Below are 57,671 nucleotides of genomic sequence, written 5' to 3' on the forward strand. Positions count from 1 at the left end.
GTGGTTTTATAAAAAATGGCCGAAAACTCGCCTTCGGTTTTGCCATCATCCCTGCCTATACCGGTGTAAGCATAATTGGGCATACTGGCTTTAAGGCTCTGTAACTGATGGATAAGGCATTCCTGTGTACCAAATATATCAAAGTCATGAAACCGGATGAGTTTTACAATTACTGGCAGGCGTTGTTTCCAGCCATTACCGCGTAGCGAATCGTCATTACTGGCGTTATCATTACGCATATTGTAGGTAGCCACCGTAAATTGCTGGGCAAAGCTGGCCGTGCAGGTAACAATAGCCAGGATTAAAAGAAGCAGGAGTTTTTTCATGATAGTTTTAACAGATGTTTATAGACTGGCAAAAATACAGTCTGCTTATTAAACAGGCGTTAATTACCGAAATAAATAATCACAAAGTCATCCCGGATTTGTTTCGGGACCTCACAGACAAATCAGGTTGTAAAACAGAAAAAAGGACTGTCCGTCTGAGCTTGTCGAAGACGCGTGCGCAGAGATCTGCCCGTCATGGTTCGACGGCTCACCATGACATCCCGTTTTGCAGTTCAGTATAATAATCAATTTCTTATCCAAAAACAACCGTTTTATTCCCATAAACAAAAACACGATCCTCAATAACCAGTTTAAGGGCATTGGCCAAAACGGCTGTTTCAATTTCCTGACCGGCTTTTACCATAGTAGCGGCCGTAAACGAATGATTTACCGGGATGATCTGCTGGGCAATGATAGGCCCTTCGTCCAGCTCATTAGATACAAAATGAGCTGTAGCGCCTATCAACTTCACACCACGTTCAAAGGCCTGCTTATAAGGGTTGGCCCCAATAAATGCAGGCAAAAACGAATGATGGATATTAATGATCCGCATCGGGAACCGGGCCACAAACGCCGGCGACAGGATACGCATGAATTTGGCTAATACAATGTAATCCGGCGCATATTGCTGTATCACATCAGCCATTTGCTGCTCCAGCTCTTCCCGGCCATATTGCTCATGCGACAGGTGGTAAAAGGGCATATCAAAGCGCTCGCAAATATTCTGCAGGGTGGCATGGTTACCAATTACACATTGCACCGTTGCACCCAGGGTTTTAAAATAATTACGGATGAGTATATCAGCCAGGCAATGGTACTCTTTGGTTACCATCACCACTATTTTTTTATGTGGGGTAGGGTTTACCGATATAATAGCTCCTGCTGGTAATATATCTTTCAATGTATCCTCCAATCCATCGGTGTTTCCATCCTCTACCTCCAGGCGTACAAAAAAAATATTTTCGGCTTTATCCACATGTTCGCGCATGGAAACGATATTGAGCTGATGTTGAGCCAATATGGTAGCTATGGAACCCACCAAACCAACCTGGTCTTTACATTGAATAACAATAATCATAGTATTAGGGTACAAAAAGAATTTGCGCGTAATTTACAAACAGGTATCATTTATACAAACAATTATATGGTTTAAAATCAGCCCGGTGTATCGTTTAACCGGCGCATATCGTAATTAGTATATAAACCTTACAGTATGAAACAATTTTTATTAATGCTTATAGCGCTTACACTATGCGGCGCGAGCTCCTGCAAAAAAGACAAACTTCCTACGTCAACTTCCGTCATGGGGCAATGGCGCTGGGTTAAATCAACAGGTGGTATAGGTGGTTTTACTATAACACCGCAAAGCGCCGGTTTTACTCAACGCTACCAATTTAATGACGATAGCACTTTTCGTTTTTACAGAAAAGATACGGTGGCTATGCAAGGCAAATTCTCTATCATCAGGAATTATAAATATGGCGGCACAACTATCGACGTATTTAAAACAGGCAATAGGTTTGACCAATCCTTACTGATCAGAAATGACACCCTTTACCTCTATGATATATCCATAAGCGATGGATACAATAATACTTACGTGAGGATAAAATAGCTTGAATCCGAAGCCTTAAGTTGAACAGAAGAGATTCTTTTGACTGAAGACTTCGGACTTAGAACTTAAGACTCAACATCCGGTATAAAATTCACCTGGTTTTCCTGCTCAAATGTTACGTAAACACGGCGCCAGGGTTCATCATTGATCAGGCGCCATTTGTGGGCCGTGCCGGTGGTATCGGTAGCTATCAGTATTTCGCCGGGTTTCAGTATAAAAGTTTCGCCGGTTCGGGTTTCAAACTCCAGCGTGCCTAACAAGGTGATCACGTATTGGTTGGTTGGCGCATTATGCCAATCGAAGAATGAATGTGGCGGCGATTCCTGGAACCGGACTGCCGAGGCCTCGTTAAACTGAGCTTCAGCCACACTGCCCGTTTGTATGTGCGAATTACCGTCGGTCCCGGTATATAGTTTATATGCTTTGATCATTTTATTGAGCGGTGTTTGCAATGGCTGCTAAGCTAATACATTTTGCTATTTTAGTGATGAAGCTGGTATAATGGCATTGTAAATTATTGAGGCATCGTGAGCCTAAGACATGCTAAGAGTTTAAAGCGCTTTTTATGATTTCCAGGATCCCTTCGTTTTTCACTATCCACATGCCTAATCGTTCTTCAGTAATGCCCTCTTTTAATTTGTAACTGTTTACCGGGTTGGTATCTTCAAAAATAGTTTCCATGTATCTGAAATTAATATTTTTAATAGATGATAACTCATGAGCAACCTCAACAATATGTGTAGAAACTACAAAAAAACAGGTTTTCACTTCGGCAAAGGCAACAATGATGGCCAAAGAAGCGTCATAGGCATCTTTAACATTTGTCCCCCTGAATAGTTCGTCAAAAATCACGAACATATCTTTTGACTCATTTAACTTTTTGGCCACGTGCTTAACCCGCAATACTTCTTTATAAAAATGGCTATGTCCTTGTTCCACATCGTCGGCTAAGTTTATGGTGGTAATTAAACCTTTAAATGCGGAAGTCACCATACGTTTTGCAGGCACAGGAAAGCCTATCTGAGATAAATAAATAGCAATTCCAATGGCTTTAAGCATGGATGATTTTCCGGCCATATTGGTACCGGTAATAAAACAAACATTTTTGCCGGCACTAAATTCGATGTCGTTACTTATTGGATTAGCAATAAATGGATGGAATAAACCTTCAATAGTTAATCCCCTTGCGCTGTTTTCATTAACTACCGGAAATGTAAAACCAAGGGCCTTACCGCTCAGGCTTACAGATTGATAAACATCTAACTGATACGCAACATTTAGCAAAGTCTTCATTTGCTCATACGCTATCTGTCTGAAAAAGCGATCCGCTTTCGCCATGTCCGCAACGTTGCGATTGGGTTTCCTGATCAATTGTTTTAGCCATGCAAATTCCGCCGGCTGGAAAGTGCTTAAAATAGTGCAGCGGAATTCTTGTAGTTGCTTAGGCAGATCGGTCTGTAGGGCCTCAGCAAATTTGATTAAGCTATCCAGTATCAACAGTGCGCTTTCTATGCCGGTTTTAATTACATAATAATCACTATTATTAAACTTAAACGCGTATATAATTTTTTCCAGGAACCCGGTTATACCTGAAAATAGGTTGGCCTGATCATGCTTTCTTAAATAAAATTCAACAAAATCATAATCGTTTCTATTAAAGCTGATTTTAATATGGTGTTCCTCCATATACAAAAACACTGCTACTCTTTCCTTGATGTGAACAGGATCAACGAGCGGTTTGTTGAACATATCCAGCAACATTTCATTACCACCAATGGTATTTGTTTGGCCGAAAAGACCACATACCGATTGGCGGGAATTGTTATTTTGAAATATGGCCAGATCATTTAGTGTTTGTCTGTCTATATCGAAATTCATATAAATGTTGATAAGCGTTGTTGCTTAACATCAACGCCCAAAATAAAATTGTAGTTTTTTGTGCCTGTATTATTTAATTAAAATTTGCAAGGGTATTAATTGCAAGCATATATTTCTTGAACCGACCGCTTTAAAACACTATTTTTATTGCGTACATTTTTATACGGTAAACATAACCGGCTAATTAAAAAAATGAAGAAACTATTCCTTTTAGTGTGCCTTTTTATGGCCGCCCAGGGCTTTGGCTTTGCAAAATCCATCGCCATTAACCACTTTGTTGTAAAAGAAAACCCCTTTGCTGTTGATGAGGTTGCGGTGGTTGCTACCGATACCGCAGGTGTGATACAGGAAGATGTTAATGGGGTATTCACCTTTGTAATGAACGGTTTCCAGGAACAATTGAAATTTGAAAAAGGGACCGCTTTTTATCGCCACAAGCTTGATCGTTCCAGCTTTTTATATGCCAAACACATGAATGACAGTGGCACACACGCCATACTCTATTATATTTATAAGCACGATAGTAAATTAAGCCCCTTCCATATCAGCTGGATCTTCCTGGTGGCCATTCCGCTGGCACTGGTGTTGCTGGCTTATATGTTTAAGCGGTTTATAATTATAGCGGTGATCATACTCTGTATATTCCTGTATTTTAACTACCACAACGGCCTAAGTATGCCTACCTTTTTTGAGAGTATTATTGACGGACTGAAGGGAATGTTTTAGGTGAGCTGAAGGCAGAAAGCAGAAAGCTTAAAGCTGTTTCTTCAAATCACGAATTCAATAATTCACTCATTAAAAATATAAAGGCCTGTCAGTCTGAGCTTGTCGAAGACTCGTGCGCAGAGGCCTGCCTTTATAATCCAGGCTTACTAATTCATTAATTCACTAACTCAGTAATTCACTCATTAAAACGGTAGTCCCACACCAAAGTTTAGCTGCATAAAGTTGTAGCTGTCGCCTTGGATTTTGCCCTTGCTGTCGGTGCTGGTTTTATTGGCTTTTAAATAGGCTTCCTTAAATTCGCCCGATTTAAATAATTCGCCAAAGTGTTTGATCAGCACCCATTGATCGGAGCCGTTAAACTGAGGATCTTTAAATTTAAATGCCGCATCGAGCCTGAATATAAAGAAACCGAGATCGAACCGCAGGCCTGTACCAATACCAATAGCTGTTGATTGCAGCAGGTTATCAAACCTGAATTCGCCGCCGGGGTTTTCAGCCTTTTTACCCAGGCGCCATACGTTACCGGCATCCATAAATATGGCCCCTTTTAATTTGGCTCCCCAAAGGTTATTAGCAAGTGTATACCGGTATTCGGCGTTGCCTATTATTTTTATTTCGCCAAACTGATCGAGGTATTTTAAACCTGCACGATTGGTAGTATCGGTTCCATAATAAGTTCCGCGGTTAAACTGTCCGGGCCCCAGGGTACGGGGTAACCAGGCACGGATATCGTTAGCGCCGCCGGTATAAAAGTTTTTTTCAAATATCAACTGGTTGCTGTTACCATACGGTATACCAATACCCGGGTTTATGCGGAATATAAATTGACGCTCCCCGCCCAGTGTTTTGTAAATACGCAGATCGAGTTCGGTTTTGGCATATTGCGAAAAAGTATAACCAAAAATTTTACGTTCATTATCCGCGTCTCTCGGCGCATTAAACACGCTGCTTGCCAGGCTCAGAAAATTACCCCCGATATCTAAACTGCCACGGAAATAGGTAAAATTTTTATAAGAGTTTAATTCAATGGCGTTATACTGAAAGGTGTACTGGCTGCCTGTTGTAAACGTGGTACGCCCAATTAATTTTATATAGGATTGCCTGTTTTGTTTAATCAAGGTATCCATGGCAACCGGGTCAAGTATACCCCGCGAAAATTCAATACTGATAGGTGTAATGGTATGTTGCTTACGACCGGTTTCAAAAAAATCGTAGCTCACGGAGTTAATAAAGCTTTCGCGCCGCACAATGCCTTTTTGGTAAAACAGCGAATAATTGCTGGAGAAGGTAGTATGAGGCACACCGAATTTACCTAACAACGGAAAACCAAATGGGGTTAAAATACGGGGGTAAATAAGATTAACCCCAGCTCTTAGTTCCTGGTTTTGGATGCTGCGCCCGTTATCAAATAAAATACTCCAGTTTAATTTTACCTGTAAAATAGCGGCCTGTTTAAACAGGTTACGGTTGGTAAAGGTATTACCTATGTTATAACCAAAACGGCCGCCACTAAAGAGGACCTCACCCTCTACCCGGTCTGACATTTTTTTGAGCGGTACGATATCAATTTTAGTATTAAGCCGGTGACTACTGTCGGGTAGTTTTTCATAAGTAGGGTTGGGCACGTTACGAAACACCCCTAATTCCGAAAGCCGGGCTGTGGTAAGGGTTTGATTATCGGCATTGTAAAGATCATTCTTGTGCTGAAAGGTATAATCTTTTACCACCCGTGGCTTAAAACGGCCAGAGAAATCAACAAACCTAAACTGCGAATCAACCTGTATGGTATCCGCTTTACCTGTTGTGCGCCCGCTGCTCCGCGAAATGGTAACCAGCGTATTATTGATCCAGTAAAGAGGATGTTCCTTTTTTCCCGGCGGATTATCAACGATCATTTTAACATCAACCACACTATTATTAAAGGTGGAGTCGTAATCGAAGCTCACGTATTGCCGGTAAAAATCAAAGTAGCCATTCCGTTTCATCAGCGCGTAAAGCTCATCCCTGTCATGAGCCAAGCTATCGGTATCAAAACGCGCCCCCGGCGAAATATGGGAGATCTTATTTCGGTTGGCATCAAATAAAGTTTTAACTTTTTTATCGGCAATACTATCTGATACCTTCCTTACACGAAACATAGGCCCCTCCTGGGCGGTAAAAACCAATTCGGCTTTTTGTTTTTTAACCAAAATGCTGTCCTTTACCGTAGCTTTCAGATAGCCGCGGTTCCGGATATATTTTTCTATCTGGCCACGTGAAAACTCCACCAGGTTACTATCCAGGATAGAGGGTGTTTCGCCAAAATTGCGTTTGCCGTTTTTATTGAAAGTATAATAAAATTGCAGATTGAGCCAGTTATTGGGCTGCTGTTCTTTATCTACATAATTTACAGCAGTTTCGGCAAATTCCTTATCAATACCTTTAATGGTAATTTTGCGTACAATTATCTGGTCTTTTTTTAAACCACGGGTGCTGCTGCAGCCCGATCCGATAATGAGCAGCAAAATACTTAATATTGTAAGGCGGAAAACAGCAGGGTTTATATATGCTTTCAAAATCACAAATCAGTTTATTATCATCCTTACAACATAAAAAGTTCCGCAGGGAACATGGTTTATTTATGGTTGAGGGCTACAAATCGGTTACAGAATTTATAAACTCTGCTTACCAGGTTGATACCATATACCATACCCCTGCAATTGCTCCAAAATTGCTGAATTTATCCCGAAAAATAAACTTTCAGGAAATTTCATTAAATGAACTCCAAAAAATCAGCTCCCTGAAAACACCGCAGGAGGTAATTGGTTTGGTCAAGATACCAATATGGCCGGTATTAAATTACAAAGCGCTCGAAAAAAAATTCTCGCTGGTGCTGGATAACGTGCAGGATCCGGGCAATATGGGCACCATCATCCGTACAGCCGATTGGTTTGGTATACAGGATATTATCTGCTCGGAAGACACGGTCGATGTATATAATCCCAAAGTAGTACAGGCTACCATGGGTTCGCTGGCGCGCGTGAATGTGCATTATGCTGATCTTTTAAGTGTGCTGCCGCAGATAAAGCTTCCCATATTCGGCGCTATGCTCAACGGGCACAATATGTATAACACCAATTTTGGCGCCGAAGGCCTGCTGGTGATGGGTAACGAGGGAAACGGCATCAGCGCCCCGGTTGAGCAACTGATAACCAGCGCCGTAACCATCCCCAAGGCCGGAAATGCCGAATCATTGAACGTGGCAATTGCAACGGCCATACTCTGTTCTGAAATAAAAAGAAATTCAATGAAATAAATGTTGGCTTTCCAAAAAATAAATTACTATTTTTGCAGTCCTTAAAAAATGGTCGGGTGGCCGAGTGGCTAGGCAGAGGTCTGCAAAACCTTTTACAGCGGTTCGAATCCGCTCCCGACCTCAAGGGTTTAAAAAATTTAAAATATCAACACCATGGGCGTTACTCGTTTAAAAAGAAAAGATAGAAAAAACAAAACCACTTCACGTTTAGAAGTTCAGTTTTTGAAACTGGCTACCAACCTGGAGTACGGAAGCCGTTCTGCTGAGTCAAAACACAGCCAGATTGCTAAAAACAACGAAGTTTTAGCAAAAGCTGCAGCTGCTGCAAAATAATTTTTTCTGTTTGAGTGCTTAACTGTGCTCAAAAAGATCTTATAAAATCCTGCTGGTTTCAGAAACCGGTGGGATTTTTTTATGGGTGGAAATTTGACCGTTGATGAAAATGATTATGTTGATTTCGCTGATGATTTTTGTCAGAACAGCTATTTGTCAGAACCATGATTTTTAGGATTTGGGGATTATTTTGATTTTTTAAGAAAATCGGGGTAATCGAATAATCCTAAAAACGGCGAAGCCCCTCTTGAGCACCATTGAAAAATAATCAATTAGTGAAAATCATGGTTCAGAAAAAAATCAGCGAAATCAACGCGATCAAACAAATCAACGGTTTAGCAGCTTCTTATTGATCCTGCCTATCAATCCGGGCCCTTCATAAATAAAACCAGTATACAGCTGCACCAGCGATGCGCCGGCCTGTAGTTTCTCCATAGCGTCATCTGCAGAGTGGATGCCACCTACGCCAATGATGGGGAATGATCCATTTGATTTTTGATGCAGGTAACGGATCACCTCGGTTGAGCGTTTGGTTAATGGTTTGCCACTCAGACCTCCCATTTCATTTTTTAAATCTTCGGCAGCAGTTAAATTTTCGCGACTAATAGTTGTATTGGTAGCGATAATACCCGCTATGCCAGTTTGCTGTACAATATCAACAATATCATCCAGCTGCGAATCGGTGAGGTCGGGAGCTATTTTAAGGAGAATTGGCCTGCTGATACCGTTTTTTGAATTGCGCTGCTGCAGCGTATGGAGCAGGTGCATCAGCGGCTCTTTTTCCTGCAGTTCGCGCAAGCCTGGTGTATTGGGCGAACTTACGTTCACCACAAAATAATCAACCACATCAAACAGGCGGTCAAAGCATTTGATATAATCATTAACCGCTTCTTCGTTAGGAGTAACCTTATTTTTGCCGATGTTACCGCCGATGATCAGGTCTTTCTGTGCATCTTTCGCGTTTCTGCGGAAGGCGGCTATCCGTTCGGCCGCAACATCAACACCAAAGTTGTTAAAACCCATACGGTTGATAAGCGCGCCATCTGCTGGTAAGCGAAACATCCGTGTTTTTGGGTTGCCAGGCTGTGGCAGCGGGGTAACGGTACCTATCTCCACAAAACCAAAACCGATGTTGGCCATTTCGCCCATGAGTTCGGCATTTTTATCAAAACCGGCTGCCAATCCTACCGGGTTTTTAAACCGGAGGCCAAATACCTCTCTTTCCAGTCGCGGGTTGTTCACATCCCAAATGGCCCTGCTCAAAGCAGCTCCACCCGGAAAACGGTTGAACCGTTTTAAGTTGCGGGTTACAAAATAATGTACTTTTTCGGGATCGAACTGGAACAGGATGGGTTTTAATAAAAAATACATGCCGCGAAGTTAGCACATTCCTTTATGTGTGTAAACCAGAATTTTAGGATTTTTGATTTAGGGTGATCAGAAAGTTGCTACCGCGAGTTTAGCGCAGCGTAACTCGTGGTATAGCATGGTAAAGCTTCCAGCTTTACACCAACTTTACTATCTTAACTCCCCAATGAGCAGCAACTACAAATTTCACGATCAGGAACGGCCTTATTTTGTAACTTTTAGTGTAATAAGATGGATCGACGTATTTACCCGAGGAGAATATAAAGATATTATTATCGATAGTTCAAATATTGCATCGCACATAAAGGGCTTCAATTATATGTCTGGGTGATCATGAGCAACCATATCCATCTCATCATCGGTACAAATGACAAACCGATGCAGGATATTTTAAGAGATATCAAAAGACACACTTCAAAAGCCATTATAAAAGCCATCGACGAAAACATTCAGGAAAGCAGGCGCGAATGGATGTTATGGTTTTTTGAACGGGAAGGTAAAGCGAACTCTAATAATGAACGCTATCAATTCTGGCAGCAAGGAAATCATCCTATTGAATTATGGAGCAATGAGGTAATAGATCAAAAACTTGATTACCTGCATAACAATCCTGTAATTGCGGGTTGGGTTGATGAGCCTGAACATTATCTATACAGCAGTGCAAGAGATTATGCCGATGGTAAAGGATTAATTGATATTGTATTAATGAGCTGATTATTTTGGTTTCGTAAGCTGGAAGCTTACCCATGCTACACCACGAGTTACGCTTTGCTAAACTCGCGGCAGCATTTTTTTATTTCAAAAAAACAAGGTAAATCTGTATTTTCGAAAATTCAGTTCCTAAAACAAATCCAAATGACGATCAGAGAAAGATTAAGAGACACTTTTAAACAGGGCCGTCGTAATTTTTTGAAAACCGCTGCCGTGGGTTCAATAGCCTCGGTGGGTATCCCGCAAATTGTATCGGCAGCATTGGCCTCTGAAAAAAACGCATCCAAATTAAAATTCAATAACGGCGACGTGATCTTATTCCAGGGTGATTCCATTACCGACTGGGGCCGCGATCGTAACGTAAAAGAACCTAATAACACAAAAGCACTGGGCTCAGGCTATGCCTTAATAACCGCATCAAAACTACTGCTTGATCATGCTGATAAAAATTTGCAGATATACAATAAAGGCATCAGCGGTAATAAGGTTTTTCAACTGGCCGAGCGCTGGACCAGCGATTGCCTGGACCTGAAACCCAACATCCTGAGCATCCACATCGGTGTAAACGATTTTTGGCATACGCTTACGGGCGGTTATACCGGCACTATTGATACTTACATCACCGACTATAAAAAACTGCTTACCCTTACCAAACAAACCCTGCCAGATATTAAACTGGTGATTTGCGAGCCCTTTGCCACCAAAGGTGTACGGGCGGTCGACGATAAATGGTACCCTACATTTAACTTGTTCCGCAAAGCCGCGCGTGACATCGCTACCGAATTCGGAACCGTTTTTGTACCCTACCAGGCCGCGTTTGATAAAGCACTGGAAGTAGCCCCTGCCCCTTACTGGAGCATGGACGGTGTCCACCCCAGTGTACCCGGCGAAGCACTCATGGCACAAACATGGCTTAAAGCGGTTGTGGGATAAAAGATTTTGGGATTAAGGAACAAGGACAAAGGATTCCATATCGAATAATGAATGCTGAGTTTCGAATATTGACGTAAGAAACAAACATTATTTCGTCATTCATCATCCGAAATTCATTATTCGATATTACTCTTTCAGCCTTAAGCTTTCGGCCTTCGGCTTTAAGCTCAAAAATCGTATCTTTGCGCGCAAATGATTGCTATAAATAACCTTACGTTTGAGATTGGTGCGCGGGCCCTTTACGATGAAGCCAACTGGCATATAAAACCCGGTGAAAAAATTGGTTTAATAGGTGCCAATGGAACCGGGAAAACTACCCTTCTGAAAATTATTGTAGGCGACTATAAACCTACATCGGGCACCATATCAATGGCTAAGGACCTTACCATGGGTTACCTTAACCAGGATTTGCTGTCATACTCATCTGATAAAACTATTGTGCATGTGGCTATGGAGGCTTTTGAGCGCCAGAACCAACTGCATGACGAGATCGAGAACCTGCTTAAAAAGCTGGAAACCGACTATACCGAAGATCTTTTACACAAGCTGAGCGATAAGCAACATGAGTTTGAGCTGCTTGATGGTTATAACATTGAATATAAGGCCCGTGAAATTTTAGCCGGTTTGGGCTTTAGCGACAGCGATTGCGCACGTAAACTCAACACCTTTTCGGGTGGATGGCGCATGCGGGTAATGCTGGCCAAAATATTATTGCAGGCCCCGGACATCCTGCTACTGGATGAGCCTACTAACCACCTGGACTTACCATCTATCCAATGGCTGGAAGATTATCTGAAAGCTTTTAACGGCGCTATCATCATCGTATCGCACGATAGGTGGTTCCTGGATAAGGTGATCAACCGTACGGTAGAATCACGTAAAGGAAAACTGACTGTTTACGCGGGTAACTATACTTTTTACCTGGAGGAGAAAGCCCAGCGCGAAGAAATTCAGCGTGGGGAGTTCAAAAACCAGCAATCAAAAATAAAACAAGAAGAGCGTTTGATCGAGCGTTTCCGTGCCAAAGCATCCAAAGCAAAAATGGCGCAGTCGCGTATCAAAATGCTGGATAAAATGGAACGTGTGGATGATGTGGATGATGATAACCCAACGGTTAACTTCGCCTTCCGTTTCTCCAGGCAATCTGGCCGTCACGTGGTGACTTTAGAGGATATCGTTAAAAAATACCCTGCCATTGATATTTTGAATGGCGGCGAGGCGGTAATTGAAAAAGGCGATAAAATTGCCCTGATCGGTGCCAACGGTAAAGGTAAATCGACACTGTTGCGCATTATTGCTTCTGCCGATCATGATTATCAAGGTAAAGTAACTACCGGGCATAATGTAACTACTACATTTTTTGCCCAGCACCAGCTGGAATCCCTGCACCTGGAAAACCAGATATTGCAGGAGTTACAGGCTTTTGCCCCAAAACATACCGATACAGAGCTGCGTACTATATTGGGTTCGTTCCTGTTTACCGGCGATGATGTGTTCAAAAAGATCAAGGTATTATCGGGTGGTGAAAAATCACGCGTGGCTTTGGCCAAGGCGCTTACTGCCGATGCCAACTTCCTGGTACTGGATGAGCCTACCAACCACCTGGATATGCAATCGGTAAATATCCTGATCCAGGCGCTGGAACAATATGAAGGTACGTTCATTGTGGTATCGCACGACAGGTATTTCCTGGATAACGTGGCCAACAAGATCTGGTTTATTGAAGATCAGAAGATCAAGATTTACCCGGGTACTTATGCCGAATATGATGAGTGGGCGGCTAAACGCAAGCTGGAGCCTAAAACAGCCATACCGGCTGCGCCTCAGCCTAAAAAGGAAGAGAAAAAGCCTGAACCGGTTAAACAACCACAAGGCGAAAACAAACATCAGCAGCTTAAAAAACTAAACCAGGACCTGGCCAAAATGGAAGAACAAATTGCCGACCTGGAAAAAACAGTAAAGCAACTGGAAGCCCAGTTGGCCGACGATAAAATTTATACCGATAGCAACAAATTAAAAGATACCAACGCGAACTATTCCCAAAAACAAGCCGAACTAAAACAGGTTCAGCAAAAATGGGAAGCACTGGCCGAGCAGATCCTCGAGCTGGAAGCGTAACCCCCTAACCCCCTGAAGGGGGAACATCAGATTATATTTTTAAAAGCCTTCCAAAGTTTAAAAACTTCGGAAGGCTTACTTAACTACTCACCACTCACTACTCACTAATTAGTATCCCTTTGTGGGTACCAGGTTGGGGTTATTCCGTAACTCCCTGCTTGGTATCGGGAATAAAAGCTCTCTGTCGGTTAAAACCGGGCCGTATGAAAACTTATGGCCAACATAATTATCAAAGCCTTTGGTATCCAAATTAAATGCTTTGCGAAGGCGTGCCATATCAAACCAGGTAATGTTTTCAAAGCATAGCTCGTACCAGCGTTCGCGCCAAATGGCTTCCCGGAACTGTTCTTTTGATAAGCCGGTGAGGTTGGGTAAAGTTGCCCTTGTCCTGATCTGGTTAACCGCGTCATATGCTTTTGCACCCGGGCCGTTAACTTCATTGGAAGCCTCCGCGTAAATCAGCAGCACATCAGCATAACGGATAAGCGACCAATTCAAATCGCTATTGGCGGTACTTGTTTGTGCAACCACATCAAATATCTTGTAGATAAAATATCCACCGAGGTCAACCACCTTACTTCTATCGTCCTGGTTGGTGAATTTGGTAAAAAAGAACTGGCCTTCTTTGGCGCGCAGATCTGCAGGGTCATACGATTGTACAAAGGCCCCTGTAGCGTAGATTCCACCGGTTTCGCTGGAATATGCCGAGATGTTTTTGTTATAAGGAATGATCAACTCCTGCCAGTTTCCGGGTATGATCTGTGTTTTATACTGGATCATAAAAATGTTCTCTTCCACATTCTTCTTCGCCGGGTTATGCAGATCACCGTAAGTGGTAAATAATTTAAATTGTTTGGAATCCAATACCTCTTCCGCTTTTTTGGATGCCAGATCATAATACTCCGCGCCCTTTTGCAGGGGAAAACCGGCCATGGTGAGGTATACTTTAGCCAGTAACGATTTTACCGCTCCTAAACTTACCTTCCCGCTGGCATCAGTCCAGGGTAATTCGGCAGCCTCAGCTGTTTTCAAATCGTCGACTATCACTTTATAAACATCTTCCGGGGCTGCCTGTTTAGGTCGCAACTGTGGTGATTGCAGATCAACAGGTTCGGTGATCAGCGGGATATTGCCAAACAACTGTACCAGCGTAAAATAATACCAGGCCCTTAAAAAATGAGCTTCACCTAACAGCCTTTTGGATTCGGCTGCATCCATTGCTATGCCCGGTATCTTGGCTATGGACAAATTAGCATTGCCAATTCCTTTATAATAATTTTGCCAGTAACTCAGGCCGTAGGCATTATCGGCGGTATTGCGCAGATCTTTTACAAAGTAGCTATCCACAGCCTGCCCCAGGTCGGTAGCGGCCTGGCCGGTTGCAAATTCTGTCATTGTCCAGGCGCCGCCGCCAAAGCCGCTGCTCATGGGATCGCGCAAGCTGGCATAAATAGCATTTACCGAACTCCGGGCATGCTCAGGCTTGGTAAAATAATTATCAACGGTAAAATTACTCTTGTCGGTTTCATTTAAAAATTTCTTACAACCGGTAACTCCTAACGTACCAACTGCTAAGGCCAGTAATCCGTATTTTTTTATGATAGTTTTCATGATTTTTTCTTTAAAGGTTTATGTTCAATTATAATCCGATGTTAAGGCCGAGCATAAATACCCTTGGCTTTGGATAATCATACAGTGTTAAGCCCTGGTCAAAAGGCGCGCTGGAGTTGGAAACCTCCGGATCATACCCTTTATACTTGGTAGCCACGAAAAAATTCTGAACCGAACCGTAGATCCTTAACCGGCTCAATTTTAATTTCGAAATAGTTTTTGACGGGAAGGTATACGCCAGCAACAAATTGCGGCCACGGATAAACGAGCCATCGGTTACCTTGTGACTATCGTTATTGGTGGTATAATAAGCGTTAATAGGCCTGATCTGCGCTATAGGCGTATTCTGATTGGTTTCTGTCCAGGCGTTCAATACCGTTTTATAACTGTTGGCGATGCCCTGTCTGTCTTCGGCCGAGTGAATGCTCCGATCGAGTACATCATTACCATACATGTATTGCAGATCCACAGTGAGCGACCATGCTTTATACTGGAAAGTATTCAGGAAAGTACCAAAGCCATCGGGTATACCTTTTCCGATGATCGTCCTGTCCAGGTCATTAATGGTACCATCATTATTCAGGTCTTTATACTTGATATCGCCCGGCAGCATACCATATTTTTTAGCTTCGGCAGCCTCGGCTGTTCCCCAGGTTCCCAAACTAACCCGGCCAAAGAAAGAGCCAACAGGTTCGCCAACCCTGATGACACCGTTACCCGAGTAGATATCGGCATTGCCATTGGCCAACGCAAGCACTTTATTTTTATTAACAGAAATATTAAAGGTGGTGCTCCAGGTAAAATCCCCGGTTTTAATATTAGTGGAGTTAAGGGTAAATTCAATCCCTTTATTTTCCATACTGCCTACATTGGAGTAAACGCTGCCATAACCACTGGAGAATGGTAAGGGGGCGTCCAGCAACATACCATCTACTTTGCGGCGGTACAGATCAAGCTCCAGGTTCAGCCTGTTGTTGAACAGGCCCAGTTCCATACCAAAGTCCAGTTGCTTTGTTTTTTCCCATTGCAGGGTTGAATTGGCTACCCGGTTGGTGCCTACACCAATATTGCGTTCGCCATTAAAAATAACGTTATAATTACCCAAACCGGCCAAAGCCCTGTAGGCCGGAATTTCGGAGTTGCCGGTAGCGCCATAACTGGCCCGCAGTTTTAAATTGGAAATAGCAGGGATATTCTTCATAAAATCCTCCTCCATTACCCGCCAGGCCAAGGCTGCCGAAGGAAAGAAAGCATACTGATTATCGGTCCCGAATTTGGAAGAGCCATCATAACGGCCGGTAAAAGTGACTAAATACTTATCGCGAAAACCATAGTTGACACGGGCAAAATAAGAGTTTAATCCATATGCCTGCGCGTTTGAATAGGGCGCCTGGGGGCTTGATCCCGCACCCAAATTATTGAACTGAAAATAGGGATCGGTAAAGCCCTGTGTACTGGCCTGGTCCTCAAACCGGTCAACATGCTGCCAGGATACACCTCCCATAGCGGTTACCGCGTGTATTTTAGCAAACCGTTTATTATAAGTAAGGTAGTTTTCAAACTGCCACGAATTATACCGGTTATTATTTACTGAGGCATCTCCATTATCCGAAATATATTGCATTCCTTTCACCGCCGAATAATCCTCCCGCTGGTTAATAATATTTACACCTACGGTCGATTTAAAATCCAATTCCGGCGCCAGGTGAATATTGGCCGACATATCGCCAAGCAAAGTTTGGGTATGTAAAAGCGAGATCCTGTCGGCGGCTATCCTTAAAGGGCTATCACCACCTTCCATTCCCGGATAGTCCCTGTTACTTGCCCATGTTCCATCCGGATATTTTACCGGGATGATAGGCAGTTCTTCTATCACCTGGCGCATCATGGTAATACCGCCACCGTCAAGCTGATCTACCTGCTTATCGTCCTGATTGGTATAACTCAGGGTACCGCCAATTTTTATCCAGCTTTTTACCTGGCTGTCAAACACAAAACGGCCGGCAAACCTTTTTTGCCATGAACCTTTTGCCAGGCCCTCCTGGTTACGATAGTTTAAAAAAGCGCCTATACTTCTTTTTTCGTCGCCATCGGTAATACCCAACTGATGGTTTTGCGTAAAGGCTTTTTGAAATGCTTCTTCCTGCCAGTCGGTATCATATAACGGGTTTCCGTTGGCATCAAATAATTTAGGGTTGGTACGCTTGGTTTTGGGGTTGGTATATTTTGTACCCGTGGCCCAGCCTATGGGGTCATATTTTTGCGCGTTGGCGTACGCCAGGTCCTCCACAGCCAAAAACTCTTTGGAGTTGAGCACTGCCAATTTTTTAGGCAATATGCCTATACTGAAATCAGGATCATAAGTAATTTTACCACCGCCCGAAGTTCCGCGTTTGGTGGTTACCAGGATCACGCCATTGGCTCCCCGAGCTCCGTAAATAGCGGTAGAAGAGGCATCCTTTAATACCTCGATGGAGGCGATATCATTAGGGTTCAAATAATCTATCGGCGTACTACCGTTTCGCAGGTCTACCGGATTGAGGATCACCCCATCTATTACGTATAGCGGATTATTGGAAACGCTCAGTGAACTGGAACCACGGATGCGGATATTTGACCGGGCGCCAGGCCTGCCGGAGTTGGAAGATACGTTTACCCCTGATACCCGGCCAGACAATCCCTGGTTTAAAGAAGAGGACGGACGTTCCTGCAGTGTTTCGGCTTTTACTGTTCCCACCGATCCGGTTAAGTCTGACTTTTTAACCGATCCGTAGCCGATAACCACAACCTCATCTAACTTTTTTGATTGTGGTACGAGTTTGATCGTCATGTTTCCGGGACCGGCTTGCACCTCCTGAGTAATATAGCCCACGTATGATACTACCAGGGTGGCGTCATCGGGAATGCCCTTCAAACTAAAGTTTCCTTCCGTATCGGTTATAGTGGCTTTTTCAACATTCTTTACTTTTACAGTTGCTCCGGGTACTCCAAGGCCATTCTCATCCAAAACCTTGCCCTTTACATCAATGGGCAATAGGGATGAATAATGGAAGGTTCGCAGGCTCTTCGCGTTGAGTGGCATGGTCATGGCCATCAATACAGCCAATGCAACATACATGATCTTCAGGCCCAAAGCCGGGCCTCTGAAAGACAGGGGAAAAATTTGTTTCATTGCAGGAAATTTAATTGGTTTACAGATTAATTGATTAGAGTAGCGGGCGGGCAGTTATGACTGTTCACCTGGTTGTGAATTGGATAAGGTTTGTGGGCCTTTTGCATTTAGCCGTACGCCCTTAAATGCAGTCGGGGCACAACATCAATGATCTTTTTGGGCAAAGCGCGGCCATTACAAGACAGGGGTAAAACTTGTTTCATAGCAGGAAATTTAATTAGTTACAGATTAACCAGATTGGGCGATTAATAGACAGTTAAAGCTACCAGCCAGCTGTAAAAAAATGAGTGAGGCTAAGCTTTTTTGCTCAGGCTTAATCGTGTTAACGATATAGCCCATTCCACATTAATAGCCTTTGGGGGCAAAGCATAGCCACGGGGAGAATTGTTGTAAATTTTTTTCATTGCAGGAAAATTAGTTGGTTACAGGTTAATTGGTTTAAGCAGTCAACGTATAGATATTACCGCTTATTTTTCAATGTTATAAAACTATAATACTGATTACAGCTATTAGTAACCGATATGAGCAATCTATTATGTTATCTTAACATGCAAATAATCAATGATATAAATAAATATATCAAATTTATTAAATGTGATTTATACATATATTCACCTTCTCGACTATTTTCGGGAAGGAGGAGTAATAGAAACACCCCCACGCGTCATTGCGAGGCACGAAGCAATCCCCGATAGGCAGGTCCGCCCTGTAAGTAGGGGATTGCCACGCTATCGCTCTCGTATGAAGCGTGGGTAGATTCCTCCCCTCTTTGCGCCCTCGGTGCAAAGAGGGGAGTCTTAAGGACGGAAACTTGCCTGTTTTATTTTTTCGTTGATCGGCCTATCCCAAAAAGATACCTTATCCATTCAGATCTCCTTATTAAAAATTCATAACAAAACATAACAATACTAAGGGATACAACTACTATAACCACATATTTAAGGCCGATAGAAAGCTGTGATTGCACAACAAAATAGCCAATAAACACAATTACAGGCTGATGAATAATATAAAATGGTAACACCGCCTCATTGCCATATCTGAGGAATTTGTTGGTATGGTTTAAATTACTTTTGGCGAAACCCAGCAACGTACAGATCCAGCTGAAACAAACCAAACTTCGTAATGCTATTTTTAGGCAATACGGGAATGTGCCAAATTCAAACCTTATGTTATTTAAAAAAAAATAAATATTTAATGCTGTTGATAAAACTGTTATTATCAGCAAAGGGTAGCGGTACTTTAGCCAGGTGCTTGGAATATTAGCCATCGAAAATGCAAAATATCCTAAAATGAACAACATTAAATGCTCTACCATATTCCATCCCCCCCAAACCCTGGCTCCGATGATATCCTCGGGCGAGAACAAGCAGCCGGGCAGCACAAGCAGGATTACGAATACTAATAACCAGGATAGAGATGATCCGGATTTTGTACGGCTTGCTGATTTTCGCTTTAAAAGCAATAACAAGGGCAAGGTAATAACAGAGAAAATAAAGAGTAGCAGCAAATACCATAAATGCAACCCCATCCACGCAAAATTTCCGCCAAAGGCATACAACCCCGAAAAATAATGCGGCAGAAACTCAAAAAACGTACCTGCAAACTGGTGGTGCGAAAGCCTTTCGAAATAAACCTGGTGCGGAGAAAGCATGAAAATACCAAAAATTAAAGGAATTAAAATTCTTTGCATCCGGTCTTTAAGAAACTTACCACCGTTTTTTGACTGAAGCGCAAACCACGTACTTGCGCCCGAAATAAAGAAAAACAGGGGCATCATCCATTGTACCATAAAAAAACTGAACAGGCTTGCTGTTGGTGAAACAACTGCGTTTTTTACATGCCAGTCGTCAAAATCAAAAAAGCGGCCGCAATGAAAAAGAAATACCAGACAAATGGTGATTACCCTTAACCAGTCGAGGTAATACTGCCTGCTGGCGTTTTCAGGGTTAATGTTTTTTAGTGTTTGGCCTTGGTTCATGATGTTTTATTTTTTAATTTATAAACTAAATTATCTGTGTATTAAAAGTTTACAATTTTAAACTGTTATAAATTAAAGCACGACTCAGTGGTCAAAGGATTAACACCATTGGTCAAAAAAGTGCCGGAGGTTGGGGTTCAAACAAATTTTTCGTATATTTATATAGCAACAGCCCGGCTGCCTCTTAAACAGGTAGCCGGGCTTTTTAGTTAAGGGCAAAACAGGATCAAAAACCAACCATTTTATATAGTTATTTGACGATCAATTTTTTTAAAACTTTTTAAAGTTTTAAAAACACGTTAAAACCGTGCTAAAATTTGTTAAAAAGTGTTAAAATCGATGGTTACGAGTTCATTTTTGAATGATTTTACCCGGTTTTCGGGCAGAAAAATGTTAAAATTCAGGGTTTAAAAAGGTTTCATTAGAGGATAATTTTTTAAAATACACAACATCGGGTTATTTCTGTTCCGGAAATTCTTAAATTTCGCCACGCCAATCCTGTCGAGGACCGAGGCAATAAAATAAGCTTAAACACAATGAGAAAACATTATTACCTACTGGTTCTCTTATTCACTACCCTACGGGGATTTGCACAATCGCCTTATGATAATAATGTATATGATCCGGCCATCAAAAGCGTGGAGTTTTACAACACTCAAAAACAGGGTTCGTTCCCGATAATCGCCTTAGGATCAACAGAAAAGGTAACGCTGGCCTTTGATGATCTGCGTGGCGGAAGTCGCAATTACTACTATACCATTGAGCATTGCGATACCCGCTGGAACTCCTCGAACCTGTCTACCACCGAGTACCTGCAAAGCTTTACCGACGACCGTTTGTATACCTATACCTACTCAACTGGTACTATTCAAAAATATACACACTATGAGCTCAAGCTGCCGAATAACAATATAGCACCCAAAATATCAGGCAATTACATACTGAAAGTTTACGAGGATGGCGACCAGTCTAAACTGGTGCTTACCCGTCGTTTATACGTGGTAAACAAAAAGGTATCCATAGCGGCCACTATCGGCACCTCGCCTGAAGTGCAGACCCGCAAAACCAATCAAAAGGTAAACTTTACGGTTGACTATGCCGGCTTACCCGTCCAAAATCCTTCGTTCGAGATCCGCGCCCTACTGATGCAAAACGCGCGTACGCAAACCGGCATTTTAAATACGCAGCCAACCTATGTGCGTGGTACACAATTGGTTTATAACGATGTATCTATCAATGATTTTCCTGGCCGCAATGAGTTCAGGCTGTTTGATACCCGTACGCTAAAGCTTAATTCCCAGCGCATTGCCCGTATCATCAAAGACACAGCCAACAATGTGGTGCTGTTGACTGATCCTATCCGTGATAGCCCGGATTACCTGTTGCTGTATGATAATGACGGTAAATTTTTTGTGCTGAACCAGGATGGCACCGACCCGCGCACAGATGCCGATTACGCGCATATTTATTTTGGTTTGGCTGCTTATAAGCCTCAGTCAGAGGGCAGTCCGTACATCGTTGGTGCCTTTAACGACTATAAACTGGATGAACGCAGCAAACTCACATTTGGCGAAGATGGCAAATACCATATCAACCTGCTCCTGAAACAGGGCGTATATGACTACGAATATGTTTGGTATGATAACACCACTAAAAGGGCCAGTGATATTCCATTGGAAGGCAGCCATTTCGAAACCGAAAATGATTACCAGTTGCTTATCTACTATCGCGCCCCGACGGCCCGCTGGGATGAGTTGGTTGGCTTTGGGGAATTGAATACGGTGAAGAAATAGGTTCGTGGAACGAGGAGCGTGTGTCGGGAGCGAGATGAGGGACATAGTGTGTTTTAAAGAGGTAATTATTCCAAGCACTTCGCTCCACGCACTCGCACCAAGTCAAAATGCTTATCTTTGCCTAAAATTAAGCACATGACCGGAAAATCGCCCAAAGAATCATATACCATCATGAATGAACTGGTATTACCCAATGATACCAATACGTTAAACAACCTGATGGGAGGGCGCCTGCTGCACTGGATGGATATAGCGGCCGCTATATCCGCGCAAAAACATTGCAACCGTATTGTGGTAACCGCTTCGGTTGATAATGTATCGTTCCAATCGCCAATAAAACTAGGTGATGTGATCAGTATTGAAGCTAAAGTAACCCGCGCGTTCACTACTTCCGTTGAAGTAAGGATGGATGTATGGGCGCAAAATATCCCTTCCGGTACCCGTGTAAAAAGCAACGAAGCCTACTACACTTTTGTAGCGCTTGACAGTGACGGACAAAAAACAACAGTACCTGCACTAATACCCGAAACAGAAGAAGAAATAACCCTTTTTGAAGGTGCCTTGCGTCGCCGGCAGTTGCGCTTGATACTGGGCGGAAAAATGAAGCCTAATGATGCTACAGAACTCAAAGCCCTGTTTTTTGGTGATCAGCTACCGCTCAACCTGCGCGATTAAAAACAGTAGTAACAAAAAAATAGTTCTGTGGTCTAAACGTTATGATACGGTGTATCAGTTGATTTAAATTTTAGCGCCATGAGATATTTTTTATGTTTTTTACTGCCTCCGCTGGCCATTCTGACCACCGGCCGTATTGGAGCATTTATATTGAATATATTTTTAACCTTGTTTTTTTGGATACCGGGTGTAATACATTCCATACTGGTAACTAACGATTATTATGAGGCTAAAAGGCACCGCCAACTAATGCGTGCCACCCGCCGGGCAAGGGCGTGGTAAACTACTGATATGCAGATGTGCGGATGTTAAGTAATTAAAATCATAGTCTCGCGTACAAACCATCAACGAAATCAGGGTAATCATTAAAATCAACGGTCAAAATTTACCATATTTGCCATCATGCAAAAAGGTAAGCTCTTAATTATTGATGACGAGGAAAGGTTGCGCAACCTGCTTGCCCGTATCCTGCAACTGGAAGGGCATGAAGTTTTTACCGCTGCCAATGGTAAAGAAGGCTTGCGTAAATTACAGCAGGAATATATACATGTAGTACTTAGCGATGTAAAGCTGCCCGATACCGATGGTATTACCCTGTCAGAAACCATCAAGAAGAATTACCCTTCAACAGAAATTATTGTACTCACGGCTTACGGTACCATTAATGATGGTGTAAAAGCTATTAAAGCCGGCGCTTTTGATTATATCACCAAAGGCGATGATAACGAAAAAATTATCCCGCTGGTAAGCAAGGCGATGGATAAGGCCCTGTTACAGCAAACGGTTATAGAACTACAAAGCAAACTGAATGATAAGTTTGGGTTCGACAGGCTCATTGGCAGATCAACCGCCATCAGCGATGTGATCAAGCTGGCACAAAAGGTAGCTTTAACCGATACCACCGTTCTGTTACTGGGAGAAACCGGCACCGGCAAGGAAATTTTTGCCGAAGCTATTCACCAGGCCAGTAACCGCAATACAAAATCGTTTGTGGCCGTAAACTGCAGCGCTTTTACTAAGGAATTACTGGAAAGTGAGCTGTTTGGTCATAAGGCCGGCTCATTCACCGGAGCGCTGAAAGACAAAAAAGGCCTTTTTGAAGAAGCTAACGGAGGCACTATTTTCTTAGATGAGATAGGCGAACTCGACCACGATCTGCAGGCCAAATTGCTTCGTGTGCTGGAATCACAACAATTTTTAAAAATTGGTGATATTAAACCAACCCAGGTAAACGTACGTATTCTGGCGGCAACAAACCGCAACCTGCAAAACGAAATTGCCGATGGTCACTTCCGGTCGGATCTGTTTTACAGGCTTTCAGTTTTCCAGATCACATTGCCTGCCCTGCGCGAGCGTAAAAAAGATATTAAACTACTGGCAGAGTACTTTATGCAGCATTTTGCCCTGAAGGTTAAAAAGCAGATCAATGAACTCAGCGATGAATTTGTTCATAAATTGGAAGATTATCCATGGCCGGGCAATATCCGTGAGCTCAAAAATGTTATTGAGCGGGCGGTGATCCTGACCGATACCCATGTTTTGGATGAAAGTCTGCTGCCTTACGAAATTCAGCAGCAACAGGTAAAAACAGGCATCCCGATATCGGCGTTTGATCTGTCGTCGGTAGAAAAACTGCACATTCAGCGGGTGCTGAACCATACCCATGGCAACCGCGCCGAAGCTGCCCAGTTGCTAAACATCGGTGTAGCCACCTTATATAGGAAACTAAAAGAATACGGGCTGGAATAAGACCAGCAGGTTTCGTTAAAGCGTCTTTAAAAAAGCCGTTCTTTAGCTTTTGATAACGACATCTTTAACAAAACGGTGATCACCATGTACGATAAAATGGTAATGAATAAGCAAATAGGAATAAATTTATTTCCAAGTACTTCATGCCCGTTGCCGATATCGCTGCTAAAGCCAAAAGTAAAACCCTGCTGATAGAGGAATAATCCGGTATGACCTGGGGCAATGATCTTAACGATACAAAGGGAGCCAAAGGCCAGCGTAAATAAATATAGTAAACCAAAAAGAATATACTTAAACGCGTATGCGCTATGCCTAACAATCCCGCTGATCAGCCCCCATATTATCCGGAAAGGATTAAACGTACCGGCAGCCGTTTCCAACTTTTTGGTTACCACCCATTCTGATAGATAGGTTTGTGGCTCTCCCAGATTTTCCAGGGCTTGCTCTACTGTTGTTTCGGGGTAGTTATTCAAGCTTTCATAAATATGACTGCTGATCTCCCGTTGAATATCTGCCTGATCATGTTTAGGCAGCCTGCTGATCATGCTATGCACCTTTTTCATATAGGTTTTATAATGCTGATCATTTAGTAGTGTGTCTTTGTTCATGATTTAATATTTTTAAATAAGGTTTTTAAGATTGCCGGATAGCGTAGTCCAAAATGCTGTCATTTTTTCCAATGAAAGCTGGCCGCTACTGGTGATACTATAATATTTCCGGGGCATGCCGGTTTCCATTTCTACCCATTTTGATTCAATTAAATGATCATCTTTTAAGCGGTTCAAAAGCGGGTAGATGGTTCCTTCGCTGATATCATATCCTGATGCCGACTTAATGTGCTCCAATAATTCGTACCCGTATTGGTCTTTCTTTTTTAAAAGCAGCAGTATAATGAAATCAAGCGTACCCTTTTTCATTTGCGTTTCCCATTTTGCTATTACATTAGCTTCCATAATACAAAGCTATACAAATAGCATCGCATTACAATGCATTTTAAAAAATATTTTTTCTCTATTCATCTTACCTATGATCTTACATACTAATACTTGTTTTTTACAGGGTTTAAAGGATCCAAAAGCTTGAATTTTGATATCAGCAACAAACAATATCATGAACAATCAAATTTCAAATCCTGTTAAAACGGCACTGATAGTTGGCGCTAACGGCGTTATCGGCACTAATCTTATCAATCATCTTTTGTTACTTGGCGGCTGGAATATTATCGGCTTATCCCGACGGGGTGGTACTTCTACGGCAAACGTTACCTACATCCCGGTAAACCTGCTTGATAAGGAGGATACCGTTAAACAACTCAACTCACTATCGGCGGTTACCCATATATTTTATGCCGCCTATCAGGATAAACCTACCTGGGCCGAACTGGTGGAGCCCAATTTAACCATGCTGATTAACGTGGTTGATGCCATCGAACCTATCGCTTTGAACTTGCAACACATCAGCCTGATGCAGGGATATAAAGTTTATGGTGCACACCTTGGCCCTTTTAAAACGCCCGCTAAAGAAAGTGACGCCGGCCATATGCCGCCCGAGTTTAACGTTGATCAGCAAAATTTTCTGGAGCAACGACAGCAAGGCAAAAGCTGGGCATGGTCGGCCATCCGGCCTTCAGTAGTGGGCGGCACTGCGTTGGGTAATCCAATGAACCTTGCTCTGCTCATTGCTGTTTATGCTACTATCTCTAAAGAGCTGGGGATCCCTTTACGCTTTCCGGGTAAACCGGGCGCCTATGATAAATTGATGGAAATGACTGATGCCAGGCTGTTAGCGAAAGCTACGGTGTGGGCGGCAACAAACCCAACCTGTGCTAATCAGGCTTTTAATATCAACAACGGCGATCTGTTTAGGTGGAACGAAATGTGGCCTAAAATTGCACGCTATTTTGATATGGAAATTGCACCTCCGCTCCAAATGCCTTTGCAAACGGTAATGGCGGACAAAGCGCCGATGTGGGAAAAGATACAGGAAAAGTATGGTCTCGAAAAACACTATTATGAAGATGTTTCTTACTGGGGTTTTGGCGATTTTGTATTCTCCTGGGATTATGATTTTTTTGCCGATGGTTCCAAAGCACGCCGCTTTGGTTTTCATGAATATGTAGATACTGAACAGATGTTCAAGAATCTGTTTGATGAATTCCGCCGTAAAAAAGTGATCCCGTAAGGCCTGAAGAATCAGCAGGTATACGAATAAAATATGCCTGCTGATACTTTGATCAATTGCCTGCTGGTTGGTAAATATCCCGTTCCATAGTAATGTTCAGGCGGGCGATCAATTCGGCCGGATTAAAGCCAATGCGCTGGTACTCCGTTTGCACTGCGGCTTTCGCCTGATTTAGGGCATCTTCGCTTTCCCACGTGGCAACGGTAACACAAATGGTATTCCCGTTTTCATCTTCGCGCTCGTAAGCTATATCACCTAAAAAGCCCGGTAAGTTTTTAATAAAACCCCTGTTAAAATTCATCCGCTCGGTAAATTCTTGTTTACCGTTTTGAGGGATTATAAATTTGTCGATGAATATTTGTTGCATGATACGTACTGAATTATTGTTTATCCAAAATTCAGCAATGCAGAAACCTAATAATTGTAAAAAATCATTGATTTACCAGTAAATGGTCGATTTGAAAAACTCATGCGGGGTTTGCCCGGCGAACGTTCTGAAATCTTTTATAAAATGGGCCTGGTCAAAATAACCGGCAGCCAAAGCAGTCTCGGTAAGATCGACCGTAGGATCATAATTCTCTATCAGGTTTCGTAAACGCACTATAGACGAAAATTGCTTGGGCGATGTGCCTGTTATTTTTCGGAACCTTTTTTCGAAGGAATCATGACTAACGGGCAATGTACTTATGAGTTCTTTTATTCGTAAATTTCCCTTACTCAAGCGGATATGTTTAATAGCATATTGGATAAGCAAATCAGATTTGGTCTGATATAACCTGGAAAGTAAAAACTGTTCTATAATGGCAATGCGTTGAAAATGATCGCTTGCCTCCGCCAATTGTTCTTCTATTTCGGTCAATTTTTGTTGACCGATCAGGGTGTCCAGCGCTAAGCTTACACCAAACAATTCATGGAGCGGTTCTTTAAAAAATGTGGTCGCTCCTCCAGGTTTAAAAACAACAAGAAACGAAGCAGCCTGCCCCGAGTAATTGATCAGGCGGACTGATTTTCGTAATCCGGTGAGTAATGCAGTTGGCAAATTATTTTTTATTCCCGCAATTTCATCGCTTATGGTGCCTTTATATCTAAATCCCATAACCATACCAGTATCAGGCAGCACGCGATTTTCCATCCCATGTTCGCTTTCAATAAAAAGGTAATGCTCAACAAAAGGACCTAAAATCTCAGCAGGAAGATACCGCTCCATTTTCATGATCACTAATTTAGGTTTTAAAGCTTATAGTTTTGCTTAACCTATTGTCATCTTTTGCCAATCGGTTATGAAAGGACCTATGGATAATGAATAATATGGATACAGGCACACTGAACATAATGAACTGCTTTTTCGTTTAATTTGCTAAACTAACGGCTTTGTGTTAACTGCTGGATAATGCGATGCATTATCTGTAATGCAAGGAAAAAGATGCTTTCAACCTTTATTTTTGCCTCTCGCTATCATCTAAAAAATTACAGGATAATTGCTGGTGTATCCGGAGCACTAAAAAAAGGCTTGTACGTATTTTGCCTGTTAATTTTTGTCTTTGGCACAGCCTCAGCACAAGCTCCGCAAATCACAGCTAAAACAGGCGTAAGATTGCAGCTTGACGAAACTGGCCACAAAACTGTTGTATTTATAGATGTTGCCGATGTCACCGGACTTGCTGCAAACGGGACTACAGTGGTTAATACTCCTCTGCTCGATTGCTCATCACTTGGCCCGCAAAACATAACCGTAACAGCCAGTAATGGTACACCGGGCACAACGGTAACTAAATCCATACCGGTGATAGTTACCAGCACTCCTGTATTTCCAGATCACCATGATATAACCATTCCTGCAGACAATAGTTGTAATACCGTTTTGCCGGATTATACAGCAGTGTTTGCCCCTCATGATATTTGCAGTAATGCAATACTTAACACCAAACAAGATCCGCTTGCTGGTACCCCATTAAACGTAAATCAACCCACTCAAATAACCCTTACCACCAGCGATCAGTTTGGCGGTATCACAGCTATTTTTTTTACAGTTACCTCTTATGCAACTCCCGTAATTTTTCCAAGACCAGGCCCCATAACACTTCAATTGAGTGAAAGTGGAAGTTATGAGGTACAGGTATCGGATCTGGGCTCGCCGTTTGTATGTGATGGCAGCACGTTAACTAATACCATAAGTCCTCAAAATTTGAATTGCGCAAATCTTGGAAATCAAACTATTACACTTACCAGCAGCAATTTGCGCCCCAACCCCCAGGCTGTTACTTTTAGCGTACCTTCCGATGCGGTAACTGATGCAGCCGGCAATATTTATGTGGCTGATGGCTATAGCTGCAGTATCAGGAAAATTGCGAGCGATGGTACGGTAACCACTTTGGCGGGTGGCAGCTCCTGTGATTATGCCGATGGCAGTGGCGCTGCCGCTAAGTTTAAAGTGCTTAATGGTATTACCATTGACCCATCTGGGAATTTATATGTAATTGACGAGAATAACCGCGTGAGAAAGATAACACCTAATGGCACCGTTACCACCATAGCCGGTAATGGTCAAAATAAAACGGTTGATGGACAAGGCACGGCTGCGAGCTTTCAGGACCCAAAGGGTATTACTATAGATGCTATCGGCAATTTATATATAACGCAAGGCGATTATCTCATCCGTAAGGTAACGCAGGGGGGAATGGTCACTACCATTACCGCCCCATCATCTGTTTCAAAATTAAACAACCCTGTGGGTATCACTACAGATCCGCTCGGGAATTTATATATAACCGATTATAGCAGTGCTATTAAAAAAATAGCACCTGATGGCACCATAACCATCATAGCAGGCCATGACGGTTCAGGATTTACTGATGGTATCGGAGCTGCGGCCAGTTTTAACCAGCCGAGAGGTATTACCAGGGATAACCAGGGGAATTTATACGTAACTGACTCAAAGAATAATGCCATCCGTAAGATAGATCCATCGGGTAAAGTGACCACGCTTACACTGTACACCACCAACCCTGGTGATAAGGCAACCCTAAATAACCCTATCGGCATCAAACTGGATCCTTTTGGTAACCTGATCGTAGTTGACAGGGATAATGAGCGTATTGTACGCATAACCCCGGGAGGACAGCTTACTACTATAGCCGGGAATGGCATAGTTGGCAATAATAATGGCAATACTAACACGCCGGCAATGTTAGGAGGTACAGCCTCCATCGATGTTCCGGTCACGGTTGTAAGCTCTATCAACTCTACTTCTGCACAAGGGGGTATAGTTTCTACTATTAGCTCTTTACCGGCCGATGCTACCGTATGCTCAGGTAAGGCTATTGACTTTACAGCAAGTATACCTCCAGGAACAACAGTTAACAGTTACCAATGGCAGGTAAACGGCGTTAATGCCGGATTAAACCAGCCAACCTTTAGCAGCAATACCCTGCAAAACGGCGATATGATTACGTGTATTACAACTAATAACGCGAGTTGTACCGTGCCGCAAACCAGTACGCCCGTACAAGCTCATATTAACCCGGCACCGGGTATTGTTTTTGCCCAAAACCCAACCATAAAATTCGGCGAAAATGTTACGTTGGTTCCACAACTATCCGGGGATATTGTATCTTTAAGCTGGTCGCCCGCATTGGGGTTGAGCAGTACCAATACATCATACCCAATAGCAAATCCTGCAGTTACTACTACTTATTACCTCACGGCTACCTCATCGCTCAATTGCCAATCTGTAGTTCCGGTTACGGTTACAGTAATAACCCCCATTCATATCCCCAATACATTTACGCCCAACGGAGATGGGTATAACGATGTTTGGAAAATTGACGATCTGGTTAACTATCCGAATTGTACCGTTAATATATTTAACCGCTATGGACAGGCCTTATTTCATGCCAATGGCTATGGTACACCTTGGGACGGCACTTATCACGGCAGTAAGGTACCACCGGGTACTTATTATTATATCATCGACCTAAAGAATGGCAGCAAGCCTTTAGCGGGTTGGGTGGCTATTATCCGTTAACAAACAGGTATGCTATAGGTGCGCAAGTATATTGATCAGCTTGTCAAATGGGTCACGTACATAAAAGCGCCTTACGCCCCAGGGTTCGTCAACCGGCCCGTATTCTATCCTGAAACCGGCTTTAATTACCCGTTCGATGGCGGTATTGATATCATCTACTTCTATAGAAACATCGGGAACCGGTGTACCAGAACCGCCTTCGGATGCAAAGCTGATCTGGATACTCATGTTATGTTGCTATCCACCCATAATCCATTATCACGTCAAGCCCTAATACATCCTGGTAAAAACGTTTAGCTTCAGTAACATCTGTTGTGCTGATATTGGTTACAATTCTTTTAACTTTCATAGATACTCATATATAAAAATTGATCAGAGCTGGTTTAATCAGCCAATCGGCTTTTCCTAGTACTCAGCACAATTCCACCCAAAACTAAAACAGCGCCGGCCATCTGTAAAATATTGATATGCTCGTTTAAAAAAACGAGCGAAATGATCAATCCAACTACCGGATCGAGATTGGTGAAGTTTCCAACCTGTGACGCCGATAATAAGCGGAGTGATTTATTATAAAGCAAATAACAAACACCCGAAGATACAGCCCCGAGGTATAAGATAGCCAGCCAGGAGCCCAGGTGTATAACCGGCCAGCCCGAGTGCCGGTTCTCAAATATTGCAGCGGGTAGCAAACACAGTGAACCAATACATGTGCTTAAACTCGTAATTAGCAGCGGGTTAAAGTGAGCTGTCTTTTTAGACATAATAGTGTATGCCCCCCATGACATTACTGCAACTATCATTAGCAAGTTCCCGGTTATGCTATTCCGGGTATCGCTGTTATTATCGCCTGATAAAAACCCGATCAGCATTACGCCTATTAAAGAGGCAATTATCCCGGTGATCTGCCCTGCGGATAGTTTTTCTTTAAGGAACACCGCAGCAAATAAGGCTATGCAAATTGGGATAAAACCCTGTATCAAAGAGCCCACCGAGGCAGAAGTCATTTGGGCAGAAATATTAAAAAGAATATAAAAACAGGTAACGCCTGTGAGGCCCATAAAAATGATGGGAAACCAGGGTGCATCAACCAAATATTCGCGGAAAGGTTTATCCTTATTGATAAAAAATATCAGCAGCAAAGTAATAGCCCCTACAGAACAACGACAAAAAGCAAGTGCTATTGGCGGTATGTCATTGATGATCATCTTAGTTACAGGATAACTGCTCCCCCAAACAATCATGACAAACAATATACTGATCAGGCCTATAAACTTCTTATTTACCATTTTTTGAAGGTACTACTATTTGATAATTTGTAATAAATAAAAAAGCGCCCCGTATCTCACCCCGGGACGCTTCATGGTATCCATATACTATATCAACTATATCTCAAAAAGAGCTCGCTAATATTATGGGTTAATTAACCCTTCTAAAATCTATATTGGTGAGTTTAATACCACCAGTACCCAAATTGTCTCCCCCCGATTTAATAACCAGCCAAACGGTACCAGCAGTAGGGAATGAAACTACATTTCCGCTTCCGGCACATTTAACAGCTGATAATAAGCCGTTAAAAGGTGTATTTCCGCAACCTGTCCAGGTATTCAGCGCCATACGGATGCCTCCATCACTATAGTCTTTACCTTGCGTTGGTTGTAGGGTGCTTAAGTAAACCTCAAACCAGGTATTGGTTGCGCCTTGTCCCTGTACATTAAAGTCGATCTTATACTGTTTGTTGGCTCTTACTTCAAAAGGCTGATAAACACCCTGGTGCCCGCCACTACCACCCGATGCCAGTATGCTTCCATCATCATTAATCTTAAACGTCACATTATCATTTGAGGCTATCTTTAAAACTGTCCATTTGGTTTTATCCACCATATTGGTTTTAGGAGTAACGGCATCCAATAACTGATCAACATTAAAATAAATGATCACCTTATTCATATCGGTATTGATTTCCTGTTTTGATGAATTGGCTATTTTAATACCTAAAGCTGCCGTTTTTCCACCATACTTAGCCATAGAAGCGATCTTTACTTTAGGTATGATAATGCCTTTCATGATATGATTATCAAGTGTTACAGAATCTTTTGAGGGCAAGCTATAATCGGCAGGATCAAGTACAACGGTATTGGCAGGTAATGCACCAGAGGTGATTAATCCTGCAATCGCGGTATTATCAATACCAACATCTACGGTTAAAGCATCAAAGTTTGACTCGCCGCCACGATATACTGGTACCGAAAAATCAGCTGTGCCGGCTACACTGTCAACAACCAGTTTGCCGTCAACAAGGACGTCGACAAGCCCGTTTGGTTTTTCTGCCTGTGGTAAATAAACCTTTACCGCTGGATTTGATTTTACACCTTCCAGGTATTCCTGTTTACAGGAAGCTATGGTCAATACAAAACAGGTGGCCCATTTTAGCATTGATGATACATGAATTTTCATAAAATATTTTTTAAATCCTTAATATTTAAGATGGATCATCATACTTTGTCCATATGATGATCCGGATATTATTACCAACCTGGGTTTTGTTTCCAATTGGTTTTCGCGATCTCGCTTTGCGGAATCGGGAACCAATTCATTTTTTCATCAAACACCCGCGCTTCTAATTGCTTAACTGCATAGCTATTTGAACCTCCGGAATTAATGATCTCAATACGGCTTACCGGAGCTTTGAAATATAATGATCCTTCTTTCCATCTGCGGACATCCCAAAAACGCTGATCTTCATAACCCAACTCCACATTACGTTCATGTTCAATGACTTGCTGACTCAAAGCAGTTAATACCGGCATTTTTACGCGTTGCCTTACCTTGTTGATGGCCTGCAGGGCGGTCATCCCGTATCCTTGAGGATCGGCATCGGCACCGTAAGCGTTATACATGGCTTCGGCATAATTCAGCAGGAGTTCTCCATATCTGAAATAGATCCAGGCATGGTTGGCCTTCGTGTTATTAACCAGATCGATAGATTGATTAACCCATTTTGATAGGTAATAGCCAGTTTTAGTAGCATTTTGTTTTGGCAGGCCACTATTACCCCCATTAAATGTTTCGATAGTTGTGGATTTAAAAGTAGCCCCATTATATACAACGGTTGCAGCGAAACGGGGGTCGCGGTTTTGATATGGATTTGCCGCATGGATTGGATTGCTCCAGCTAAAGGGGGCAGAACCGGTTATATTACCCGATCCATCCTTTTGCAGTACCTCAAAACTCTCTACAAAGTTTTCGGTTGGTGCGATGCTGGCGCCCCTGCTGTTTTGAAATGAGATTGGGTAATTCGCATACTCAACCGTATTTATGGCTCCATAACGACGATAAAAAATAAGCTCGGCTGATGTTGTGCTATTTGCACCATATAAATTGGTATAATTAGCATCAAGAGAATAAGCGTTCAAGGCCATTACATCATGCGCCGCGGCTGCCGCTTGTGCCCAGATTACAGTTGAACCGTTATCTTTAAACAGCGGGCTCGCTCCATATAACAGCGCTTTTGCTTTTAACGCTTTTATTGCCCCTTGCGTAACACGGCCCGCCTCATACCAGGAGTAAGGACTAAGGTTAGCCGGTATAATAGCTGCTGATTTATCACACAAGGAAGCAATATACTTCAGACACTCATCAAGAGAGTTTCGCTGTACATTTTTCCAGCTGTTAGCATCATCATAATCCAACGGCTGTTCCAAAATAGGCACGCCTCCATAACGCTTAACTAATTCGAGGTAAAAAAACGCTTTCAAAAAAAGGGCTTCGCCTTCCATAAACTTAACGTTATTGCGGGCGTTAAAATAGGCGGTTGAATCTGTTGAGGTGATCTTATCCTTGATATAGGAAATATCAACTGCACCCTTATTTTTCAGATAAAGATTGGCTTGCCTTATACCTTTAAAGTTTCGGGCCCAAACATCAGCAGGGTTATTGTACTGGTTCCAGGTACCTGTGTTAAAGGTTTGGGCTGTATCTAAGGCGTTGGTAGCTTCCGCATTATCGGTAGCGGCTTCCATATCCAGATTGGCAAGACCATCGGGCAGGTAACTGTAAATATTCCAAACCTGTTGCTGTACATAGTTATAGTTGCTGTAAAGTTTATCAACAGTAACACCCGCCTGCAGCGTTTGCACATCCAGGTAATCACGTTTACAGGAGTAAAGCAGCGTACCTATTGCCAGCAATGTTATTATATATCGATTTTTTTTCATTTCCTTGTAATTACAAATGGTTTATTACTACAATTTCACTTTCATTCCAAAACTTACAGTTTTCATTAAAGGATATCCCATAGAAAGACGCTCGGCCTCCAGATCGTCAATTTTATCCCATGTAAACAAGTTGGTTCCATTTACAAATACCCTTATGGCGTCCAGCTTCTTTAAAAAGCCTTTTTGAGGTAGAGTATAGCCCAGTTCAACACTGCGTAGTTTCAGAAAGTTACCGTTGCGCATCCAAAAATCAGATGCCTGGGTATTATTGGCATTGCTCAGGGTAGAAAGGCGGGGCGAAGTAGCCGTAGTGGCGTTTTCAGGAGTCCAGCTGTTTGCTGAAAATGCGGTAATGTTGTTATTGTTTACAAATGGCTTAATATAGTATGGGGCATCATCAAGCAAGCTAACCGTACGATGCATAACCCCCTGCAGATAGGCGTCAAAATCAAATCCTTTAAATTTAAAACCAAGGTTAAAGCCTATAGTGATTTCGGGTAATTTGGTATAATTTAAGGGTACCTTGTCATAATCATTAATGATACCATTGCCATCCTGGTCGGCAAATTTCAAATCACCTGGCTTCACATTGGTATATGAAGAGGCAACTACACCTTGCTTTAAATTACCATTAGCATCAAAATCAGATTGTTGATAGAAGCCCTTGAAAACCAATCCCCGCATTTGATTAAGAGGATAGCCTTGTGTGTAGAGGTAGTTATAAGGCTGCGGAGCTTCGGATCTTTTGGTTATTTTATTCCGGGCAAAAGCTACCGATCCACCTACATAATATTCAAAATCCCGATGCTTTTGGTCAAATTTAAGAGAGGCTTCAATTCCTTTATTATGTACCTCACCTGTATTGGCATATTGTAAGTTAAAACCGGTGTAATCGGGCACGCCAGCCGATGGGATCTCGAGGATACCCGTGCGTTTTTCTGTAAATACATCTACAGTACCCGAGAGGTTTTTCCATAATTCAAAGTCAACACCAATGTTTAGTGTGGTTTTCTTTTCCCATGCAGCATTCGCATTGGTGAAAGGGCCCTCTGCAAGACCACCATGGTTGGTGTTAGCGGTTCCGGTAATCCATCCCGGGGCGCCTACTGCAAATTGCTGATATAAGAAACGGTAATTTTCATTGATATTACCGGTAGAACCATAAGAAGCTCTTAACTTCAGGAAATTAACAGAAGCGTTATCTTTCAAAAAATCTTCTTTAGATACTATCCAGCCCAAACCAACCGCAGGAAAAAAACCATATCGGTTACCTGGCTGAAAATCAGCCGATCCGTTGTATGCGGCAGAAAAATCAACAATGTATTTTTGATCATAGTCATAGGTCAAATCGCCAGACAAGCCTTGTGTACGTACCTGATAAGTTAAACCATTGTGGCTATAACCTTGCCTTCGGGCCATGATCATACCGGTAAAAGTATGTTTGCCAAAACTGCGATCATAATCAAAACCTACCTGTACAGTAGTCCGGTTCCAGAATGGGCCGCCGTTGTCATTACTTGACTGACTGATAGTACCTATCGTTTTATAAACAACACTGCCATTTGACATTACCGGCTGGTCATTAGCATCTTTTACAATCTCATAAGACGGCACCGAGAAAAGTTTTTGATAAACACCAACATACTGGTTGCTAAATGATACCAAGCCCCGCAGGTCCAGGCCTTTGGTTATGGCGTCCAGTTTCTGGGTAAAGCTAAAGGTTGTTTGCAGGGTTCTGGTGTGAGAGCTATACACTCCGTTTTGTTGCAGAAGCTCAACCGGGTTAAAATTATACACAGAACTATTTCCCCATGAACCATTTGGATTTTTCACCGAGAAAGCAGACGCGGGCAAATACATGAGCGCGTTGAATACATCGCCCGCGGCAAAACCTGATGGGGTATTTCTATCTTCAGTTATACCACTGATATTGGCCATTACCGATAGATTTTTGTTCAACTGCAGTTCCACATTAGCCCGAAGGTTTAACTTGGTATACCTGGCGTTTGTACCAAAATCCTTATCAATAATATTGGCATTTTTATATAAACCTTCAAAGTTGGTGTAATTCATCAGCACAAAATATTTGGCTGTGGCATTGCCTCCCCTGAAAGAAAAATTGTAATCCTGAATGGTTGATGTTTTTTTAAGCAACTCATCGTACCAGTTCACATTTGGGTGAAACGGATCGTTAGCAGCCTTATACAATTCCGGATTTGGATACTTAACAGGCAAGCCATCATTTTTTAAAGCCTGATTATAACCTGTGGTATAGCCATAGGCATCCATCACCGTGGGCAGGTCAATGGCGCTGAGTATCCCATACCTGCCGTTAACCGTTATTTGTGTTTTAGGCATCACCGCTCCCCGTTTGGTTTTGATACTGAGCACACCAGCTCCTCCCTGTAACCCATATACGGCTAATGCAGTAGCGTCTTTCAACAGCGTTACCGATTCTATTTCATAAGCTGATAAACCACTTATGGCTCCCATGTCAACCTGTGAGCCGTCCAGATAAATGAGTACCTGATTCCCGGCTATATTCCAGCTGCTTTGCCCCCTAACATAAAGGGTGGGATTATCATACCCAGGTTCACCAGATCCGGTTACCACAGTTAAACCCGGAATGCGCCCCTGAAGTGTATTTAATAAATTACCTACAGTCATATGGGTTAAGTCTTCACCCGGCAGGGTAAAAACCGCGCCTGTATTTCTCCAGGATCTTTCAATTTTTATTCCACCATCAATTATTGCTTTTGAAGCAGCATTATTGGCTTTAATGGAATCTGCCCGACTTACATTTGTAGTTTGCGCATTGGCGGCAGAAAAGCTACAGAACGTAAAAATCCATGCAAAAAGGCTTATATATTCTTTTTTCATTTTTCTCATTAATTGTTAATGTGTACAGCTGATTACCACCCCGGATTTTGTCCATCCCAACTCTTATTACCCAGATATCTTAAACTGATCTCTTTACTGGGGAACGGAACGTAATAGTATTTTGCGGGAAACACTCTTGTAACAAAAGGCACAACCTGCCAGGTTCGCTTTAATTGCCCGTCTGTACCTTTCCTTGCAGTGGTTTGGATACCGTGCAAAGTGCCATTTAACACCGATTTTGCCTTTAGCCAACGGTTAAGGTCATTATACCGATGACCTTCATAGGCTAATTCAATAGTACGTTCATTTTGAATAGCATCCCTGAATGAACCGGCGTCAGCAGGATGTTTTTCGGGCATTCCGGCTCTTTTTCTGATCAGGTTAAGATAGTTAGTAGCATCGCCTCCCGGCCCCTGGTATTCATTCAATGCTTCGGCGTAGCTCAAATAAAACTCCGCTAAACGAAACACCGGCCAGGCCAGGTGATTGTCGGTCATATTATCAACCCGGGCAACAAACTTATACACCTCTGTAGCATAACCATCAACCCCGGCATCACTACTGGCCAGGTTACCATCGGTTGAATAATCCCCCTTTTTATAATAGGCTAAAACACCACGCTGACTGCTGTAATATTTACCATCATAAGCGATAGTTTGATAAAACCTGGGATCAAGATTAAGAGCTGCAATATCAACCGGCAAGTCGGCACCGGTAGCAGGTAAAGTCCACTTAGTACCGTCCGTTTTTTCATACTGCTGTATAAATTCAACAGGCACATTGTTCTTTACGCCCCATTGAGCCAAACGTAATTTCGACGATAAATACTGTCCCCACACAAAACCGCTGCCCGCCTGGTTAGCCGTGTTCACTAAAATCAGCTCCTGGTTTGCAAATACGTTCCATACCGACTCATAATCACCAAGTGTGGCATAGGTTTCGCCGGTTGTTAAAGGTTTCCCGGTATTGAGTAAAGATACCCCTGCACCTCCTGCGTTATCTATTACGTCTTTAGCAGCCTTGGCCGCTTTGTTCCAACGCTCCTGGTCATAACTCGCATAAGCCAATACTGTGTCGCGACCATCTCCAAAACGGGCGCCTGATACTTCGGCTTTTAAATTGGCTGGTGTATTATAAAGCGGACTTGCAGCATATAATAATATCCTGGCTTTTAAAGCCAAAGCAGCCAGCTTGGTAACCTTTCCAAAATCGGCAGATGCACGTGTAGCGGGCAGCATGCTTGCAGCCTGGTCGCACCATTTAACTACACTATCAACTACAGATTGCACCGAGCTGCGCGGTATCTCGATTTTGGAGTCACCGTCCAAAGGCTTATTTACAATGGGGATACCACCATAATATCTGAACGCCTCAAAATGCTGCATAGCCCTGCAAAAAAGGGCCTGCCCTTTTACATCTGTCTTCCAGTTTGCATCGGCATCAGCAACCTTATTGATATTTTTCAATACCAGGTTTGCCTGCCTTATGCCTTTGTAATGCCAGCCATAACCAGGGCCATTATCCGCGCCAAAACCGTAATCACAGTTGGCGTCGGCACTCATGTTACCGGTGATATATGATCCGGTACCAATTGTATTTGAAGCCCAATCATAAGCAGGGTGTATAATATACAGCTGATCTGTAATGGCTTCGGGACGGCAACCATCATAGGTTTGCGGAAAATAACCCCTTATGCACAGATAATACATCTCTGCTATCGCATACTGTGCCTGGTTCTTGCTGTCAAAAATAGTATCAACCGTTACCGACCCACCTTTGGGTTTTTCCAGAAAGCTTTTTTTGCAGCTTGTTGTAGACAAGCCACCAACAATACCTACAAAAAGCAATATGAGTATATTTATTCTTTTCATTATTTAGCTATTAGTTGATTAAAAATTAACATTTAAACCCGCGTTATAGGTTCGGGTTAGCGGATAACCGATGTATCCTAAATTTTCGGGATCACCCCATATTTTATTAGGTGACCATGTGTACAGGTTCAATCCGTTCACATAAAAACGGGCAGATTTGATACCCACTTTTTTCAAAAAACTTGGCTTGAGCGTATACCCTATCTCCATGTTTTTCAATCGCAGATATGAGGTACTTTTCAGGAAAAAAGTGCTGTAGGCGGCCGCCTGGTTATAGGCAGCAATAGGAAAGTCGATCCGGTCGCCATTGTCATAGCGCTCCTGCGTATAGCGGTTCAGATCCACATCAAAAAGTGATTGCTGCTTGTTAAAATGAAGCTCCTGCATGGCATATTTGGCCACTCCGCCAACACCCTGCAAGAGTGCCGAAAAGTCGAACCCTTTATAGCTGAAACCGAATGAAAAACCGTAGCTAAGTTCCGGTATATCTGTTTTGCCGGTTCGCACATAATCCTTTTCGTTGATGATACCGTCGCCATTAACATCCACCAACCTAACTTCGCCGGGTTGCAGCGGAGCACCCGCATAACCCAGATCTTTCTGATAAACCGGGTTCCCTGCAGCGTTCACATAAGGTTTCCCACTTTTATCTAAGGCCCTTACCGGGCTTGACAATATGGGGTTTCCGTTACCATCAATAGCATATAGCTGTGACCATGAAGTATACAAGCCGTTTGCCTGCAGGTATGATCCCTGGTTGATAGGGCGACCGGTAGCGGCGTTATATTCCTGTCCGGGAGCAATAGCTTCGTCTTGGAAAATAATCTTGTTCTTGTTGGTTGAGGCATTTCCTTTTACCCACCAGGTAAATTTTCCGGGGGCACTGTTATAGGTGATCTCCAACTCATTACCCCAATTTTTCACCTCACCTAAATTGTATGGAGGTAAAGTTGCCTGAACTATACCCGGAACACTTCCGCGGTATGAAAGAATGTTTTTACGATGTTCGTTAAAGTGATCAAACGTAAGCGTAACGCGTTCGTTAAATAAATGCGCCTCTAAACCTATATTTGATTTGGTGGCAACTTCCCAGGTAACATTTGGATTACCCAATACATTCTCCATTGCTCCTTGTACACTGTTACGGTCATTGAGCGTTCCGAAAGTATAGCTATCGCCATATTTCCAGGTATCAGGTAAATACAAATAACGGGCAAGCTGCGGGGGATTACTCCCAGGCACATAAATCCCATCATTTCCTACCTTACCTAAACTCCCCCTGACTTTCAGGTAGGTTACATAATCGGTTTTGGGGAAGAAAGACTCATTACTGGCAATCCAACCCAATGAATAAGCAGGCAGGAAACCAAATCTTTTGCCTTCGGGAAAATTTTCAGATCCGTTATAACCCATGTTATACTCAGCCAGATATCTATTATCATAAGCGTAAGTTACCCTTGCAGCGGCACCTTCATAAGCATGGGGCAGATCAGGAACATAAGTAGGGTCATACCGTTTTTCGGCATTCGCTAATATCAGACCTGTAACAACATGTTTTTTTGCAAAAGTATGGTTGTAGTTTATCGAAAACTCTCCATATAGCTTACGCCATTTTTCGGTGTAGTAATCAGTTGATCTCATGGGTGCCACATCATTAGTCAACTGCACCAGGATGGGATTTAATTTATCGCCATTGGGATTAGGTCGTACACCATATAGCAATGGTGTATACTTTCCGTATGAGCGGTCCTGAAAATAACTATCATAAGCACCTCTTGCGTTGATTGATAAACCTTCGGTAATAAAATCGAGTTTATGCGTTAATTTGATTGAAGAATTTAAGGTACTATTGGTATTGATATTGTAATTATTGCTGTTGGCTATGGCATATAATGGATTGAGCTGCTCATTCTGATTACTAAACGGCACCACAAATTTACCATTGATAATACCAGGCGATCCAAGCGGCGAAGACCATAGGATACGTTTTTCCCAGGTATAGGCATCATTATCCATACCTGTTATAGTTACATACTGTGTAGCAATATCAACCGATACGCGGAAGTTTTTATTGACATCAAAATCAAGGTTTGAACGCAAATTGTAACGTTTTTTCTTGAACTGCATGTCGTCGCCGAATGGCATATAATCTGTATTAAACAAGCCGCCTTGTTTCAAATAACCAAGGGATACGAAATATTTTACAGACGGCGTTCCACCGGTAATATTTACGTTGTACTGGGTTTGCGGTGTGAACTTATTAAAGATCTGTTTTTTCCAATCCTGATCCGGATGTCCGTAAGGGTCATAATAGGGATTTGGCTTTCCATTGACAGTGGGCGTATGTGCATTCTGGTAATATTTCAGGTCATCAGGTGAGTAATAGATCGTGGCTTCTTTTACCCAATTAGCATCTCTTTTCTGGGCAAAATCACTCCAGGTTTTTACATCAGCATCACGGGAATGCTGTATCCAATAGTTCTCATAACTCTGTTCATTTAATAAGGAAGCATATTGGTATGAATTAACAAAATTAGGCATACTGGAGAATTGTGATATAGCCGTTTGGGCTGTACCACTTACTTTAGGAGCGCCTTCTTTACCGCGCTTAGTGGTGATCAGAATAACACCGTTGGCACCACGAACACCATATACTGCTGTAGCGGAAGCATCTTTTAATATGCTCACCGTTTCAACTTCATTGGGATCGATATCATTATAGGTATCGCGTGCAACACCATCAACCATAATTAGCGGAGCGGTTACACCTGTGTAGGTTCCAACGCCACGTACATATAGGGTTGAGTTGTCATCACCTGGTTTACCGGATGTTTGGATAGCTGTTAAACCTGATAAACGGCCGGCTAATGCATTACTTAAATTCGCGGTTGGCGATTGTACCAGGTCTTTAGTACCAATAGAGGTAATGGCCCCGGTAACCGATTCTTTCCTTTGCGTACCATAACCTACTACTACAACTTCGTTCAGGTCAGTTGGATTATCTTCGAGGGTTATATTGAGTTGTGGTTTACCATTAAGCGGCATTTCGCGGGTTACAAAGCCAACAAAGCTGAAAACCAATATGGCGTTTTCATCACTAACATTAATGGTATAATTTCCATTATTGTCGGTCACTACACCAGTTCTTGTCCCCTTTTCTTTGATGGTTACACCTGGTAAGGGAAAACCCTTATTGTCAGTAATTTTTCCCGTAATTTTTTTCGGTGGCTTTGCATTGTCACTCTGGCCTGTTTTTTTACTAATTAATATGGTTTTATTTTCAATTACATAGGTGAGTAACTGGTTGGCAAAGCACATATCCAGTGCCTGTTTTAAAGGGACATTTTTAAGATCAAGGCTTACCGGTTTGGCAAACTTCAGGTCGTCTGAGTTATATAAAAAATCGTAGCCTGTTTGATTTTGTATTTGCTCAAATACTTCTTTCAGATTACTTTTTTCGGCCTTCAATGTAACCTTCTGTGCGTAAGTTGCTGCTGTTACCTGTAAAAAGGTGGCGGTTAGCAAAATTAGGGTTAGTTTCATGATAAGCACAGGTTTATATAGGCGCCCACGTTGTTTGCCGCAAGTAAATGCAGTAAAATTTTTATACATTTGAATGTCAGTTTATTAATTAAGTGGTTGTATTCGCTGCAATTAATTTCATTATCTGTCATAGCCGGATCATGGCTGACACCAGGGGCGGTCCGAAACGCTCCTGGTTTACTTCCAGATAATAATAAGTGAGAAATGGGAATGTAGATTTATTGCATAACTATAATCCTCCTTCCTGTAATTTTAAAGTGTACTTTTCCTATTTTTTCCAGATTATTCAATAACTCTGTAATTCCTTTGGAGCGATAAAATGTGCCCCCAAAACGCTGATTTTCAAAGTTGCCCTGATATTCAACATCCACATCATACCAGCGAGATAACTTTTTCATAATGGCGTTGATGTTGTCATCGTTAAATACAAAATACCCGTTTTTCCAGGCCATAACCTGGTTAATGCTGGCTTCAGAAACATTGATTAAATCGGTGTTGTTTTTAATAACAGCCTGTTGGCCTGGCTTTAATAAGCACTGCTTATTATTTTTACTGATCTGAACTGAGCCTTCTAATAAAGTAGTGGTAAGTTCCGCATCATCATTATAGGCCGCGATATTGAAATGTGTACCTAAAACTTTCACATAGGTGTTATTAACATGAACATAAAAAGGCTTATTCCTATTTTTAGCGACTTCAAAATAGGCTTCTCCGGTAAGCTTTACATGCCTTTCGTTACCTGCAAACTCCACGGGGTAACTTAATGATGATGATGAGTTTAACCATACATTGGTACCATCCGGGAGTTTCACTTTATACTCGCCTCCACGCGGGGTGCTTAATGTGTTATATATAGTATCGGTATGTGTAATTGTTCTGCTATTATCTGCCTGTGCATTATAAACAAGTCCTTCATTATGAGCCTTGTTAACCACTGTGCGGCCAGATTTTGTTAGCATCCCATCAGCCACGCTGTCCAGTAAAATAACTTTCCCGTTTGCCAGTGTTAACGTTGCTTTAGCGCTGCCCGGTAAAATTTGAGAAGATTTAACTTTTGTTAAATCATTTTGATCGGTTACTTTATTATACCTGTTAAATAAAAAATAAAAGCTAACAGCGCTAAAAAAAACAAGGATAACGGCAACTCTTATCCAGTTGCTGTACCATTTGCTTGCAGATTCACTATCCTCAGGTTCTTCAGTTTCACGAATAAATCTGCTATCAGATTTAATGCGCTCTAAAACTTTTTTAGCCTGAAAACGATTAAACTCCGGCCCTTCTTCAAGCATCAATAACCGCTCATCTATTGTCTTAGCTATTTCGTCAGGATCATTATTACGCAGATAATCAAGCAACTCAATACAATCAGTATCAGTTATGGTATTATTAAAATACTGCTGCAATAAACGCTCGAGTTTATCCTTGTTCATATATAATGGTTTATAATACCCAGAATGGGTTTGGTATGTAGAGAACACACCAACTGAAGGATAGGACTAGTCAGAAATAAAAAAAATTAAATCCAGAAAAATAAAACTGCAAAATAGATGAGATCTGAATATTGCAAGTGGGATCTTAAAGTTTTGAGCGCCTCAACCATATGGTTTTTTACCGTATTTGGCGATATCTGTAATTGATCGGCTATTTCTTTGTGCGATAGGTGCTCTACACGGCTTAATCTGAATATGAGTTGTTGCTGTTTAGGTAGCTTATTAATGATCTTTTCGGTAAACTTCTCCAATTCATTAACCAGCAGGTCTTCTTCCGTATCGTTATGTGAGGTTACAATACGATTGATCAATTTATCGGCAAATTCTCTGGATTGGCAAATTTGCCTTAGCGCATTTAGTGATAATCTTTTGGCTATTACATAAATGTATAGCCACATATTTCCTTCGGGGTTCAATTTTTCCCGGCTCATCCAAAGATTTATAAAACATTCCTGAACAATCTCTTCACTCTGTTCTCTGTCTTTTAAAAATCTGAATGCCAGCCTGTAAACTTTTTCACAGTACATTTCATAAATAGCATCAAATGCAGACTCTTCACCTGCAATCAATTGCTGAATTTGATCACTGTTAATAATTTTATGCACTTTACTATTTACGTTTATAATTAATTGGGACCTAAATATAAATAGGAATTTTTGATATTGCCATTCACTTTTCCATTTAGTTTACCACTACATTAACACTACCAGAAAAAAACATCAAAAACAATAGCCTAACAATAAGTTAAAGTTAGCATGATATGCAACAGCTACAAGTGATTGCTGATCATCGTATATAAAATTGTTTTTATAGTGGTTAATCGTGTACTTTATTAAACATTTGATATTCATAATGTGTAATTTGGCCCTATAAATTTGATTGATGATTTTATGATCAATTTAACAGAGCGACACCAGTATATTATCAATAAAATGCAAAAGGAGGGCTATGTTGAAGTAGTTGACCTGTGCAAAGAATTGAAAGTCTCGTCCGTAACCATCAGGAAGGATCTGAAATATCTGGAAGAAAAACATTTGCTTTTCCGTACGCATGGCGGGGCTACACAAAGTAACCCTTACACTTCTGATAGGCCGGTAAATGAAAAAGAAAAAATAAATTCGGCCGAAAAGATGCGTATCGGGGCTGCTGCTGCCGGCCTCATCGGGGTTAATGACTCCATTATCCTGGCTTCGGGGACAACCATACAGGCCTTTGCAAAAAGCATACAAGCCAGGGAAGCTCTTACGGTTATCACCTCATCGTTAAATGTAGCTATCGAGCTGATCCATACCCCGGGGGTTGAAGTATTGCAACTGGGCGGAATGATCAGAAAAAGTTCCTCATCAGTAATGGGCGCCTACGCCGAAAACATTCTGAAAGATTTTTTCTGCAGCATGCTGTTTTTGGGTGTGGATGGCATTGATATTGAATATGGCCTCACTACAACCAATGCCATGGAGGCCCATTTGAATAAACAAATGATGGCCATCTCTAACAAAACCATTGTACTGGCTGATTCCACCAAATTCGGGAAACGAGGTTTTGGTAAAATATGTAATATTGATGAAATAGACCAGATCATTACCGATGACCAGGTATCAGATCATGTAGTAAACACACTGGAAAGTGCTGGTGTTACCGTTACTATTGCTTAGTTCTTTGACTGCATGCTTGTATTTATAGAATAAATACGGTTCAGTTAAATAATTAAAAACTTAGACCGACTTCCATATTTTGAACACATTTTCATATCGGGCATCCATATCACGTATAACAACTGATAAATGATCCTGGCGTACCGGAAAATGTTTGTCAATAGTGTAATAGATCTTTTGCAGGAGATTACCGAGCTTTTGTTCAAAATCAGCTTTACTGATACTAATCAACACCTGGTTACCCAAAGCGGCCACTATCCCTTGTTCTCCTATCTCGCTTTTTAGCAAATGTATCACGTTAACGGTTAACGTTCTGGCAGCAATTTCTGCCATTGTTATCATTTCGTTCATTAAAATAACCCTAATTAAATAAGAAAAAGCGCATTTGTTTATCTTATTGAAATGCGCGGGCGTTTATGTACATGGACTTCTTCGGGTTGCTGATCGGCAAGCTTAACCACAATGTCCCGATCGCCTATGGTACTGCCATCCAGCTCCTTGATCGCCTGTAAACCTTGCTGGTCGTCCTGCATTTCCACAAAGCCAAAACCTTTGCTCTTACCCGTTTTAGGTTCTATTATAATTTTAACAGCTATAACGGCACCAAATAATTCAAACAATTGCCTGATACCTACACCGCTTACGTAAAATGGAATATTCGCTACAAAAATCTTCATAATTCCTGATTTTTAATGACAAACACTTATTAACCCTCAGTTAACAAGTAACGATTTGGATTTATGAAAAGTTTAAGAAATTTTCAAAATTATTGATTATGATTTATTAATGACATCAATTATAAAGATACCGGCATTTACCGGCATCATTACTACCCGGTCTGTATAATTTCTCCGAGGTTACTTCGGGACAAAATGGATCATCTAACTTTCACTGAGTTCAATCGTATCTAAATGGTAATTGAGCAGGATTGTACGCTTGTATAGAGTTACCGGTGTAATGTTCCAAATAACCATTTTCATTTACCGCAAATTTGCCTGTTCCGGATATGTGTGCCGGTTTTTTTCTTTTGGGGCCGCCTAACGGAATAATGATAACCGCTAATAAAGCCACTATTTTTAGTACGATATAAATTGATGCCATGATATAAATATTTGACTATTAATGAATCAGGGCACTCAAACCAATAACATGCCATAAAATACCTGTTGCCATAAATCGGCTTAAAATGAGATAGGGCCATAAAATAGTGGTATTTTAAAATCTATACTATCATTTTGAAAGAGCAGAATTATCAAAATGATAAATGTTAGGATGTGCTCATCATCATCCTCCAAAAGTATAAGTGATCAGTTGAAAAGTATAAATCTGTCTGCGCCTTTCGTCCCACCTTTGCTTCAGCATTTAAATATAAAAGCAATGAAAAAGACAGTATTAATAACCGGCGCTTCATCAGGATTTGGAAAAGAGGCCGTTAAATTATTTCATAAAAACAACTGGAACGTTATAGCTACCATGCGTTCGCCAGAAAAAGAGACAGAATTACCGGCACTTGATCAGGTTTTATTAACCAAATTGGATGTAACCGACAAGGCCAGCATACAAAACGCGGTGAAAGCCGGTATTGAAAAGTTTGGCCAGATTGATGTGTTAGTGAACAATGCGGGCTATGGTGCATTTGGTGCATTGGAAGCTGCCAGTGAAGCAGAGATCAAAAAACAATTCGATGTTAATTTCTTTGGGTTGATTGATGTGACCAAAGCCTTGTTACCCCTGATGCGCCAACAAAGATCAGGCATCATTATCAATATTTCTTCCATCGGGGGCAAGGTCACTTTCCCATTTTCATCTCTTTACCATGCTACCAAATTTGCGTTGGAGGGTTTAACAGAATCTATCCAATATGAGTTAAACCCATTAGGTATCCGCTTAAAAATAGTTGAACCGGGTGGTTATAAAACCGAGTTCGCAGGTCGTTCTATATCCATTTACGGCGTTGGCGGATCAGGCGATTACCAGGCGCCATTTGATAAATTTATCAGCGCGGTAGAGCAATGGCCGATGTCTGAAAACATTAACGAAGTGGCCAATGCCATTTATGAGGCGGCCACCGATGGTACTGAAAAATTGCGTTACCCAGTAGGCCATGATGCCGGGCCAATATTGGAGGCAAGGCACCAGATGGATGATGTGGATTTCAAAAAAATGATAATAGGCCAAATGGGGATTTAGTAGCGAGCAATGATTTTTGGGAATAAGGAGCAAGGACCTTTCTTTTTTCCTTAGTCTTTGCTCCTTATATCCTTGCTCCTTATTCCCAAAAATCCCTACTCTCTAACCTGGGCAGCCTTCCCTTTTTTATAGTAACTTTATCTTATCAATAACAACATGGCCGATAAATACATTGACATTAAATCAATCAGCGAACTGCACCAAATGGTACAATACGCCCCACCCAGGCATCCGCTGGTGAGTGTAATTGACCATTGCGATTTCTATAAAAACTATCGGCCTAAAGCAGAGGTATTTTACCGGTTTGGGTTTTATATCATTTCATGTAAAAAGTTCGACGGATTGTTAAAATACGGTAAGGGTCATTATGATTTTAATGAAGGCTCTCTGATGTTTACAGCGCCCGACCAGGTTATAGGTCCCGGACCTGATGTTCAAGTAGAAGAAGGCTGGGCACTGTTCATCCACCCCGACCTGATGCATGGTACCGATCTGGGCAGGAAGATACACCAGTATTCGTTTTTTAATTACGAGATAAACGAGGCGCTGCATATCTCGGAGGAGGAAAAACTAATCATCAAAGATTGTGTAGCGAAGATCGAAAAAGAGTACGCACTAAATATCGACAAGCATTCGCAGGGCCTTATTGTGAGCAATATTGAATTGTTATTAAATTATTGCAACAGATTTTATGACCGCCAGTTTTATACCCGGGCCAAGGTCAATTCAGACGTGGTACAGCAGTTTGAAAAATTACTAAAAAATTATTTTTCGCAAAGCACCCTTATAGAAACCGGCTTGCCCAGCGTAGGTTATTTTGCCTCCAGGCTCAACCTGTCGCCCAATTATTTGTCAGATCTGCTGGGTAAATTCACAGGCAAAACCACACAGGAGCATATCCACCTGCAACTGATAGACAAAGCGAAAACCATGCTGTGGGGTACCAATCAGTCCATCAGCGAAATTGCTTACGGACTCGGATTTGAGCACCCATCCCACTTTACCAAAATATTTAAAACAAAAACGGGTAAATCGCCCAGTGAATACCGTTTAATGAATTAAAAGTTCTCAGGAGCAGGAATGGCCAAATATTTTAAAACCTGGCTCAAAAAAATAGGAATATACCGGTATCATCAAATCAAAAAGCTCTGCAACACGCAGAGCTTTTCTATAAAAACCGACAAATAAAAATACCCCTATTATTTACGTCCCGGCAAGATCAATCGCTTACGGTTTAGCAAGGGCAATATCTATTTTCCCATCTTCCATACCTTCTATATTCTTGTCAGTAAATATGGTTTTGGAAGTTTTCTCCAGGGCAGTTAATAGCTCTTCCGTACTACCTTTGGCATGAGCCACTAAAATAATAGAACCAGTACCGCTAAATTTCATTTTGGTGCTATCAACCCCGGCGCAGGCTTTTACATTGGTATTCAGTTTCCGAAGGTTTTCCATAGTGATGCCTTTAATGGTGATAACCGTTTTATATCCTGAAAGGGCATTAGCAGGAGCGGATGCAGCTGCATCAACTTTCTTTTTCTTTTTGAAGATCCCAAAAACTTTGTCGGTTGTGGAGCCGGCTCTACCCGCGGTATTTGTCGCGTTATCGGCCTTGTTAAGTAAGCTATTTGCTTTGTCGATAATACCTTGAGCTTTTACCGTAGATATCCCTGTAAGTACGGAGAGCAAAATTAAAACGATAAGATTTTTCATGACGGATTGATTTGGTTAATGCTTGTATAGATTATTTGATAGATGATGGAAACTTTACTTTATTCTCTTAGATGTATAGAGGTTATAGGGATATCTCGTACATAATAATTACTATACAAAACTATTTCATAAATATGTCAATGGAAATACCAGTATTTTTGGAATTATTTATACCAGTTTTTAGGTAGTTGAACCATGGTTTTAGCAGAAATACAAGCCGACATACAGGCAATAGAAGAAGACCGGACGATCTATCAGGAAACCAATTTTAACAGCCGGGCAAATGCTATCGATTTTCTTGATTTTCATATCATTGACCGAATTGATGGGCTACTGCAAAGCCTGGAGCAAAGGAAAGAATTGGAAATACTCAAACAACGGGCTGAGAAAATAAAAGCTATCCTGGAAAATATAGATAGTAACCTGTTTACTCGCCTCAAAGAAAAGATCAGGACAGGTGTTTACACCGGGGCATCTTTCAGGAAAATGATCGATAAATATTGTGGATATAATATTTATGAGCCAGATAAGATCGGTTATGACAACCTGGATGATTTCATCAACGGGCTCTTATCCGACCAGGCCATTCCCGAAGCCACCATGGAGCGGGAACCCGAAATGGTATTTTATCAAAAAACACCTGCCAGAATAATATTTGAGTTAGCGGAGCTGGCAGCATTAGGGCCGGGCGATGTCTTTTTCGACCTGGGCTCGGGCCTGGGCCAGGTGACTATCCTGATGAATCTGATCAGCGAAGCTCCGACAAAAGGAATTGAATATGAACCGGCTTACTTCCATTACGCTAAAGCCTGTGCGTGGCAACTCAACTTACCCCATGTTGAATTCATCAATATAGACGCCCGCCAGGCAGATTATTCTCGGGGCACGGTATTTTTCCTGTATACCCCTTTTGAAGGGGAAATTTTACAAACTGTACTGGAAATATTGCAAAAAGAATCCACAAAAAGAATCATCAGAATTTTCACTTACGGCCCATGTTCCAAAGCGGTAGCATTACAAAGTTGGCTCAGTTGTATACATGGCCAGGCGAATGATCCATATAAACTATGTGAGTTTAAAAGTTTATAGGTATTCACGGCATGAATAGTCCGATTCAAGATGCAAAATGTCTGATTGAACCCTAAACAGGTAAGCGGTCCTGGCTTTTGGTTATAGTTTAGCAACATAACCGGGATAATGAAGGCGATAATTTACTTTATCTTTGCCTTACGACCATCTGTATTCCCGTAAAACAATTGATGCTGAATGAAAAATACAAACTTTAAAATATCTCCGGGGATTATATGGGTCAGTTCAATCTTTCTGGGTTTATTATCATCCGTCCCACAAATTGCGGAGCGGCATTTTAACCCGGCAGAGGCCGCTGTAAACTCGGCAATTACTGGCTTATTTGCCCTGTTTGTATGGTATTATAATATATACACGCTGCGCGGAAACCCGGTTACCAACCGTTCAAACAGAAGCTTTTCTTATTACCGGCTTATGAGCAGCCTATTGATCGGTATTGGGGTTATGCTGGCTTTAGCTTCTATACAGCAACTCATCTTATCGCACATCAACTTCGGGCCGGTAATGCTGATGGTTGAAGTGCGGGGCATACTCATTAATTTGGTTTTTTACATGTTCATACACCTCATGTATCAAAACTACAAAAACCAGCAGGTTAGTATCGAGCTGGAGCGCACCAAATCCGACAACCTGGAAGCGCAATATGAATTACTGAAACAACAGATTAATCCCCATTTCCTATTCAACAGCTTAAATACACTGAAGGCCATGGTGGAAACCAACGACAAAAATTCAGTAGATTTTATTCTGAAACTATCCAATTTTTATCGTTTCACACTGGAAAGCCGCAAGCTGGATCTGATCCATCTATCAGAAGAATTGGAAATAGTTGAAGCCTATAATTTTTTACTAAAGGCCCGGTTTGAGGATGGCTTTACTTTTACCAATACCATCAGTGAAAAATGCTTTGGCACGCTCATTCCGCCGTTTACCTTGCAACTGCTGATAGAAAATTGTATCAAACATAACGTAGTATCATTGGAGCGCCCACTGCATATAAAGTTTTATGAGGAAAACGATAGCTTAGTGATGGAAAATCAGGTACAACCGAAAAGAAATGAGGAATCATCATTGGGTGTGGGCTTAAAAAACATCAGCCTGCGCTATAGCCATTTGTTAGACAAAAAGATTGAGATCATTAATGACAATAAAATATTCAAAATAAAACTCCCGGTAATACATGAACATTATCATCATTGAAGACGAATTAAAAGCAGCCCGATCACTCGAAAACATGATAGCCGAAGTTAGGCCCCAGGCAAAAGTGATAGCTCAACTGCAGAGCATCGAAAGTTCAGTAAAATACCTGACGGAGAACAAACAGCCCGACCTCATATTCATGGACATACAGCTTTCTGATGGCTTATGTTTTGAGATCTTTAAATCTGTTAAAATTACCAGCCCCATTATTTTTTGTACCGCGTTTGATGAGTATTCACTGGAGGCATTTAAGGCCAATAGTGTAGACTATGTATTGAAGCCATTTTCAAAAACCGATATCGCCGACGCTTTTAAGAAGGTCGATGAGCTCAAGAATTTTTTTCAGCAGAGTATTATGCCCGATCTGGGTAGCCTGTTGTCGCAAATTGCGCCACCTGCCGGAAAGAAGAGTTTCCTGGTATTTAAACATAACAAATACACCACCGTATCTACCGATAGTATTGCTTTCTTTTATATCCGGAACGAGGCAACGTCCATCATGTGTTTTGATCAGCAGGAGTATGCTTTAAACCAGTCGCTTGACCAGCTTATAAGCTTACTATCCCCTGTACAATTCTTCAGGTTAAACAGGCAGTATATCGTAAATTTTAGCGCGATAAAAGAGGTGGAACATTATTTTATGCGCAAGTTATTTGTAAAACTCACTATCCCTACGCCCGAGAAATTGTTGATTAATAAAGAGAAAGCGCCTGTTTTTTTAAACTGGCTCGAGAACAGATAAAACACAAAGGTAACGTCAATATTTTGGAGTTCATAAATGTCCGGTCGGCCGGGGACTATGACTAACTGAGCCTTTTTCCACTAAATAAGCAGCTGTTAGGAGAATACTTTTGAGGTAATTAAAAAATCAGAAGATATGAAAACTCTCAAAATTTTAACTTTTTGCGCGGGTGCAATAGCATCCTTATTGGTAGCAACCTCATTGATAGATCCTACCACGGCTTCTCCTAAAAAAGATAATCATCCGGCTACAGGAAAAGGGTTTGCATTACTGGAACTATTTACCTCAGAAGGCTGTTCAAGCTGCCCTGCAGCTGATGACCTCTTGGCCAAAATTCAAAAAGAATCAAAAGACAAACCCGTTTATGTACTGGCGTATCATGTTGATTACTGGAACCGCCTGGGCTGGAAAGATGTGTTCAGCAATCAAGAATTTTCCAAACGGCAGGTTGCCTACGGACAATGGCTTAACAATCCGCAAATTTACACCCCACAGGTAGTGATCAATGGCAAAGCAGAGTGTGTAGGATCAGATGAACCGGCTCTTCGTAATGCCATTTCCGGGGCATTGGCAGGCACAGCATCGGCCAGTGTTACCTTACAGGTTCAGCAGGATAATGATAAGCTGGCCGTCAATTACCAGGTAACCGGCGGCTCGGCAACAGACCGATTATTAATTGCCCTTGTACAAAAATCGGCCATTAGTAAAGTAGCAGCCGGCGAAAACAGCGGCCGTACCTTAGCACACGCACAAATAGTACGACAGCTGCAAACCGTTAATTTAAATTCAGATAAAAAAGGGACAAGCTATATTAAAGCTCCTCATGGTTTTAATCCTCAAGGATGGGAGGTAGTTGGCTTTATCCAGAATACCACTACCGGCGAAGTTTTATCTGCCACCCGGGCCAACCTGAACAGCAATAGCAACCTTAAAAGTAACGCATTATGAACAATGCCGGAAAGTATAGACAAGGAGATTATTACTCGGTATTATATCGTTATTTTCTATGTCATTGCTCACAAGGGCACCCTTTGAAAATAATCCACAAGATTGCGCCATGATCAGCGTTGCCGGAAAGAAGCATAAGGGCAAACATCCTACCAATGAAGATCAGATGCATTTATAAATAAACCATACCAGCCTTTCCAAAGAGAGCTGGTATTTTTATATAGCGGTAAAGTAAAATATCTAATCCATGAAAAAATCATTCTTGATAGCAATGGCATCGTTTCTGAGTATCGGTGCTTATGCGCAAACACAACACGGTTCTGCACTGGAACTGAAGTGCACAGAAGAGGCGGTGACTTTTAGCGCGAACATACAATCTGGCTTGCACCTATACTCGCCTCACATAGGTTATGCGGATATGCTTAAAGCCACACCTAATTTCAGCTCTTCAAACCTTTATACTGGCAAAAACAATATCCCGGAAGTACCTCTTCCGGCCAATTTCGAAAAAGCATTTACACCCGGAGCCTCATCTCCACAAAAAAACAATTTGCTTCTTCAAAAAACGATACATAATTTATTCCAGATAGACGAAACGGCTATCAACCGCGCTTATACTATTTACGATTACAGCAAGATTTTGCCACAGGCAAGCGCCGGGATCACTTTAAATTAATTATCATTACATAAAAAACACGCTATGAAAATTACGTATTACGGCCACTCCTGCTTCTCGGTAGTTGCTGGTAGCAAACACATTTTATTTGACCCTTTTATTACCGGAAACGAATTAGCGAAGGACATCGATATTGATACCATACCAGCTGATTACATTTTTGTATCACACGGACATTTTGACCACATGCTTGATGTGGTAGCCATTGCCAACCGCACGGGAGCTATGGTGGTGAGCATCTGGGAGCTTTACTCTTATTTTAGCAAACAAGGAGTAAAAAATGTACATCCATTAAATCCGGGGGGCAAAGTTGCTTTTGATTTTGGCACGGCAAAATCAGTTATAGCTCAACACTCCAGCAGCCTGCCGGATGGAACTTATGCCGGTGTAGCCTGCGGATTTGTTTTAAAAACCGCTGAGGGTAATTTTTATTACAGCGGTGATACCGGACTTACTTTGGATATGACGCTAATCCCCAAATGGGCAGATCTCGACTTCGCTGTGTTTCCAATTGGAGACGCCTTAACCATGGGTATAGAAGAAGCGATTGAAGCCGCGCAATTTGTTAAAACCAATAAAGTATTGGGTGTTCATTATGACACCTTCGGCTTTATTAAGATCGATAAAGCCGGTGCCATTAAGCAATTTAAAACAGCAGGGATAGAGCTACATCTGCCAGCGATAGGTGAAAGTATTGATATCTGATCAGCCTCAAATTTATCCAAAAAAAAAGCCTGCCCGATTATCTCGGGCAGGCTTTTTTTTATTTAGAAAGGGGTATTAAACGAGATTGATCACTACGTTGATATTACCTTTGGTTAGTTTAGAATATGGACAGGTTTGGTGAGCAGCTTCTATCAAAACTTGCGCTATTTCACGATCTAAACCTGGCAGACTTACATTAAGACGGGCTTGCAGGAAGTAAGCGCCGGAAGTAATACCCAGATCTACTTCTGCATCAATAGCCAGTTCGGCAGGTAGAGTTACCCTCATTTTAGCAGCAGCAATACCCATAGCTCCTTCAAAACATGCCGACCAGCCGGCGGCGAATAATTGCTCTGGATTGGTACCAGGAGCCGATGTGCCAGGAGTAGCATGCCTGATATCTAAACGACCATCATCGCTGCGGGAAAAACCTTCACGGGCACCTGTGGTGCGTACTTTGGCGGTGTATAATACTTTTTCGATTTTATTATCGGTAATGTCTTCGATGATTTTGATTGAATTCACTGGTGAATCTATTTTATTGGTTTCCATTGTTTTATTTTTTAATTGTTGTTTGTTATTATTTTGTTGCTCAAATATACCCTCATATTGGGCGGTGCCCTATCACTAAATACAGCAAGCGGACAACGGGCATGCTGAATCAGACATTTTTAAGTCTGAATATTTTATAGCTTATTTAGTATAATTATCTACTTCGATGATCGCGTCGGCAAAAGCCTTTGGAGCTTCCTGTGGCAGGTTATGCCCTATGCCACCGGTGATTGTCTTGTGCGTGTATTTACCCGAGAATTTATTACGGTAAGATGCAGGTTCGGCATGCGGCGCACCGTTGGCATCGCCTTCAAGGGTTATGGTTGGCACAGTTATAACAGGGCTTTTTGCCAGTTGTTTCTCCAGGTCATCATATTTGGTCTCGCCCTCGGCCAGACCCAGTCTCCAACGGTAATTATGGATCACAATGCTCACATAGTCCGGATTTTCAAAGGAAGCCGCGCTGCGGTTTAAGGTAGCCTCATCAAAGTTCCATTTTGGTGATGCAGTTTCCCAAATCAATTTTGCAAACTCTTTTCTGTATTGGTTATAACCTTCGCGACCGCGTTCTGTAGCGAAATAATACTGGTACCACCAGCTGAACTCGGCTTTTGGTGGCAGCGGATGTTTGCTGGCCTCCAGGTTGGTCATGAGGTAACCGCTCACCGAAACCAAGGCTTCACAACGCTCTGGCCACAGGGCGGCGATAATACAGGCTGTGCGTCCTCCCCAATCATAACCGGCAAATATGGCTTTTTTGATCTGGAGCGCATCCATCAAATTAATGATATCCACAGCAACAGCAGCTTGCTGGCCGTTTCTGGGTGTATTGTCCGAAAGGAAACGGGTAGTACCATGACCGCGTAAATGCGGAATAATTACCCGGTAACCTGCAGATACCAGCAAAGGGGCCACATCAACAAAACTATTGATATCATATGGCCAGCCATGCAGCAAAACAACCACTTTACCGTTGGCAGGCCCTACCTCCACATATCCCATATTGAGCACGCCGGCTTTAATTTGTTTAACATTATCAAATGCCTTATTTGAACTGGGCTTGAATAGGGTTTTACCCGTTGAATTTGCTTTTTCGGGTTGTGCTTTTGCCGGGCTGAATATTCCGAGTTGAGTTGCTGCGATAGTGATTGCCGCGGTACTTAAAAAGCGACGGCGACTGTTTTGGATTTCGTTTGACATCTTAATTTCTCCTTTTATTTAATGGTATAGACTGAATGATAATTACCGGGAGCCCGCAGGTCAATTTAATACATTGGCCTGCGGCCGGTAACACTATATACTCGATCAGTTATTTACGTAATGATTTGAATGCTGCACGAAGCTCTTCTGCAAAAAGTTGTGGCTCTTCCCAGGCAGCAAAGTGACCGCCCTTATTTACCTCGTGGAAATAAATAAGGTTGTGATAGCTTTTTTCGGCCCAGCTTTTTGGTGCCTGATAGATCTCCCCCGGGAAAACAGTTATCGCGGCAGGGATCGAAATATTAACCGCGTTAAAGTTATTGGCATTGTTTTCCCAGTATAGTTGTGCTCCAGATGTAGCTGTGTTGGTCAACCAGTATAAGGTAATATCATCCAGCATCTCATCCTTGGTTAATGATTTTTCAGGATCACCACCACTGTAGGTCCAGTCGGCAAACTTATCATAAAACCATGCGGCCAAACCAACAGGTGAATCAGACAAACTGTAACCAAT

The 57,671-nt window shown here is 42.0% G+C and carries 51 protein-coding genes and 1 tRNA gene (2 of these 52 only partly in view); 23 read left to right on the forward strand and 29 right to left on the reverse strand.

Features of this window, described 5'->3' with window-relative positions; all coding sequences use genetic code 11:
• Together AB6735_RS01220 and purU are read right to left on the reverse strand one after the other, a co-directional pair.
• Positions 1 to 326, reverse strand: the beginning of a protein-coding gene (locus AB6735_RS01220; RefSeq protein ID WP_370993988.1) for an endonuclease/exonuclease/phosphatase family protein. The gene continues 553 nt to the left of window position 1, outside the view; 326 of the gene's 879 nt are visible here — the first part of the coding sequence; its start codon is at positions 324 to 326; its stop codon lies beyond the left edge, outside the window.
• Positions 327 to 579: 253 nt separating this feature from the next.
• Complete coding sequence (gene purU, locus AB6735_RS01225) at positions 580 to 1,404, reverse strand: formyltetrahydrofolate deformylase (RefSeq protein WP_370993989.1); 825 nt, start codon at positions 1,402 to 1,404, stop codon at positions 580 to 582.
• A gap of 135 nt (positions 1,405 to 1,539) precedes the next feature.
• Here purU and AB6735_RS01230 point away from each other — a divergent pair, with 135 nt between their 5' ends.
• Positions 1,540 to 1,941: a hypothetical protein gene (locus AB6735_RS01230; RefSeq protein WP_370993990.1), complete on the forward strand. Its 402-nt coding sequence runs from the start codon at positions 1,540 to 1,542 to the stop codon at positions 1,939 to 1,941.
• Between the two features lie 65 nt (positions 1,942 to 2,006).
• On the opposite strand, the gene AB6735_RS01235 is transcribed toward AB6735_RS01230, so the two are convergent.
• A complete protein-coding gene (locus AB6735_RS01235; protein WP_370993991.1) occupies positions 2,007 to 2,372 on the reverse strand; it encodes a hypothetical protein in 366 nt (121 codons plus the stop codon).
• Positions 2,373 to 2,484: 112 nt separating this feature from the next.
• Entirely contained in the window at positions 2,485 to 3,819 is a 1,335-nt protein-coding gene (locus tag AB6735_RS01240; protein WP_370993992.1) for a DNA mismatch repair protein, read from the reverse strand.
• A 192-nt stretch (positions 3,820 to 4,011) separates the two neighbouring features.
• Between AB6735_RS01240 and AB6735_RS01245 the strand changes: the two genes are divergently transcribed.
• Positions 4,012 to 4,545 carry a hypothetical protein gene (locus AB6735_RS01245; RefSeq protein ID WP_370993993.1) on the forward strand — a complete coding sequence of 178 codons (534 nt, stop codon included), beginning with the start codon at positions 4,012 to 4,014 and terminating at the stop codon, positions 4,543 to 4,545.
• A gap of 182 nt (positions 4,546 to 4,727) precedes the next feature.
• Here the strand turns inward: AB6735_RS01245 and AB6735_RS01250 are convergent, their stop codons facing one another.
• Positions 4,728 to 7,100 carry a BamA/TamA family outer membrane protein gene (locus AB6735_RS01250; RefSeq protein ID WP_370993994.1) on the reverse strand — a complete coding sequence of 791 codons (2,373 nt, stop codon included), beginning with the start codon at positions 7,098 to 7,100 and terminating at the stop codon, positions 4,728 to 4,730.
• Between AB6735_RS01250 and AB6735_RS01255 the strand changes: the two genes are divergently transcribed.
• From AB6735_RS01255 to AB6735_RS01265, 3 genes are all read left to right on the forward strand, one after another.
• Positions 7,091 to 7,840 carry a TrmH family RNA methyltransferase gene (locus AB6735_RS01255; RefSeq protein WP_370993995.1) on the forward strand — a complete coding sequence of 250 codons (750 nt, stop codon included), beginning with the start codon at positions 7,091 to 7,093 and terminating at the stop codon, positions 7,838 to 7,840. The genes AB6735_RS01250 and AB6735_RS01255 overlap by 10 nt on opposite strands.
• Positions 7,841 to 7,890: 50 nt before the next feature.
• A tRNA-Cys gene (locus AB6735_RS01260) sits at positions 7,891 to 7,961 on the forward strand.
• Between the two features lie 32 nt (positions 7,962 to 7,993).
• A complete protein-coding gene (locus AB6735_RS01265; RefSeq protein WP_370993996.1) occupies positions 7,994 to 8,173 on the forward strand; it encodes a spore protein in 180 nt (59 codons plus the stop codon).
• A 327-nt stretch (positions 8,174 to 8,500) separates the two neighbouring features.
• Here the strand turns inward: AB6735_RS01265 and AB6735_RS01270 are convergent, their stop codons facing one another.
• Positions 8,501 to 9,544, reverse strand: coding sequence for a quinone-dependent dihydroorotate dehydrogenase (locus AB6735_RS01270; RefSeq protein ID WP_370993997.1), 1,044 nt, complete (start codon positions 9,542 to 9,544; stop codon positions 8,501 to 8,503).
• 330 nt (positions 9,545 to 9,874) lie between these two features.
• On the opposite strand from AB6735_RS01270, the gene AB6735_RS01275 reads away from it, so the two are divergent.
• From AB6735_RS01275 to abc-f, 3 genes are all read left to right on the forward strand, one after another.
• Positions 9,875 to 10,255 carry a transposase gene (locus AB6735_RS01275; protein WP_370993998.1) on the forward strand — a complete coding sequence of 127 codons (381 nt, stop codon included), beginning with the start codon at positions 9,875 to 9,877 and terminating at the stop codon, positions 10,253 to 10,255.
• 141 nt (positions 10,256 to 10,396) lie between these two features.
• Positions 10,397 to 11,185, forward strand: a complete 789-nt coding sequence (locus AB6735_RS01280; RefSeq protein ID WP_370993999.1) for an SGNH/GDSL hydrolase family protein — start codon at positions 10,397 to 10,399, stop codon at positions 11,183 to 11,185.
• A 192-nt stretch (positions 11,186 to 11,377) separates the two neighbouring features.
• Entirely contained in the window at positions 11,378 to 13,303 is a 1,926-nt protein-coding gene (abc-f, locus tag AB6735_RS01285) for a ribosomal protection-like ABC-F family protein (RefSeq protein ID WP_370994001.1), read from the forward strand.
• A gap of 108 nt (positions 13,304 to 13,411) precedes the next feature.
• On the opposite strand, the gene AB6735_RS01290 is transcribed toward abc-f, so the two are convergent.
• From AB6735_RS01290 to AB6735_RS01300, 3 genes are all read right to left on the reverse strand, one after another.
• Complete coding sequence (locus tag AB6735_RS01290; protein ID WP_370994002.1) at positions 13,412 to 14,914, reverse strand: RagB/SusD family nutrient uptake outer membrane protein; 1,503 nt, start codon at positions 14,912 to 14,914, stop codon at positions 13,412 to 13,414.
• Positions 14,915 to 14,942: 28 nt separating this feature from the next.
• The gene (locus AB6735_RS01295; protein WP_370994003.1) at positions 14,943 to 18,086 is read right to left on the reverse strand and encodes a SusC/RagA family TonB-linked outer membrane protein; all 3,144 of its coding nucleotides are present in this window, start codon (positions 18,084 to 18,086) and stop codon (positions 14,943 to 14,945) included.
• A gap of 820 nt (positions 18,087 to 18,906) precedes the next feature.
• Positions 18,907 to 20,067 carry an acyltransferase gene (locus AB6735_RS01300; RefSeq protein WP_370994004.1) on the reverse strand — a complete coding sequence of 387 codons (1,161 nt, stop codon included), beginning with the start codon at positions 20,065 to 20,067 and terminating at the stop codon, positions 18,907 to 18,909.
• Between the two features lie 536 nt (positions 20,068 to 20,603).
• On the opposite strand from AB6735_RS01300, the gene AB6735_RS01305 reads away from it, so the two are divergent.
• From AB6735_RS01305 to AB6735_RS01320, 4 genes are all read left to right on the forward strand, one after another.
• Positions 20,604 to 21,860 (forward strand): DUF5103 domain-containing protein, encoded by a 1,257-nt coding sequence (locus tag AB6735_RS01305; RefSeq protein WP_370994005.1) that lies wholly within the window; start codon positions 20,604 to 20,606, stop codon positions 21,858 to 21,860.
• A 135-nt stretch (positions 21,861 to 21,995) separates the two neighbouring features.
• Entirely contained in the window at positions 21,996 to 22,535 is a 540-nt protein-coding gene (locus tag AB6735_RS01310) for an acyl-CoA thioesterase (RefSeq protein ID WP_370994006.1), read from the forward strand.
• 78 nt (positions 22,536 to 22,613) lie between these two features.
• Positions 22,614 to 22,817 (forward strand): YqaE/Pmp3 family membrane protein, encoded by a 204-nt coding sequence (locus tag AB6735_RS01315; protein WP_310102883.1) that lies wholly within the window; start codon positions 22,614 to 22,616, stop codon positions 22,815 to 22,817.
• 120 nt (positions 22,818 to 22,937) lie between these two features.
• Positions 22,938 to 24,284, forward strand: coding sequence for a sigma-54-dependent transcriptional regulator (locus tag AB6735_RS01320; RefSeq protein ID WP_370994007.1), 1,347 nt, complete (start codon positions 22,938 to 22,940; stop codon positions 24,282 to 24,284).
• Positions 24,285 to 24,310: 26 nt separating this feature from the next.
• Here the strand turns inward: AB6735_RS01320 and AB6735_RS01325 are convergent, their stop codons facing one another.
• Together AB6735_RS01325 and AB6735_RS01330 are read right to left on the reverse strand one after the other, a co-directional pair.
• On the reverse strand, positions 24,311 to 24,892 hold the full coding sequence (locus tag AB6735_RS01325; RefSeq protein ID WP_370994008.1) for a hypothetical protein: 582 nt from the start codon (positions 24,890 to 24,892) through the stop codon (positions 24,311 to 24,313).
• A 12-nt stretch (positions 24,893 to 24,904) separates the two neighbouring features.
• Positions 24,905 to 25,237, reverse strand: coding sequence for a PadR family transcriptional regulator (locus tag AB6735_RS01330; RefSeq protein ID WP_370994009.1), 333 nt, complete (start codon positions 25,235 to 25,237; stop codon positions 24,905 to 24,907).
• Positions 25,238 to 25,394: 157 nt separating this feature from the next.
• On the opposite strand from AB6735_RS01330, the gene AB6735_RS01335 reads away from it, so the two are divergent.
• Positions 25,395 to 26,465: an SDR family oxidoreductase gene (locus AB6735_RS01335; RefSeq protein WP_370994010.1), complete on the forward strand. Its 1,071-nt coding sequence runs from the start codon at positions 25,395 to 25,397 to the stop codon at positions 26,463 to 26,465.
• Between the two features lie 52 nt (positions 26,466 to 26,517).
• Here the strand turns inward: AB6735_RS01335 and AB6735_RS01340 are convergent, their stop codons facing one another.
• Both AB6735_RS01340 and AB6735_RS01345 read right to left on the reverse strand, forming a co-directional pair.
• Positions 26,518 to 26,832 carry a hypothetical protein gene (locus tag AB6735_RS01340; RefSeq protein ID WP_370994011.1) on the reverse strand — a complete coding sequence of 105 codons (315 nt, stop codon included), beginning with the start codon at positions 26,830 to 26,832 and terminating at the stop codon, positions 26,518 to 26,520.
• A gap of 72 nt (positions 26,833 to 26,904) precedes the next feature.
• Positions 26,905 to 27,678, reverse strand: a complete 774-nt coding sequence (locus AB6735_RS01345) for a helix-turn-helix domain-containing protein (protein ID WP_370994012.1) — start codon at positions 27,676 to 27,678, stop codon at positions 26,905 to 26,907.
• A 210-nt stretch (positions 27,679 to 27,888) separates the two neighbouring features.
• Between AB6735_RS01345 and AB6735_RS01350 the strand changes: the two genes are divergently transcribed.
• The gene (locus AB6735_RS01350) at positions 27,889 to 30,489 is read left to right on the forward strand and encodes a gliding motility-associated C-terminal domain-containing protein (protein ID WP_370994013.1); all 2,601 of its coding nucleotides are present in this window, start codon (positions 27,889 to 27,891) and stop codon (positions 30,487 to 30,489) included.
• A 12-nt stretch (positions 30,490 to 30,501) separates the two neighbouring features.
• On the opposite strand, the gene AB6735_RS01355 is transcribed toward AB6735_RS01350, so the two are convergent.
• From AB6735_RS01355 to AB6735_RS01395, 9 genes are all read right to left on the reverse strand, one after another.
• Positions 30,502 to 30,717 (reverse strand): VOC family protein, encoded by a 216-nt coding sequence (locus AB6735_RS01355; RefSeq protein ID WP_370994014.1) that lies wholly within the window; start codon positions 30,715 to 30,717, stop codon positions 30,502 to 30,504.
• A 155-nt stretch (positions 30,718 to 30,872) separates the two neighbouring features.
• Positions 30,873 to 31,775: a DMT family transporter gene (locus AB6735_RS01360; protein ID WP_370994015.1), complete on the reverse strand. Its 903-nt coding sequence runs from the start codon at positions 31,773 to 31,775 to the stop codon at positions 30,873 to 30,875.
• Positions 31,776 to 31,905: 130 nt separating this feature from the next.
• Positions 31,906 to 32,943, reverse strand: coding sequence for a DUF1735 domain-containing protein (locus AB6735_RS01365; RefSeq protein ID WP_370994016.1), 1,038 nt, complete (start codon positions 32,941 to 32,943; stop codon positions 31,906 to 31,908).
• 71 nt (positions 32,944 to 33,014) lie between these two features.
• On the reverse strand, positions 33,015 to 34,703 hold the full coding sequence (locus AB6735_RS01370; protein ID WP_370994017.1) for a RagB/SusD family nutrient uptake outer membrane protein: 1,689 nt from the start codon (positions 34,701 to 34,703) through the stop codon (positions 33,015 to 33,017).
• Positions 34,704 to 34,730: 27 nt separating this feature from the next.
• The gene (locus tag AB6735_RS01375; RefSeq protein ID WP_370994018.1) at positions 34,731 to 37,583 is read right to left on the reverse strand and encodes a SusC/RagA family TonB-linked outer membrane protein; all 2,853 of its coding nucleotides are present in this window, start codon (positions 37,581 to 37,583) and stop codon (positions 34,731 to 34,733) included.
• A 32-nt stretch (positions 37,584 to 37,615) separates the two neighbouring features.
• Positions 37,616 to 39,454 (reverse strand): RagB/SusD family nutrient uptake outer membrane protein, encoded by a 1,839-nt coding sequence (locus AB6735_RS01380; RefSeq protein ID WP_370994019.1) that lies wholly within the window; start codon positions 39,452 to 39,454, stop codon positions 37,616 to 37,618.
• 18 nt (positions 39,455 to 39,472) lie between these two features.
• Positions 39,473 to 42,997, reverse strand: coding sequence for a TonB-dependent receptor (locus AB6735_RS01385; RefSeq protein WP_370994020.1), 3,525 nt, complete (start codon positions 42,995 to 42,997; stop codon positions 39,473 to 39,475).
• Between the two features lie 218 nt (positions 42,998 to 43,215).
• Positions 43,216 to 44,427 carry a FecR family protein gene (locus AB6735_RS01390; RefSeq protein WP_370994021.1) on the reverse strand — a complete coding sequence of 404 codons (1,212 nt, stop codon included), beginning with the start codon at positions 44,425 to 44,427 and terminating at the stop codon, positions 43,216 to 43,218.
• Between the two features lie 86 nt (positions 44,428 to 44,513).
• Positions 44,514 to 45,092, reverse strand: coding sequence for an RNA polymerase sigma factor (locus AB6735_RS01395; protein WP_370994022.1), 579 nt, complete (start codon positions 45,090 to 45,092; stop codon positions 44,514 to 44,516).
• A 285-nt stretch (positions 45,093 to 45,377) separates the two neighbouring features.
• Between AB6735_RS01395 and AB6735_RS01400 the strand changes: the two genes are divergently transcribed.
• Positions 45,378 to 46,142 (forward strand): DeoR/GlpR family DNA-binding transcription regulator, encoded by a 765-nt coding sequence (locus AB6735_RS01400; protein ID WP_370994023.1) that lies wholly within the window; start codon positions 45,378 to 45,380, stop codon positions 46,140 to 46,142.
• A gap of 60 nt (positions 46,143 to 46,202) precedes the next feature.
• On the opposite strand, the gene AB6735_RS01405 is transcribed toward AB6735_RS01400, so the two are convergent.
• The 3 genes from AB6735_RS01405 to AB6735_RS01415 form a co-directional block, all read right to left on the reverse strand.
• Positions 46,203 to 46,493 (reverse strand): hypothetical protein, encoded by a 291-nt coding sequence (locus AB6735_RS01405; protein WP_370994024.1) that lies wholly within the window; start codon positions 46,491 to 46,493, stop codon positions 46,203 to 46,205.
• A gap of 38 nt (positions 46,494 to 46,531) precedes the next feature.
• Positions 46,532 to 46,819, reverse strand: coding sequence for an RNA recognition motif domain-containing protein (locus tag AB6735_RS01410; RefSeq protein WP_370994025.1), 288 nt, complete (start codon positions 46,817 to 46,819; stop codon positions 46,532 to 46,534).
• A 220-nt stretch (positions 46,820 to 47,039) separates the two neighbouring features.
• Entirely contained in the window at positions 47,040 to 47,243 is a 204-nt protein-coding gene (locus tag AB6735_RS01415; RefSeq protein ID WP_370994026.1) for a hypothetical protein, read from the reverse strand.
• Between the two features lie 276 nt (positions 47,244 to 47,519).
• Here AB6735_RS01415 and AB6735_RS01420 point away from each other — a divergent pair, with 276 nt between their 5' ends.
• Together AB6735_RS01420 and AB6735_RS01425 are read left to right on the forward strand one after the other, a co-directional pair.
• Positions 47,520 to 48,332, forward strand: a complete 813-nt coding sequence (locus tag AB6735_RS01420) for an SDR family oxidoreductase (protein WP_370994027.1) — start codon at positions 47,520 to 47,522, stop codon at positions 48,330 to 48,332.
• 156 nt (positions 48,333 to 48,488) lie between these two features.
• Positions 48,489 to 49,394, forward strand: coding sequence for a helix-turn-helix domain-containing protein (locus AB6735_RS01425; protein WP_370994028.1), 906 nt, complete (start codon positions 48,489 to 48,491; stop codon positions 49,392 to 49,394).
• 165 nt (positions 49,395 to 49,559) lie between these two features.
• Here the strand turns inward: AB6735_RS01425 and AB6735_RS01430 are convergent, their stop codons facing one another.
• Positions 49,560 to 50,045 (reverse strand): hypothetical protein, encoded by a 486-nt coding sequence (locus AB6735_RS01430; RefSeq protein WP_370994029.1) that lies wholly within the window; start codon positions 50,043 to 50,045, stop codon positions 49,560 to 49,562.
• A 195-nt stretch (positions 50,046 to 50,240) separates the two neighbouring features.
• Here AB6735_RS01430 and AB6735_RS01435 point away from each other — a divergent pair, with 195 nt between their 5' ends.
• The 6 genes from AB6735_RS01435 (at position 50,241) to AB6735_RS01460 (ending at position 55,405) form a co-directional block, all read left to right on the forward strand.
• The gene (locus AB6735_RS01435) at positions 50,241 to 51,134 is read left to right on the forward strand and encodes a hypothetical protein (RefSeq protein ID WP_370994030.1); all 894 of its coding nucleotides are present in this window, start codon (positions 50,241 to 50,243) and stop codon (positions 51,132 to 51,134) included.
• A gap of 177 nt (positions 51,135 to 51,311) precedes the next feature.
• Positions 51,312 to 52,334, forward strand: coding sequence for a sensor histidine kinase (locus tag AB6735_RS01440; protein ID WP_370994031.1), 1,023 nt, complete (start codon positions 51,312 to 51,314; stop codon positions 52,332 to 52,334).
• The gene (locus tag AB6735_RS01445) at positions 52,315 to 53,076 is read left to right on the forward strand and encodes a LytR/AlgR family response regulator transcription factor (RefSeq protein ID WP_370994032.1); all 762 of its coding nucleotides are present in this window, start codon (positions 52,315 to 52,317) and stop codon (positions 53,074 to 53,076) included. The genes AB6735_RS01440 and AB6735_RS01445 overlap by 20 nt, the downstream gene beginning before the upstream one ends.
• Before the next feature lie 135 nt (positions 53,077 to 53,211).
• Positions 53,212 to 54,024, forward strand: a complete 813-nt coding sequence (locus tag AB6735_RS01450) for a DUF1223 domain-containing protein (RefSeq protein WP_370994033.1) — start codon at positions 53,212 to 53,214, stop codon at positions 54,022 to 54,024.
• A gap of 247 nt (positions 54,025 to 54,271) precedes the next feature.
• Positions 54,272 to 54,700 (forward strand): hypothetical protein, encoded by a 429-nt coding sequence (locus AB6735_RS01455; RefSeq protein WP_370994034.1) that lies wholly within the window; start codon positions 54,272 to 54,274, stop codon positions 54,698 to 54,700.
• 24 nt (positions 54,701 to 54,724) lie between these two features.
• The gene (locus tag AB6735_RS01460; protein WP_370994035.1) at positions 54,725 to 55,405 is read left to right on the forward strand and encodes a metal-dependent hydrolase; all 681 of its coding nucleotides are present in this window, start codon (positions 54,725 to 54,727) and stop codon (positions 55,403 to 55,405) included.
• Positions 55,406 to 55,480: 75 nt separating this feature from the next.
• Here the strand turns inward: AB6735_RS01460 and AB6735_RS01465 are convergent, their stop codons facing one another.
• The 3 genes from AB6735_RS01465 to AB6735_RS01475 all read right to left on the reverse strand — a co-directional run.
• Positions 55,481 to 55,957 carry an organic hydroperoxide resistance protein gene (locus tag AB6735_RS01465; protein ID WP_370994036.1) on the reverse strand — a complete coding sequence of 159 codons (477 nt, stop codon included), beginning with the start codon at positions 55,955 to 55,957 and terminating at the stop codon, positions 55,481 to 55,483.
• A 141-nt stretch (positions 55,958 to 56,098) separates the two neighbouring features.
• Positions 56,099 to 57,157 (reverse strand): alpha/beta fold hydrolase, encoded by a 1,059-nt coding sequence (locus AB6735_RS01470; protein WP_370994037.1) that lies wholly within the window; start codon positions 57,155 to 57,157, stop codon positions 56,099 to 56,101.
• A gap of 109 nt (positions 57,158 to 57,266) precedes the next feature.
• Positions 57,267 to 57,671 carry the 3' end of an epoxide hydrolase family protein gene (locus AB6735_RS01475; RefSeq protein ID WP_370994038.1) on the reverse strand. 876 nt of this gene lie beyond the right edge of the window, so the window shows 405 of its 1,281 coding nt (coding positions 877-1,281); its start codon lies beyond the right edge, outside the window; its stop codon occupies positions 57,267 to 57,269.

It is taken from the genome of Mucilaginibacter sp. RCC_168 (assembly GCF_041355315.1).
GTDB lineage: Bacteria > Bacteroidota > Bacteroidia > Sphingobacteriales > Sphingobacteriaceae > Mucilaginibacter.

What these genes read in the sequence shown, in the direction of transcription:
- AB6735_RS01330 (WP_370994009.1), bottom strand. Translation starts at nt 25,237, where the DNA reads ATGGAAGCTAATGTAATAGCAAAATGGGAAACGCAAATGAAAAAGGGT.
- AB6735_RS01235 (WP_370993991.1), bottom strand. Translation starts at nt 2,372, where the DNA reads ATGATCAAAGCATATAAACTATATACCGGGACCGACGGTAATTCGCAC.
- AB6735_RS01430 (WP_370994029.1), bottom strand. Translation starts at nt 50,045, where the DNA reads ATGAAAAATCTTATCGTTTTAATTTTGCTCTCCGTACTTACAGGGATA.
- AB6735_RS01375 (WP_370994018.1), bottom strand. Translation starts at nt 37,583, where the DNA reads ATGAAAAAAGAATATATAAGCCTTTTTGCATGGATTTTTACGTTCTGT.
- AB6735_RS01275 (WP_370993998.1), top strand. Translation starts at nt 9,875, where the DNA reads ATGAGCAACCATATCCATCTCATCATCGGTACAAATGACAAACCGATG.
- AB6735_RS01405 (WP_370994024.1), bottom strand. Translation starts at nt 46,493, where the DNA reads ATGAACGAAATGATAACAATGGCAGAAATTGCTGCCAGAACGTTAACC.
- AB6735_RS01440 (WP_370994031.1), top strand. Translation starts at nt 51,312, where the DNA reads ATGAAAAATACAAACTTTAAAATATCTCCGGGGATTATATGGGTCAGT.
- AB6735_RS01230 (WP_370993990.1), top strand. Translation starts at nt 1,540, where the DNA reads ATGAAACAATTTTTATTAATGCTTATAGCGCTTACACTATGCGGCGCG.
- AB6735_RS01245 (WP_370993993.1), top strand. Translation starts at nt 4,012, where the DNA reads ATGAAGAAACTATTCCTTTTAGTGTGCCTTTTTATGGCCGCCCAGGGC.
- AB6735_RS01380 (WP_370994019.1), bottom strand. Translation starts at nt 39,454, where the DNA reads ATGAAAAGAATAAATATACTCATATTGCTTTTTGTAGGTATTGTTGGT.
- AB6735_RS01310 (WP_370994006.1), top strand. Translation starts at nt 21,996, where the DNA reads ATGACCGGAAAATCGCCCAAAGAATCATATACCATCATGAATGAACTG.
- AB6735_RS01300 (WP_370994004.1), bottom strand. Translation starts at nt 20,067, where the DNA reads ATGAACCAAGGCCAAACACTAAAAAACATTAACCCTGAAAACGCCAGC.
- AB6735_RS01325 (WP_370994008.1), bottom strand. Translation starts at nt 24,892, where the DNA reads ATGAACAAAGACACACTACTAAATGATCAGCATTATAAAACCTATATG.
- AB6735_RS01240 (WP_370993992.1), bottom strand. Translation starts at nt 3,819, where the DNA reads ATGAATTTCGATATAGACAGACAAACACTAAATGATCTGGCCATATTT.
- AB6735_RS01355 (WP_370994014.1), bottom strand. Translation starts at nt 30,717, where the DNA reads ATGAGTATCCAGATCAGCTTTGCATCCGAAGGCGGTTCTGGTACACCG.
- AB6735_RS01350 (WP_370994013.1), top strand. Translation starts at nt 27,889, where the DNA reads ATGCTTTCAACCTTTATTTTTGCCTCTCGCTATCATCTAAAAAATTAC.
- AB6735_RS01315 (WP_310102883.1), top strand. Translation starts at nt 22,614, where the DNA reads ATGAGATATTTTTTATGTTTTTTACTGCCTCCGCTGGCCATTCTGACC.
- AB6735_RS01320 (WP_370994007.1), top strand. Translation starts at nt 22,938, where the DNA reads ATGCAAAAAGGTAAGCTCTTAATTATTGATGACGAGGAAAGGTTGCGC.
- AB6735_RS01370 (WP_370994017.1), bottom strand. Translation starts at nt 34,703, where the DNA reads ATGAAAAAAAATCGATATATAATAACATTGCTGGCAATAGGTACGCTG.
- AB6735_RS01410 (WP_370994025.1), bottom strand. Translation starts at nt 46,819, where the DNA reads ATGAAGATTTTTGTAGCGAATATTCCATTTTACGTAAGCGGTGTAGGT.
- AB6735_RS01280 (WP_370993999.1), top strand. Translation starts at nt 10,397, where the DNA reads ATGACGATCAGAGAAAGATTAAGAGACACTTTTAAACAGGGCCGTCGT.
- AB6735_RS01360 (WP_370994015.1), bottom strand. Translation starts at nt 31,775, where the DNA reads ATGGTAAATAAGAAGTTTATAGGCCTGATCAGTATATTGTTTGTCATG.
- AB6735_RS01290 (WP_370994002.1), bottom strand. Translation starts at nt 14,914, where the DNA reads ATGAAAACTATCATAAAAAAATACGGATTACTGGCCTTAGCAGTTGGT.
- AB6735_RS01425 (WP_370994028.1), top strand. Translation starts at nt 48,489, where the DNA reads ATGGCCGATAAATACATTGACATTAAATCAATCAGCGAACTGCACCAA.
- AB6735_RS01385 (WP_370994020.1), bottom strand. Translation starts at nt 42,997, where the DNA reads ATGAAACTAACCCTAATTTTGCTAACCGCCACCTTTTTACAGGTAACA.
- AB6735_RS01265 (WP_370993996.1), top strand. Translation starts at nt 7,994, where the DNA reads ATGGGCGTTACTCGTTTAAAAAGAAAAGATAGAAAAAACAAAACCACT.
- AB6735_RS01445 (WP_370994032.1), top strand. Translation starts at nt 52,315, where the DNA reads ATGAACATTATCATCATTGAAGACGAATTAAAAGCAGCCCGATCACTC.
- AB6735_RS01455 (WP_370994034.1), top strand. Translation starts at nt 54,272, where the DNA reads ATGAAAAAATCATTCTTGATAGCAATGGCATCGTTTCTGAGTATCGGT.
- AB6735_RS01470 (WP_370994037.1), bottom strand. Translation starts at nt 57,157, where the DNA reads ATGTCAAACGAAATCCAAAACAGTCGCCGTCGCTTTTTAAGTACCGCG.
- AB6735_RS01305 (WP_370994005.1), top strand. Translation starts at nt 20,604, where the DNA reads ATGAGAAAACATTATTACCTACTGGTTCTCTTATTCACTACCCTACGG.
- AB6735_RS01460 (WP_370994035.1), top strand. Translation starts at nt 54,725, where the DNA reads ATGAAAATTACGTATTACGGCCACTCCTGCTTCTCGGTAGTTGCTGGT.
- AB6735_RS01465 (WP_370994036.1), bottom strand. Translation starts at nt 55,957, where the DNA reads ATGGAAACCAATAAAATAGATTCACCAGTGAATTCAATCAAAATCATC.
- AB6735_RS01450 (WP_370994033.1), top strand. Translation starts at nt 53,212, where the DNA reads ATGAAAACTCTCAAAATTTTAACTTTTTGCGCGGGTGCAATAGCATCC.
- AB6735_RS01400 (WP_370994023.1), top strand. Translation starts at nt 45,378, where the DNA reads ATGATCAATTTAACAGAGCGACACCAGTATATTATCAATAAAATGCAA.
- AB6735_RS01420 (WP_370994027.1), top strand. Translation starts at nt 47,520, where the DNA reads ATGAAAAAGACAGTATTAATAACCGGCGCTTCATCAGGATTTGGAAAA.
- AB6735_RS01270 (WP_370993997.1), bottom strand. Translation starts at nt 9,544, where the DNA reads ATGTATTTTTTATTAAAACCCATCCTGTTCCAGTTCGATCCCGAAAAA.
- abc-f (WP_370994001.1), top strand. Translation starts at nt 11,378, where the DNA reads ATGATTGCTATAAATAACCTTACGTTTGAGATTGGTGCGCGGGCCCTT.
- AB6735_RS01390 (WP_370994021.1), bottom strand. Translation starts at nt 44,427, where the DNA reads ATGAACAAGGATAAACTCGAGCGTTTATTGCAGCAGTATTTTAATAAT.
- AB6735_RS01335 (WP_370994010.1), top strand. Translation starts at nt 25,395, where the DNA reads ATGAACAATCAAATTTCAAATCCTGTTAAAACGGCACTGATAGTTGGC.
- AB6735_RS01365 (WP_370994016.1), bottom strand. Translation starts at nt 32,943, where the DNA reads ATGAAAATTCATGTATCATCAATGCTAAAATGGGCCACCTGTTTTGTA.
- AB6735_RS01255 (WP_370993995.1), top strand. Translation starts at nt 7,091, where the DNA reads ATGCTTTCAAAATCACAAATCAGTTTATTATCATCCTTACAACATAAA.
- AB6735_RS01415 (WP_370994026.1), bottom strand. Translation starts at nt 47,243, where the DNA reads ATGGCATCAATTTATATCGTACTAAAAATAGTGGCTTTATTAGCGGTT.
- AB6735_RS01340 (WP_370994011.1), bottom strand. Translation starts at nt 26,832, where the DNA reads ATGCAACAAATATTCATCGACAAATTTATAATCCCTCAAAACGGTAAA.
- purU (WP_370993989.1), bottom strand. Translation starts at nt 1,404, where the DNA reads ATGATTATTGTTATTCAATGTAAAGACCAGGTTGGTTTGGTGGGTTCC.
- AB6735_RS01435 (WP_370994030.1), top strand. Translation starts at nt 50,241, where the DNA reads ATGGTTTTAGCAGAAATACAAGCCGACATACAGGCAATAGAAGAAGAC.
- AB6735_RS01295 (WP_370994003.1), bottom strand. Translation starts at nt 18,086, where the DNA reads ATGAAACAAATTTTTCCCCTGTCTTTCAGAGGCCCGGCTTTGGGCCTG.
- AB6735_RS01345 (WP_370994012.1), bottom strand. Translation starts at nt 27,678, where the DNA reads ATGAAAATGGAGCGGTATCTTCCTGCTGAGATTTTAGGTCCTTTTGTT.